At 75.4% G+C, this 56,098-nt stretch carries 48 protein-coding genes (2 of these 48 only partly in view); 26 read left to right on the forward strand and 22 right to left on the reverse strand.

Features of this window, described 5'->3' with window-relative positions; translation table 11 throughout:
* A protein-coding gene (locus ACFVVU_RS04185; RefSeq protein WP_387788327.1) for a fatty acid desaturase family protein crosses the window boundary here: on the forward strand, positions 1-620 show its 3' portion. The gene continues 439 nt to the left of window position 1, outside the view; only the last 620 of its 1,059 coding nucleotides appear in the window; its start codon lies beyond the left edge, outside the window; its stop codon occupies positions 618-620.
* 61 nt (positions 621-681) lie between these two features.
* Here the strand turns inward: ACFVVU_RS04185 and ACFVVU_RS04190 are convergent, their stop codons facing one another.
* Entirely contained in the window at positions 682-1,194 is a 513-nt protein-coding gene (locus tag ACFVVU_RS04190; protein WP_380684175.1) for a GNAT family N-acetyltransferase, read from the reverse strand.
* A gap of 88 nt (positions 1,195-1,282) precedes the next feature.
* Here ACFVVU_RS04190 and ACFVVU_RS04195 point away from each other — a divergent pair, with 88 nt between their 5' ends.
* Positions 1,283-2,410, forward strand: coding sequence for a hypothetical protein (locus ACFVVU_RS04195; RefSeq protein ID WP_380684176.1), 1,128 nt, complete (start codon positions 1,283-1,285; stop codon positions 2,408-2,410).
* A gap of 75 nt (positions 2,411-2,485) precedes the next feature.
* On the opposite strand, the gene ACFVVU_RS04200 is transcribed toward ACFVVU_RS04195, so the two are convergent.
* Complete coding sequence (locus tag ACFVVU_RS04200; RefSeq protein ID WP_387788328.1) at positions 2,486-2,851, reverse strand: nuclear transport factor 2 family protein; 366 nt, start codon at positions 2,849-2,851, stop codon at positions 2,486-2,488.
* 16 nt (positions 2,852-2,867) lie between these two features.
* Complete coding sequence (locus ACFVVU_RS04205) at positions 2,868-3,329, reverse strand: hypothetical protein (RefSeq protein WP_380684178.1); 462 nt, start codon at positions 3,327-3,329, stop codon at positions 2,868-2,870.
* A gap of 157 nt (positions 3,330-3,486) precedes the next feature.
* Here ACFVVU_RS04205 and ACFVVU_RS04210 point away from each other — a divergent pair, with 157 nt between their 5' ends.
* Together ACFVVU_RS04210 and ACFVVU_RS04215 are read left to right on the forward strand one after the other, a co-directional pair.
* Positions 3,487-3,861, forward strand: a complete 375-nt coding sequence (locus ACFVVU_RS04210) for a YciI family protein (protein WP_387788329.1) — start codon at positions 3,487-3,489, stop codon at positions 3,859-3,861.
* 104 nt (positions 3,862-3,965) lie between these two features.
* Positions 3,966-5,222 (forward strand): RNA polymerase sigma factor, encoded by a 1,257-nt coding sequence (locus tag ACFVVU_RS04215; RefSeq protein ID WP_387788502.1) that lies wholly within the window; start codon positions 3,966-3,968, stop codon positions 5,220-5,222.
* 24 nt (positions 5,223-5,246) lie between these two features.
* On the opposite strand, the gene ACFVVU_RS04220 is transcribed toward ACFVVU_RS04215, so the two are convergent.
* On the reverse strand, positions 5,247-5,762 hold the full coding sequence (locus ACFVVU_RS04220) for a MarR family transcriptional regulator (RefSeq protein ID WP_355368711.1): 516 nt from the start codon (positions 5,760-5,762) through the stop codon (positions 5,247-5,249).
* 132 nt (positions 5,763-5,894) lie between these two features.
* On the opposite strand from ACFVVU_RS04220, the gene ACFVVU_RS04225 reads away from it, so the two are divergent.
* Positions 5,895-6,677, forward strand: coding sequence for a dioxygenase (locus ACFVVU_RS04225; protein WP_380684180.1), 783 nt, complete (start codon positions 5,895-5,897; stop codon positions 6,675-6,677).
* A 77-nt stretch (positions 6,678-6,754) separates the two neighbouring features.
* Here ACFVVU_RS04225 and ACFVVU_RS04230 read toward each other — a convergent pair whose 3' ends face one another.
* Positions 6,755-7,414, reverse strand: a complete 660-nt coding sequence (locus ACFVVU_RS04230; protein WP_380684181.1) for an NAD(P)-dependent oxidoreductase — start codon at positions 7,412-7,414, stop codon at positions 6,755-6,757.
* A 124-nt stretch (positions 7,415-7,538) separates the two neighbouring features.
* Between ACFVVU_RS04230 and ACFVVU_RS04235 the strand changes: the two genes are divergently transcribed.
* The gene (locus tag ACFVVU_RS04235) at positions 7,539-8,129 is read left to right on the forward strand and encodes a maleylpyruvate isomerase N-terminal domain-containing protein (RefSeq protein WP_387788330.1); all 591 of its coding nucleotides are present in this window, start codon (positions 7,539-7,541) and stop codon (positions 8,127-8,129) included.
* A gap of 9 nt (positions 8,130-8,138) precedes the next feature.
* Here the strand turns inward: ACFVVU_RS04235 and ACFVVU_RS04240 are convergent, their stop codons facing one another.
* From ACFVVU_RS04240 to ACFVVU_RS04250, 3 genes are read right to left on the reverse strand one after another with little or no spacing between them, the layout of a single operon-like run.
* Complete coding sequence (locus tag ACFVVU_RS04240) at positions 8,139-8,531, reverse strand: VOC family protein (RefSeq protein WP_380685046.1); 393 nt, start codon at positions 8,529-8,531, stop codon at positions 8,139-8,141.
* 40 nt (positions 8,532-8,571) lie between these two features.
* A complete protein-coding gene (locus ACFVVU_RS04245) occupies positions 8,572-9,117 on the reverse strand; it encodes a GNAT family N-acetyltransferase (protein WP_387788331.1) in 546 nt (181 codons plus the stop codon).
* Positions 9,114-9,572, reverse strand: coding sequence for a group II truncated hemoglobin (locus ACFVVU_RS04250; protein ID WP_387788332.1), 459 nt, complete (start codon positions 9,570-9,572; stop codon positions 9,114-9,116). The genes ACFVVU_RS04245 and ACFVVU_RS04250 overlap by 4 nt, the downstream gene beginning before the upstream one ends.
* Positions 9,573-9,748: 176 nt before the next feature.
* On the opposite strand from ACFVVU_RS04250, the gene ACFVVU_RS04255 reads away from it, so the two are divergent.
* Positions 9,749-11,281: an AMP-binding protein gene (locus ACFVVU_RS04255; protein WP_387788333.1), complete on the forward strand. Its 1,533-nt coding sequence runs from the start codon at positions 9,749-9,751 to the stop codon at positions 11,279-11,281.
* An 18-nt stretch (positions 11,282-11,299) separates the two neighbouring features.
* On the opposite strand, the gene ACFVVU_RS04260 is transcribed toward ACFVVU_RS04255, so the two are convergent.
* A complete protein-coding gene (locus tag ACFVVU_RS04260) occupies positions 11,300-12,085 on the reverse strand; it encodes a LuxR C-terminal-related transcriptional regulator (RefSeq protein WP_387788334.1) in 786 nt (261 codons plus the stop codon).
* A gap of 216 nt (positions 12,086-12,301) precedes the next feature.
* Here ACFVVU_RS04260 and ACFVVU_RS04265 point away from each other — a divergent pair, with 216 nt between their 5' ends.
* Entirely contained in the window at positions 12,302-13,132 is an 831-nt protein-coding gene (locus ACFVVU_RS04265; protein WP_387788335.1) for a TIGR03084 family metal-binding protein, read from the forward strand.
* 185 nt (positions 13,133-13,317) lie between these two features.
* Here the strand turns inward: ACFVVU_RS04265 and ACFVVU_RS04270 are convergent, their stop codons facing one another.
* The 4 genes from ACFVVU_RS04270 to ACFVVU_RS04285 all read right to left on the reverse strand — a co-directional run bounded on the left by ACFVVU_RS04270 (position 13,318) and on the right by ACFVVU_RS04285 (position 20,235).
* Positions 13,318-13,743, reverse strand: a complete 426-nt coding sequence (locus ACFVVU_RS04270) for a hypothetical protein (RefSeq protein WP_380685055.1) — start codon at positions 13,741-13,743, stop codon at positions 13,318-13,320.
* A 484-nt stretch (positions 13,744-14,227) separates the two neighbouring features.
* On the reverse strand, positions 14,228-17,515 hold the full coding sequence (locus tag ACFVVU_RS04275; protein ID WP_387788336.1) for an error-prone DNA polymerase: 3,288 nt from the start codon (positions 17,513-17,515) through the stop codon (positions 14,228-14,230).
* A 58-nt stretch (positions 17,516-17,573) separates the two neighbouring features.
* A complete protein-coding gene (locus ACFVVU_RS04280) occupies positions 17,574-19,544 on the reverse strand; it encodes a hypothetical protein (RefSeq protein ID WP_387788337.1) in 1,971 nt (656 codons plus the stop codon).
* A gap of 1 nt (position 19,545) precedes the next feature.
* Positions 19,546-20,235 carry a hypothetical protein gene (locus ACFVVU_RS04285; protein WP_387788338.1) on the reverse strand — a complete coding sequence of 230 codons (690 nt, stop codon included), beginning with the start codon at positions 20,233-20,235 and terminating at the stop codon, positions 19,546-19,548.
* Positions 20,236-20,648: 413 nt separating this feature from the next.
* On the opposite strand from ACFVVU_RS04285, the gene ACFVVU_RS04290 reads away from it, so the two are divergent.
* The gene (locus tag ACFVVU_RS04290) at positions 20,649-22,838 is read left to right on the forward strand and encodes a protein kinase (RefSeq protein ID WP_387788339.1); all 2,190 of its coding nucleotides are present in this window, start codon (positions 20,649-20,651) and stop codon (positions 22,836-22,838) included.
* Between the two features lie 258 nt (positions 22,839-23,096).
* Here the strand turns inward: ACFVVU_RS04290 and ACFVVU_RS04295 are convergent, their stop codons facing one another.
* Complete coding sequence (locus ACFVVU_RS04295; protein ID WP_387788340.1) at positions 23,097-26,066, reverse strand: BTAD domain-containing putative transcriptional regulator; 2,970 nt, start codon at positions 26,064-26,066, stop codon at positions 23,097-23,099.
* 186 nt (positions 26,067-26,252) lie between these two features.
* Between ACFVVU_RS04295 and ACFVVU_RS04300 the strand changes: the two genes are divergently transcribed.
* Complete coding sequence (locus tag ACFVVU_RS04300; RefSeq protein ID WP_387788341.1) at positions 26,253-26,684, forward strand: carboxymuconolactone decarboxylase family protein; 432 nt, start codon at positions 26,253-26,255, stop codon at positions 26,682-26,684.
* 97 nt (positions 26,685-26,781) lie between these two features.
* Positions 26,782-27,402, forward strand: coding sequence for a DinB family protein (locus ACFVVU_RS04305; protein ID WP_387788342.1), 621 nt, complete (start codon positions 26,782-26,784; stop codon positions 27,400-27,402).
* Here ACFVVU_RS04305 and ACFVVU_RS04310 read toward each other — a convergent pair.
* Positions 27,393-28,418, reverse strand: coding sequence for a helix-turn-helix transcriptional regulator (locus ACFVVU_RS04310; RefSeq protein ID WP_387788343.1), 1,026 nt, complete (start codon positions 28,416-28,418; stop codon positions 27,393-27,395). The two genes, ACFVVU_RS04305 and ACFVVU_RS04310, sit on opposite strands and share 10 nt — an antisense overlap.
* A 115-nt stretch (positions 28,419-28,533) precedes the next feature.
* On the opposite strand from ACFVVU_RS04310, the gene ACFVVU_RS04315 reads away from it, so the two are divergent.
* The gene (locus ACFVVU_RS04315; protein ID WP_380684712.1) at positions 28,534-28,947 is read left to right on the forward strand and encodes a DUF3224 domain-containing protein; all 414 of its coding nucleotides are present in this window, start codon (positions 28,534-28,536) and stop codon (positions 28,945-28,947) included.
* 28 nt (positions 28,948-28,975) lie between these two features.
* Here the strand turns inward: ACFVVU_RS04315 and ACFVVU_RS04320 are convergent, their stop codons facing one another.
* A complete protein-coding gene (locus ACFVVU_RS04320; protein ID WP_380684711.1) occupies positions 28,976-29,815 on the reverse strand; it encodes a class I SAM-dependent methyltransferase in 840 nt (279 codons plus the stop codon).
* Between the two features lie 954 nt (positions 29,816-30,769).
* Here ACFVVU_RS04320 and ACFVVU_RS04325 point away from each other — a divergent pair.
* The 7 genes from ACFVVU_RS04325 (at position 30,770) to ACFVVU_RS04355 (ending at position 41,468) form a co-directional block, all read left to right on the forward strand.
* Entirely contained in the window at positions 30,770-30,952 is a 183-nt protein-coding gene (locus ACFVVU_RS04325; protein WP_380684710.1) for a thiazolylpeptide-type bacteriocin, read from the forward strand.
* Between the two features lie 119 nt (positions 30,953-31,071).
* Positions 31,072-33,747 carry a lantibiotic dehydratase gene (locus tag ACFVVU_RS04330; RefSeq protein WP_387788344.1) on the forward strand — a complete coding sequence of 892 codons (2,676 nt, stop codon included), beginning with the start codon at positions 31,072-31,074 and terminating at the stop codon, positions 33,745-33,747.
* Complete coding sequence (locus ACFVVU_RS04335) at positions 33,728-34,987, forward strand: lantibiotic dehydratase C-terminal domain-containing protein (RefSeq protein ID WP_387788345.1); 1,260 nt, start codon at positions 33,728-33,730, stop codon at positions 34,985-34,987. The genes ACFVVU_RS04330 and ACFVVU_RS04335 overlap by 20 nt, the downstream gene beginning before the upstream one ends.
* Positions 34,984-36,750, forward strand: coding sequence for a hypothetical protein (locus ACFVVU_RS04340; protein WP_387788346.1), 1,767 nt, complete (start codon positions 34,984-34,986; stop codon positions 36,748-36,750). Before ACFVVU_RS04335 ends, ACFVVU_RS04340 begins: the two co-directional genes overlap by 4 nt.
* Positions 36,747-38,711, forward strand: a complete 1,965-nt coding sequence (locus ACFVVU_RS04345) for a TOMM precursor leader peptide-binding protein (protein WP_387788347.1) — start codon at positions 36,747-36,749, stop codon at positions 38,709-38,711. The genes ACFVVU_RS04340 and ACFVVU_RS04345 overlap by 4 nt, the downstream gene beginning before the upstream one ends.
* A gap of 56 nt (positions 38,712-38,767) precedes the next feature.
* Positions 38,768-40,423 carry a thiopeptide-type bacteriocin biosynthesis protein gene (locus tag ACFVVU_RS04350; protein WP_387788348.1) on the forward strand — a complete coding sequence of 552 codons (1,656 nt, stop codon included), beginning with the start codon at positions 38,768-38,770 and terminating at the stop codon, positions 40,421-40,423.
* A 61-nt stretch (positions 40,424-40,484) separates the two neighbouring features.
* Entirely contained in the window at positions 40,485-41,468 is a 984-nt protein-coding gene (locus ACFVVU_RS04355; RefSeq protein ID WP_387788349.1) for an oxygenase MpaB family protein, read from the forward strand.
* A 38-nt stretch (positions 41,469-41,506) separates the two neighbouring features.
* Here the strand turns inward: ACFVVU_RS04355 and ACFVVU_RS04360 are convergent, their stop codons facing one another.
* Positions 41,507-41,956, reverse strand: a complete 450-nt coding sequence (locus tag ACFVVU_RS04360) for a MarR family winged helix-turn-helix transcriptional regulator (RefSeq protein ID WP_387788350.1) — start codon at positions 41,954-41,956, stop codon at positions 41,507-41,509.
* Between the two features lie 108 nt (positions 41,957-42,064).
* Between ACFVVU_RS04360 and ACFVVU_RS04365 the strand changes: the two genes are divergently transcribed.
* The 3 genes from ACFVVU_RS04365 (at position 42,065) to ACFVVU_RS04375 (ending at position 45,805) form a co-directional block, all read left to right on the forward strand.
* Positions 42,065-43,180, forward strand: a complete 1,116-nt coding sequence (locus ACFVVU_RS04365; RefSeq protein ID WP_380681432.1) for an ABC transporter substrate-binding protein — start codon at positions 42,065-42,067, stop codon at positions 43,178-43,180.
* Between the two features lie 151 nt (positions 43,181-43,331).
* Positions 43,332-44,789: an APC family permease gene (locus tag ACFVVU_RS04370; RefSeq protein ID WP_380681430.1), complete on the forward strand. Its 1,458-nt coding sequence runs from the start codon at positions 43,332-43,334 to the stop codon at positions 44,787-44,789.
* A complete protein-coding gene (locus ACFVVU_RS04375; protein ID WP_380681428.1) occupies positions 44,786-45,805 on the forward strand; it encodes an acetamidase/formamidase family protein in 1,020 nt (339 codons plus the stop codon). Before ACFVVU_RS04370 ends, ACFVVU_RS04375 begins: the two co-directional genes overlap by 4 nt.
* A gap of 7 nt (positions 45,806-45,812) precedes the next feature.
* Here the strand turns inward: ACFVVU_RS04375 and ACFVVU_RS04380 are convergent, their stop codons facing one another.
* On the reverse strand, positions 45,813-46,283 hold the full coding sequence (locus ACFVVU_RS04380) for an SgcJ/EcaC family oxidoreductase (protein WP_380681426.1): 471 nt from the start codon (positions 46,281-46,283) through the stop codon (positions 45,813-45,815).
* 141 nt (positions 46,284-46,424) lie between these two features.
* On the opposite strand from ACFVVU_RS04380, the gene ACFVVU_RS04385 reads away from it, so the two are divergent.
* The 3 genes from ACFVVU_RS04385 (at position 46,425) to ACFVVU_RS04395 (ending at position 49,483) form a co-directional block, all read left to right on the forward strand.
* Positions 46,425-47,189, forward strand: a complete 765-nt coding sequence (locus ACFVVU_RS04385; RefSeq protein WP_387788503.1) for a MerR family transcriptional regulator — start codon at positions 46,425-46,427, stop codon at positions 47,187-47,189.
* 355 nt (positions 47,190-47,544) lie between these two features.
* Positions 47,545-48,576 carry an isopenicillin N synthase family dioxygenase gene (locus ACFVVU_RS04390; protein ID WP_387788351.1) on the forward strand — a complete coding sequence of 344 codons (1,032 nt, stop codon included), beginning with the start codon at positions 47,545-47,547 and terminating at the stop codon, positions 48,574-48,576.
* 136 nt (positions 48,577-48,712) lie between these two features.
* The gene (locus tag ACFVVU_RS04395) at positions 48,713-49,483 is read left to right on the forward strand and encodes a MerR family transcriptional regulator (protein ID WP_380681422.1); all 771 of its coding nucleotides are present in this window, start codon (positions 48,713-48,715) and stop codon (positions 49,481-49,483) included.
* A 13-nt stretch (positions 49,484-49,496) separates the two neighbouring features.
* Here ACFVVU_RS04395 and ACFVVU_RS04400 read toward each other — a convergent pair whose 3' ends face one another.
* The 4 genes from ACFVVU_RS04400 to ACFVVU_RS04415 all read right to left on the reverse strand — a co-directional run bounded on the left by ACFVVU_RS04400 (position 49,497) and on the right by ACFVVU_RS04415 (position 55,369).
* Positions 49,497-51,674 (reverse strand): 3-hydroxyacyl-CoA dehydrogenase NAD-binding domain-containing protein, encoded by a 2,178-nt coding sequence (locus ACFVVU_RS04400; protein ID WP_387788352.1) that lies wholly within the window; start codon positions 51,672-51,674, stop codon positions 49,497-49,499.
* A gap of 47 nt (positions 51,675-51,721) precedes the next feature.
* Positions 51,722-52,936 carry an acetyl-CoA C-acetyltransferase gene (locus tag ACFVVU_RS04405; RefSeq protein WP_355368776.1) on the reverse strand — a complete coding sequence of 405 codons (1,215 nt, stop codon included), beginning with the start codon at positions 52,934-52,936 and terminating at the stop codon, positions 51,722-51,724.
* Between the two features lie 75 nt (positions 52,937-53,011).
* Positions 53,012-54,154 carry an acyl-CoA dehydrogenase family protein gene (locus ACFVVU_RS04410; RefSeq protein WP_387788353.1) on the reverse strand — a complete coding sequence of 381 codons (1,143 nt, stop codon included), beginning with the start codon at positions 54,152-54,154 and terminating at the stop codon, positions 53,012-53,014.
* A 27-nt stretch (positions 54,155-54,181) separates the two neighbouring features.
* Positions 54,182-55,369 (reverse strand): CaiB/BaiF CoA transferase family protein, encoded by a 1,188-nt coding sequence (locus tag ACFVVU_RS04415; protein ID WP_387788354.1) that lies wholly within the window; start codon positions 55,367-55,369, stop codon positions 54,182-54,184.
* Positions 55,370-55,603: 234 nt separating this feature from the next.
* On the opposite strand from ACFVVU_RS04415, the gene ACFVVU_RS04420 reads away from it, so the two are divergent.
* Positions 55,604-56,098 carry the 5' portion of a hypothetical protein gene (locus tag ACFVVU_RS04420; RefSeq protein WP_387788355.1) on the forward strand. The gene runs 450 nt beyond the window's last position, so 495 of the gene's 945 nt are visible here — the first part of the coding sequence; its start codon is at positions 55,604-55,606; its stop codon lies beyond the right edge, outside the window.

Below are 56,098 nucleotides of genomic sequence, written 5' to 3' on the forward strand. Positions count from 1 at the left end.
CCGACATCGTGGTGTGGTCGCAGGACCAGGCCCGGCAGTCACGCGGGGTCGCCCGGTTCATCGGCAGGCGACTGGCCTTCCTGTTCGTCCCGCTGCTCCTGCTGGAGGGCCTCAACCTCAGCTACAACAGCTTCCGGGCGCTGCGCGCCCCGTACCTGAAGCGCCCCGGGCTGGAGGGCGGCCTGCTCGTCCTGCACTTCGCGGCCTACTTCGGGGCCGTCTTCACCGCCCTGCCGGCCGGGAAGGCGGTCGCCTTCCTCGCCGTCCACCAGGCCCTGCTCGGCGTCTACCTGGGCTGCGTCTTCGCGCCGAACCACAAGGGCATGCTGATGGTGACGCCGGAGATGCGGCTGGACTTCCTCCGCCGCCAGGTGCTGACCTCGCGCAACGTCCGCGGCAACCCCGTCCTCGACACGCTGATGGGCGGCCTCAACTACCAGGTGGAGCACCACCTCTTCCCCAGCATGCCGACCCCGGCGCTCCCGCGTGCCGCCCGGATCACCCGCCGGTTCTGCGCGGAGAAGGGCATCCCGTACCACGAGACCGGGCTGCTCCGCTCCTACCGCGAGATCTTCGCCCACCTCCACCGCACCGGCGAGCCGCTGCGCGCGGACCACTGAGCGGCCCCGGCCGGGCGCGCCCGGCCGAACGGCCCCGACCGAGCGTCTCGGCCGCCGCCGCTCAGAGGAGTTCCTCGGCGAGCAGGTCCATCAGGAGGTTGTCGTGCCAGCCGCCGTCGGCGTCGCGCTCGTACCGGCGCATCACGCCCACCGGGCGGAAGCCGACCTTCTCGTAGCAGCGGATCGCCGGCAGGTTGTCGACCGCCGGGTCGATGACCAGCCGGTGGAAGCGATGGTGGCCGACCAGGTGGCGGGCCAGGGTGCGCACGGCGTCGGTGCCGTAGCCGCGGCCGTGGCAGGCCGGGTCGAGGTAGATGTCCAGACCGGCGTGGCGGTACTCGTCGTCGTCGTTGGCGTACCACTGGACGGCGCCGACGAGCCGGCCCTCGGCCTCGATGGCGAAGGTCTCGGTGTCGGACTCGGCGAGATCGGTGGTGACGGCGTCGGTGAGGTCCTCGCCACCGCGCCAGCGGACGTAGACCTCGGGGGTGCGGCGGATCGCGACCAGGGCCGGGATGTCCCCGGCGACCGCCGGGCGGAGCGTGACGTGCGTGCCGTGCAGAATCGTCCCCATACGCGCGGATGCTTCCATGAGACGCCGCATTCGGCGAACCGTTTTCGGCTTTGCACGCACCACCTCCCACCGGGGATGATTCGCCGTCGTGATACGTCTGCTGATCCTCGTCATCTTCCTGGTGGGCTACGTCGTCTACCGGATCGTCCGCCGCAAGCGCCATCTGAAGTGGGCCCGGGACGGCTTCGACCCGGCGGCGTACGGCATGCCGCCGCGCGAGCGGCTGGACCCGACCCGGTCCGGACCGCCCGCCCCGCTGGAGCGGCGGAAGCGCTCGCAGGCGATCGCCGACGCGGCCTGGGCCGGGGACTGGCGCCCGGCGGCCGCCCACGTCGCCGAGGCGGGCGACAACTGGGACGAGCGGTGGGAGCGGCTGGGCCTGCTGGCCGCGATCGCCGGCGACGGGGACGGCTGGCTGGGCGCCTGGCGCTCCGCCGAGCCCGGCAACTGCGACGCCGCCACCCTGGAGGCGAAGCTGATGGTGCACCGCGCCTGGGAGGTGCGCGGCTCCGGCTACCGCGGCGAGGTCGGCGACGACGCGATCAACGCCTTCCGCGAGCTGCTGCCGGCCGCGATCGAGGCGGCCCGCCGGGCAGCCCTGCTGGACCCGGCGAACCCGGGTCCGTGGGTGGTGATCGTGACGGCGGCACGCGGGGCGCAGTTCACCCCGGAGCGGTTCCAGGAGGCCTGGGACGAGCTGATGAAGCGCGCCTGGTACCACTACGACGGCCACTGGCAGGCCATGCAGTACTGGTGCGAGAAGTGGTTCGGCTCCGACAAGCAGATGCTGGCCTTCGCGGAGCGTGCCATGGACGCGGCCCCGCCCGGGAGCCCGCTGGGCGGGATCTACCTGCACGCCCTCGCGGAGCTGGAGGAGCGACGCAGCATCGCTGGCACGATCACGGCGGACAAGACCAAGTGGCGCATCGAGAACCTCGCCGCCCAGCTCCGGCAGGTCCGGCCGGACGACGAGCGGCTGCCGCAGCTGCGGCACCTGCTGGCGCACTTCGCCGGCGAGGCGGACGCCTACGGGGTCGCGCTGGAGCAGTTCCGGGCGATCGGGCCGTGGTGCGGCGCGCGGCCGTGGAGCGAGCAGGAGGATCCGGTGGCGGCCTTCGACCTGGCCCGCGCGCTGGCGGTGAAGCGGGCCAAGGCGGAGCCGCTGGCGGCCGAGCTGCGGCCGGCGAAGAACTCCGGGGCGGGGCAGGGGCGGTAGGCCCCGCCGGTTCCGTGGCAGTACGGGGAGGGGTGCGTTCCGCGCACCCCTCCCGTGCTGTGCGACGACCCCGCGTCAGCTCTCCGGCCCGTACGCCCCGAAGCCGCGGCAGACCAGGCCGTCCCGGAAGGTCAGCGCCTCCGCGACGGCCACGCCGCGCTCGTTGCGGTAGTCGAGCACGATCGTGTCGACCGAGACCCGCACCGAGTCCAGAGTGAAGTGCAGGTCGGGCAGCAGCGCCAGGGCCTTGCCCCAGTACGCCCGCAGCGCGTCCTTGCCACGCACCTCCCCCGACGGGTCCCCGAGGAAGCTGACGACCCGGGGCGAGACGAAGACGACGTCGTCGGTGTAGTGCGCGAGGACGCCCTCCAGGTCGCGGGCGTTCCACACCGCCACCCACTCCTCGGCGAACCGCTGCGCGAAAGCGTGATCGATGGTCATGCCCCCATCCTCCCCGCTACGGAGTGGACTCGGGGAGGGAACCGGTGGAGCGGAGCGGCGAGAGGACGAACGGCAGGTGCTCGGGCTCGCAGGCGATCAGGACGGTGGCGTCGCCGTCGCGGCACTCGACGAGGTGCCAGGAGCGCAGGACCTCACGCGGGTCGCCCGAGCGGCGGGGGCGGACGGCCACCGTCTCCAGGACGTCCACCGGGAGCGGCCCGCCGGGCAGGTCCGGCGCGTCCTGCGCGTGGGTCCGGGTCAGTCGCAGGCCGGTGGGGGTGGCGTGCAGGAAGGCGCCGGCCGGGTCGCAGTAGGGCAGCTTGCCGATCACCCGGGCCTCGAACCGCACCGGGTGGCCGAAGTGGAACGACGTGTGCATCCGGTCGAGCTCGGCGCGCTCGCGACGATCGCGCCGCCGGGAGAACAGCGAGTCGGTCACGACATCCGGCAGGAGTTCGAGCAGGAGTTCACCGATCATGCCAGTATTCGATCATGAAACCACGGAGCCGGTGACCGGCCGGGAGGAGGCCCGGAAGAATTTCCGGGCCGGCTGTCGAAACGGCCGCCGCCCGTTCGACGCAGGGGTGAGAGGCGGGGAGAGGCCCCGCCCGCACACCGACGAGGAGTGAGCCGCCATGCCGCGTTTCCTGTCACTGATCCGCATCGACGAGCAGCAGGCCTCCGAATTCCGCTCCGACCCCGGCTTCGAGCAGCGGATGGGCGCCCTGTTCGAGGAGATCACCAAGGCCGGGGTGATGCTGGACACCGCCGGGCTGCTGCCCACCAAGGAGGGCACCCGGCTGCTCTGGGACGGCGGGAAGGTGAGCTGCACCGACGGCCCGTTCACCGAGACCAAGGAGGTCGTGGGCGGCTACGCGCTCATGCAGTGCAAGGACAAGGCCGAGGCGATCGAGTGGACCCGGCGCTTCCTGGAGACGCACCCGGCGCACTGGCACGTCGGCGCCGAGCTGCGCCAGCTCGACGAGGGCGCCGCGTCCCCGGAGGCGTGACCGACGGGGCGGTGGTTTGCCGCGGTGGGCGGCGGCTGCTCTGATGGGTGATCGTGACGGAGCGCAACGCGGGAACGGCCGAGCCGGCGCGGACGGCGGGGGCGGTGGAGGCGGCCAGGACGGTCGAGACCGTCTTCAGGATCGAGTCCGCGCGGATCATCGCGGGGGTCACCCGGATCGTGCGCGACGTCGGCATCGCCGAGGAGCTGGCGCAGGACGCGCTGGTCGCCGCCCTGGAGCAGTGGCCCGAGTCGGGCGTCCCGGACCGTCCGGGCGCCTGGCTCATGGCCACCGCCAAGCACCGCGCGATCGACCTGGTCCGCCGCCGGGAGACCTACGCGCGCAAGCTCGCCGAGGTCGGGCGGGCGCTGGAGGACGTCCCGCCGTCCGGGCCGGACGACATCGACGACGACCTGCTGCGGCTGATCTTCACCGTCTGCCACCCGGTGCTGTCGGCGCCGGCCCGGATCGCGCTCACCCTGCGGCTGCTCGGCGGGCTGACCACGGCCGAGATCGCCCGGGCCTTCCTCAGCACCGAGCCGACCGTGGCCCAGCGGATCGTGCGCGCCAAGCGGACGCTGGCGCAGGCCGGGATACCGTTCGAGGTCCCGTACGGGGACGAGCGGGCGGCCCGGCTCTCCTCCGTGCTGGAGGTCGTCTACCTGATCTTCAACGAGGGCTACTCGGCGACCGCCGGGGACGACCTGCTGCGGCCCGCGCTCTGCGAGGACGCGCTGCGGCTGGCCCGGCTGCTGGCCGCGCTGATGCCCGCGGAGCCGGAGGCGCACGGGCTGGCGGCGCTGCTGGAGTTCCAGGCCTCCCGGACGGCCACCCGCACCGGGCCGGGCGGTGAGCCGGTACTGCTCGCCGACCAGAACCGCGCCCGCTGGGACCGGCTGCTGATCCGGCGCGGGCTCACCGCCCTGGGGCGGGCGGGCGGCGGGCCGTACTCCGTGCAGGCCGCGATCGCCGCCTGCCACGCCCGGGCCGCGCGCTACGAGGACACCGACTGGGCGACCATCGCCGTGCTCTACGGCCGGCTGATGGCGCTGACGCCGTCCCCGGTGGTGGAGCTGAACCGGGCGGTGGCACTGTCGATGGCCGAGGGACCGGCTGCGGCGCTGGAGGTGGTGGACGCGCTGGCGGCCGAGCCGGCACTGCACGCGTACCACCTGCTGCCCAGCGTCCGGGGCGACCTGTTGGCGCGGCTGGGGCGGGGCGCCGAGGCGCGGGCGGAGTTCGAGCGGGCGGCGGGGCTCACCCGCAACGTCCGGGAGCGGGAGCTGCTGCTCGCCAAGGCGGCGGAGGCGGCCGAGGCGGCAGCAGCCCGAGCGGACGAGGGTGGAGGGTTCGAGGGCTGAGGATTACCGAGGGTTGCCGGGGGTTCAGAGGGCGTCGTCGAGCCGCAGCCGGGCGCTGACCTGGCCGAGGCCGTCGGCGAGCACGGCCAGCTGCTCCCGGGTGAGCACGTCGATGAGCAGTTCGCGGACCAGGGCGACATGGCCGGGGGCGGCCTCGCGCAGCATCTCGCTCCCCTGCTCGGTGAGCTCGGCGAAGACGCCGCGCACATCGCTGGGACAGGAGCGGCGGCCGACCAGACCCATCTTCTCCAGCTGGGTGACCTGGTAGGTCAGCCCGCTCTTGGAGGTGACCAGGATGTCCGCCAGCTCGGTCATGCGCAGCGAGCCGGCCGGGGCGGCGGAGAGGTGGACGAGGATCTCGTACTGGGTGTGGGAGAGGCCCGATTCCTCCTTGAGCTGGCGTTCCAGGCGACGGTTGAGCAGGTTGCTCGCGGTGACGAAGCTCCGCCAGGCGGCCATCTCCTCCTCGTCGAGCCACCGGGGCTCGTACGGGGAGGCGGCGGAGGGGGGCGCCGAAGGTGCGGACGAGGTGGAGGGCATGGGGTGATCGTACTCCTATTGTTCAAATTCGAACGAAGGTGTACGGTCTAAAACGTCGGGTTCAAATTTGAACTACCGGCCCGTATCCAGCCGCTGAGCACCACCCCCGAGGGTCAGAGGAGAACAGTCGCCATGAGCACCGCCGCCCCCGAGCGCATGCCCGCCCTCTACCTGTCGCACGGCGCGCCGCCGCTCGCCGACGACCCGATCTGGCCCGGTGAGCTGGCCGCCTGGTCTGCCGGCCTGCCGCGTCCCAAGGCGATCCTGATGGTCTCCGCGCACTGGGAGGAGGCCCCGCTCGCGCTCGGCGCCGTCACCACCGTGCCGCTGGTCTACGACTTCTGGGGCTTCCCCGAGCACTACTACCGCGTCCAGTACGCCGCCCCCGGCGCACCGGAGCTCGCCGAGCGCGTGCGCAAGCTGCTGCGCGCCCCCGGGACGCCCGTCCAGGACATCCCCGACCGGGGCCTCGACCACGGCGCGTACGTCCCGCTGGTGGAGATGTTCCCGGAGGCGGACATCCCGGTCCTCCAGGTCTCCATGCCGACCCTGGACCCGCAGCGGCTGCTGGAGATCGGCCGCCGGCTCGCCCCGCTGCGCGACGAGGGCGTGCTGATCGTCGGCAGCGGCTTCTTCACCCACAACCTGCGGGCGCTCAGCCGCGACGGCCGGGTCACCTCGGTGATGGCCGAGTTCGACGACTGGGGCCGGCGCGCGCTGGAGGCCCAGGACCTCGACGCGCTGCTCGACTTCGAGCAGAAGGCCCCGGCCGGGCGGCTCGCCCACCCGCGCACCGAGCACTTCGCCCCGCTGTTCGTCACGCTCGGCGCGGCGGAGGACGAACTGGCGGGCCAGCGCACGGTGATCGACGGGTTCTGGATGGGCCTGGCGAAGCGCTCGATCCAGCTCGGCTGACGGCCCGGCCCGCCGCCGGCCCGGCCGGCGCGGTCGGCCGGCGCGGTCGGCCGGCGCGGTCGGCCTGGTCGCGCCGGTCAGAGGGCGCAGCAGGTGAAGCGCTCGCCGATGTGCTCGGGCTGCTCGATCTCGTCGACCAGCGCCACCGCGTAGTCCGGCACCGAGATCCGGCTCTCCCCCGCCGCGTCGGTGAGCAGCTGCTCCAGCGCGGTGCGGTAGCCGCCGGTACGCTCCCCGGGGCCGATCTGCGCGGCCGGGCTGAGCACCGTCCAGCGCACGTCCGCGACCGTCCGGTAGTACTCCAGCGCGTCGCCGTGCGCGTGCATGATCTCCAGCACCGCCTCCGGCAGGCCAGGGGTGTCCCAGACCCGGGTGCCGGGCGCGGTCTCCAGGCTGCCCGCGCCGCCGACCGAGATCAGCCTGGGCGCCTCGCCGCCGAGCCGGCGAAGCCCCTCGACCAGCGTCCGGGCGGCCGGCTCGATCAGCGCCCGGTGGCCCGGGCCGTCGCCGCCGCCGACCGCGCTGACCAGGGCGTCCTGCCCGGCCGCGACCCGGGCCACGTCCGCCGGGTCCAGCACGTCGCCGCGCTCGACGGACACCTCCGCCGGGTAGCGCGCGGCGTCGAAGCGGGACGGGGTGCGGACGACCGCCGTCACCCGGTGGCCGCGCGCGGCGGCCTCCGCGACGACGGCGCTGCCGATGGTGCCGTTGGCGCCGAACACGGCGATGCTGGCCATGGGGGTACCTACCTGTTCTCCGGGGCGGCGGGAGGGCGGCCGGGTGGGGATCCGGAGCCAGCAGTAGCACCCGGGGCGGGCGGCACCCTGGCGGACACGCGGGAACGGGTGAGACGGTGGGCCGATGACTGATCGTCCGTTGAACGGTGATGACGTCCGGGCGGCGCTCGGCGAGCTGACGGCCATCCTGGGGCCCGCCGCCGAGGCCGGCGGCGCCCGCTGGGAGGCACCCGCCGGACTGCTGGAGTGGAGTTGCTGGGAGACCGCCGCCCACATCGCGCACGACCTGCTCGCCTACGCCGGCCAGCTCGCCGCCCGGCCCGCCGACCGCTACCTGCCGCTGGACCTGACGGTGCACCCGGAGGCCGGTCCGGCCGAGGTGCTGACCGTGGTCACGGCCTGCGCGCAGCTGCTGGCCACCGCCCTGGACGCGGCCCCGCCCACCCTGCGGGCGTACCACCACGGGCCGTGCGACCCGGCCGGCTTCGCCGCGATGGGCGTCACCGAGACCCTGGTGCACACCCATGACATCGCCCTCGGACTCGGCCTGGACTGGCGGCCCCCGGAGCGGCTCGCCACGGCCGTGCTGGCCCGGCTCTTCCCCGACGCGCCCGCCGGGGATCCGGTGGAGGTGCTGCTCTGGTGCACCGGCCGCGGTGATCTCGAAGGCCGCCCGCGCCGGACCTCCTGGAGCTGGCGGGCGGCCGTCGAGTAGATCCTGGGGTCAGCCGGTCGTGGCCTCGGTGGCGATCCGCTCGGCGGCGCTGCGCTCGACGCAGAACTCGTTGCCCTCGATGTCGGTGAGGGTCGCCCAGCCCTTGCCGTCCGGGGTGCGGTGGTCCTCGAACAGCGTCGCACCCAGGGCGAGGAGGCGCTCCACCTCCTCGTCCCGGGTGCGGTCCTGCGGCTGGACGTCCAGGTGGACGCGGTTCTTGACGGACTTGCCGTCGGGCACCCGGATGAAGAGCAGCGAGGCACCGGCCGACTCGACCACGGCCTCCGGGTCACCGGGGTTGTCGTCCTCGGCCAGGGTGCCGTCCAGCACCTGCGCCCAGAACAGGGCCAGGGTGTAGGGGTCGGCGCAGTCGATCGTCACATGTCGCACAAGAGAAGCCATGGCGGCCACTCTGACGGCGATCGGCGCCCCGGTCCACCGGTTATCCGGCGGCCCCGGCGGGCCGGCTGTGCCAGTGGCCGTCGAGCGGGTACTGCGGCGGGGCGGCCGGTACGAGCGCCTCGAACGGGTAGCCGGCCTTCTCGGCGACCCGGCAGGACGCGGCGTTGTCCCCCTCGTGGAAGAGGTCCAGCCGGACCAGCCCGTCGGCGGCGAAGGTCTCCCACGCCCAGCCGGTGAGCGCCGCCAGCGCGCGCGGGGCCACGCCCCGGCCGCGCGCGGCGGCGGCCGTCCAGTAGCCCACCTCGGCGCCGGCGCCGCCCGGGGCGCCGCGCTTGAGCACGACGTTGCCGACCAGCACGCCCCGTTCCAGGACGGCGAAGGAGTAGCGACTGCCCTCGGCGCGGCCGCGGTCCTGGGTCTCCAGCCAGCCGGCGGCCTCGTCGAGGTCGGTCACCTGGTTGCGGATGTAGCGGCGCAGCGTCGGGTCGCGGTGGATGTCGAGCAGGGCGGGCGCGTCCTGCGGCAGGAAGGGGCGCAGCGACAGTCCCTCGGCGCGCGGTGCGGCGACGGCGGGCACAGTCGTCACTTCAGGCCCTCCCAGCCCCAGCGCGGGGTGGGTCCCGGTTCGCCGAGGTCGGTGCCGGCCGGGGAGGCGGAGACGTCCTCGGCGATCCTGGTGCCCCAGTCGAAGTACTCCAGGACGCGGCGGCGCAGCAGCTCGTCCTCGGGCAGCTCCGCGTTCACCGCCTCGGCCATCAGCTCCATCCAGCGCAGCCGCTGCTCCTCGGTGATGGCGAGGCCGAGGTGGGCGCGGAGCAGTTCCCGGTGGCCGCCGAGGTCGGTGGTGAAGCGGTCCGGGCCGCCGAACACCTCGGCCAGCCAGACGGCGACGTGCTCGATGTGGGTGGGCGTGAACCGGGCGAAGACCGGCGCGAGCAGCGGATCGGCGAGCACGCCCCGGTAGAAGGTGTTGCTCAGCCTCCGCAGGGCGTCCAGCCCCCCGATCGCGTCGTACAGGCTGTCGGGACGTTGGTCGGTCATCGGTGCGCCTCTCCCCCGTGGACGGATCTCCTCCCGTCCTTCCTAGCAGCGGAACGCCGACGGACCAACCGGAGGACGTTCCTCCGTTCCACTTCCCGGGCGGGCGCGGGCCCCGGACGGGTGACACCCCCGATCGGGGGTGTGCAGGGGGCGGTGGGCGGAGGACAGTGGGCCCCATGCAGATTCCACTCTCCGTGATGGACTTCCTCGACCGGGCCGAGCTGGTCTACGGCGACCGGGTCGGCATCGTCGACGAGCCGGTGCAACCCGCCGAACCCTGGACGGATCTGACGTACCGTCGGATCGCCGGGCTGGCGCGGGCGCAGGCGGCCGGTCTCGACCGGCTCGGCGTCGGCCCCGGCGAGCGGGTGGCGATCGTGTCGCACAACTCGGCGCGCCTGCTGACCTCGCTGTTCGGCGTGAGCGGGCACGGCCGGGTGCTGGTTCCGGTGAACTTCCGCCTCAAGGCGGAGGAGGTGTCGTACATCGTCGAGCAGAGCGGCGCCTCGGTGCTGCTGGTCGACCCGGAGCTGGCCGAGCCGCTGGCCGGGGTGGTCGCCAAGCACAAGTTCGTGATCGGGGCGGACAGCGACGCGCTGCTGTACGACTTCGGGAACGCGCCGCGCCGCTACGCGATCGACGAGAACGACACCGCGACCATCAACTACACCAGCGGAACCACCGCCCGCCCCAAGGGCGTTCAGCTCACCCACCGCAACGTCTGGCTGAACGCGACGCTGATGGCCCTGCACTTCGGGGCGAGCGACCGGGACGTCTACCTGCACACCCTGCCGATGTTCCACGCCAACGGCTGGGGCCTGCCGTTCTCGCTCACCGGGCTGGGCGCGCAGCACGTGGTGCTGCGGAAGGTGGACGGCGCCGAGATCCTGCGCCGGGTCGAGCGGCACGGGGTGACCTTCCTGTGCGGCGCGCCGGCGGTGGTGCAGATGGTGCTGGACGCGGCGGCCGAGTGGGACGGCCCGGTGCCCGGCCGGGACCGGGTGCGGATGGTGGTGGCCGGCGCGCCGCCGCCGACCTCGGTGGTGCAGCGGATGGAGTCCGAGCTCGGCTGGGAGTTCATGCAGATCTACGGCCTGACCGAGACCTCCCCGGTGGTGACGGTCAACCGCACCCGTGCCGAGTGGGACGAACTGCCCGCCGAGCGACGGGCGGAGAAGCTGGTGCAGGCGGGCGCCCCGGCGATCGGCAACCAGGTGCGGGTGGACGAGCAGGGCGAGGTGCTGGTGCGCTCCAACGTCGTGCTGGACGGCTACTGGCAGCAGCCGGAGGCCACCGCGGAGGCGCTGCGGGACGGCTGGTTCCACACCGGCGACGGCGGCGTGCTGGAGGACGGCTACCTGACCATCTCGGACCGCAAGAAGGACGTCATCATCAGCGGCGGGGAGAACGTCTCCTCGATCGAGGTGGAGGACTGCCTGTACGACCACCCGGCGGTGGCCGAGGTCGCGGTGATCGGCGTGCCGGACGCCAAGTGGGGCGAGACGGTCAAGGCGCTGGTGGTGCTGAAGCCGGGTGCGGAGCTCACCGAGGCCGATCTCATCGCGCACTGCAAGCAGCGGCTGGCCGGCTACAAGTCGCCCACCTCGGTGGAGTTCCGGGACGCGCTGCCGCGCACCACCACCGGGAAGCTGCAGAAGTTCCGGCTCCGCGAGCCCTACTGGTCGGGGCGGGAGCGGAAGGTCAACTGACCGTCACAGGCCGGGGGTTCAGTCGAGCAGGCCGGACTCCCGGGCGGTGACGGCGAGTTCGGTGCGGTTGCGGACGCCGAGCTTGTGCATGGCGCTCTTCAGGTAGCCGGTCACCGTGTTGCAGGTGAGGCCGAGCTGGGCGGCGATCTCCGGGTTGGTCCGGCCGGTCGCCGCCCAGCGGAGCACTTCGTGCTCGCGCCGGGTGAGCGGGGCGAGCGGGGCGCACCGGGGTCTTCGCGCACCGGCGGGGCCCACCGCGGACACCCCCGTCCCACGCCAGGCGTCGGCCCCGGCCAGGGCCCGGGTGGCGGCCTCGGCGAGCCTGGCCACGGCGGCGATCCGGACGTCCCCGAACGGGACCACCGCGCGCAGCGAGGCGTACACCACGCCGTGCACCGTGCCGCCGTGCAGCAGCGGCACGGTGAGCATCGCGTAGAGGTCCTCGGCGATGACCGCGGCGTCGTAGTGGTGCGAGATGGTGGTGTCGGCGCGGTAGTCGGGCGCCCAGCTGGGTGCCCGTTCGGCCAGCGCCCGGCCGCCGAGACCGGTGCCGGCCGGCACCGGGAGGTCGTGCAGCAGCTCGGCCCGGGTGCCGGCCCAGTGCCGCAGCACCATGCCCTCGCCCCCGGCCGCCGCCACACCCGGCTCGGGCACGCCGACCAGGCCGACGTCGGCGCCGCAGTCGGCGACCACCCGGCGGGCGAGGTCGCCGAGCACGGCGTCCCTGACCAGCTCGGCGGCCCGGTCGGCGAGGTCGTCCGGGGCCTCGGCGCTGCTCTTCGACGCGGTCGGGGCGGTCGTCATCGCGCGATTGTCACACGCGGTCGCGGCGCTGGGGAGGGGGCGCGAACGGGTTCGGTGTGCGTGTCCCGGGGAGTTGTGCGGAGTTCCGGGTGGAGGCGCACGCGGCGGCGTAGGGTGCGGGCGCGAGGTTACCGGCGGGTCACCATCGCGGACCATTGCGGACCGCCGGGGTTTCCGATGTTTCCCAGGTTTCCGAGCATGACGAAGGGGAGTTCCATGGTGGATCCCAAGGTTCCCGAGGGCTCGTCCGTGCTGGCCGGCCTGCTGGCCGACCTGCGGACCGAGAGCGGGGTGCTGGACGGGCTCGTCGCCGGGCTGGAGCCGGACGGCTGGGCCCTGGACACGCCCGCGCCGGGGTGGACGGTGGCGCACCAGATCGCCCACCTGGCCTGGACGGACGACTGGTCGGAGCTGGCCGCCCGCGATCCGGAGGCCTTCGTCACGGAGTCCCGCCGGGTGTTCGGCGGGCTGGTGGCGGCCGGCGCCGACCCGGTGGAGGACGGCGCGGCGCGCGGGGCGGCCGAGGAGCCGGGCAAGCTGCTGGCCCGCTGGCGGGCCGGCCGGGAGCGGCTCGCGGACGCGCTGGCGGCGGCGCCGGCCGACGCCCGGCTGCCCTGGCTCGGCCCGCCGATGAAGGCCGCGTCGATGGCCACCGCGCGGCTGATGGAGACCTGGGCGCACGGGCAGGACGTGGCGGACGCGCTCGGCGCCGTCCGGGAGCCGACCGCGCGGCTGCGGCACGTCGCGCACCTGGGGGTGCGGACCCTGGGGTTCGCGTTCACGGTGCACGGGCTGCCCGCTCCGCAGGCCCCGGTGCGGGTGGAGCTGACCGCCCCGGACGGCGGGTCGTGGACCTGGGGGCCGGCCGACGCGGCGGACCGGGTGACCGGCCCGGCCCTGGACTTCTGCCTGCTGGTCACCCGGCGCCGGCACCGGGACGACCTCGGGCTGACCGCCGTCGGCGAGGTGGCGACGGCCTGGCTGCCGATCGCCCAGGCCTTCGCGGGCCCGCCCGGGACGGGCCGGGAGGCTGGGTCGTCGCGGTAGGCGAGGCCCTCGCACCAGGTGTGCCGACCACGGAGACCGGTTCCCCGTCGGCAACCTCCGTGGCCGGTACGCCGGTCACCGGGCCGGCCGCGCACCCGGACCGCGGACGGGGCCGGGGCACGGCTTCGTCCCTGCGGTGGCGGCATGAACGCCGGCCCGGACGGGTGGACCGACCGGGCGGCGGCTCAGCAGACGGCCGGCACCGTGACCGTCGCGCTCGCCACCGGCTGGCCCGTCCTGGTGGTGATGAAGCTCGCGATGATGCCCACGCCGCACGGGACGGTGCTCACGATCGGACCGACCGTGATGCCCCGGGACCCCACGACGGCGCCGAGGCTCTCGCGGTCCAGGCTGTGGCCGGCCGTGGTGCCGAGATCCAGTACGAACGAGGCCATCTGCGGGGGGCCGCCGGCCGATCCCACCCAGCCGGTGGCGGACGCGACGCGGCCGTCGAGCGTCAGGCACACCTGGGTCCCGATGCCGTAGCCGCAGGTGGTCGTCGACGAGATCGTGGCGGTGCCCGAGGGACGGGCGGTGGCCTGGGTGGCGCCCGCGACGCCGAGCCCGGACAGCGCGGCACCGACCGCGAGGAACGCAACGAAACGCTTCATCGGAGTTCTCTCCTTCGAGGACAGGAGGTGCTGGGAGTTTGTGCCATGTCACGCTTCACATGGCAGATGCTTCCACGCACTCCGGCCGGCATTCCCGACCGGGCCGAAATCCCTTCAGGCATACCGGAATTGGCCCATCAATGGCGTGAATCCGCACTGCGAGCGGCAGGATTCCAGGACGATCCGGCGGCTCGACCTATTCGGCCTACTATTCGTCAAATAGTCCAGGTTGTACGGCAAACCACACGTTTCAGCGATATACAGGGTTCGTCGGCACATGATGGACTTCGGACTCCGGCGCGGCGCAGGCACCCCCCACGACTGCGCCGCGCCGGCCACTTCCCGCCGTCGCGCAGGAGCAGCAGCCCGCGGCCCCGCTCCAGGGCGCCCGCCGTCGGGCATCGCGCCATTACGGCGGCTTCGCCATATCTCGTGGCCCGCAAGGGGTTTGGGAGGCCAAAAAGGCGGCGGCCGGGCCACCCCGTCACAGCCCGATCCGCAGCGGGGTCAGCCGGGTGGCGACCAGGTTGGTGGCACCCCGGTCCCGTTCGACGTGCCCGTGGACCAGCAGCCCGGCCCGGTCCAGGGCGGTGCGGCGCTGGGACTCCCAGACCGGCCGGCCGCAGATCACGTTGATCAGGCCGGTCTCGTCCTCCAGGCTGAGGAAGAGCACCCCGCCCGCCGTCGGCGGCCGCTGCCGGTGGGTGACCAGGCCGCCGACCACCACCGCCGTCCCCGGCGGCACGTCCGGGAGTTCGGCGGCCGAGAGCGCGCCGCCGCGCTCCAGGTGGGCGCGCAGGTGCTGGAGCGGGTGGCTGGTCGCGGACGTCCCGGTGGCCCAGAGGTCGGCGATGGTCTCCTCGACCGGGGTCATCGCGGGCAGCTCCGGCGCCTCGGTGCCGGGCGTGGTGCCCGGGATGAGGTCCGCCGAGACGCCCGCGAACGCGCCCGCCGCCCAGAGCGCCTGCCGCCGGCCGAGCCCGAAGCAGCCGAACGCGCCCGCCGCGGCCAGCGCCTCCAGGCCCGCCGCGGGCAGTCCGGTGCGGCGGGCGAAGTCCTCCAGGTCCGCGTACGGCTGCCCGGCCGCGATGGCCTCGGCCTGCGCGGTGCCGATGCCGCGCACGGTGTCCAGGCCGAGCCGGATCGCGGGCTGCGGCTTGCCCGCGGTCAGCGGCGGCCTGGGCGTCGGCCCCCGGTACGGCTCCAGGGTGGGCCCGGCGCCGCTGGCGTTGACGTCCACCCCGCGCACCCGCACGCCGTGCCGCCGGGCGTCCGAGATCAGGCTGAGCGGCGAGTAGAAGCCCATCGGCTGGTTGGCCAGCAGGGCGCAGGTGAAGGCCGCCGGGTAGTGGTACTTGAGCCAGGCGCTGGCGTACACCAGGTAGGCGAAGCTGATCGCGTGGCTCTCCGGGAAGCCGTAGTTGGAGAAGGCCTCGATCTTGGTGTAGACGTCCTGCGCCACCTCCTCCGGGATGCCGCGCTCGGCCATGCCGCCGAGCAGCCGATCGCGCAGCCGGGCGACCCGCTCGTGCGAGCGCTTGGCACCCATCGCCTGGCGCAGCCGGTCCGCCTCGGCGGGGGTGAACCCGGCGCAGTCGATGGCGAGCTGCATCATCTGCTCCTGGAACAGCGGCACCCCGAGGGTCTTGCCGAGGGCGTTCTCCATCAGCGGGTGCGGGCAGCCGGCCGGCTCCACCCCGGCGCGGCGGCGCAGGTACGGGTGGACGGAGCCGCCCTGGATCGGGCCGGGCCGGATCAGCGCGACCTCGACGACCAGGTCGTAGAAGTGGTCCGGCTTGAGCCGGGGCAGGGTGGCCATCTGGGCCCGCGACTCGACCTGGAAGACGCCGACGGTGTCGGCCCGCCGCAGCATCGTGTACACACCCGCGTCGTCGTCCGGGATGGTCGCCAGGTCGTAGCGCTCACCGTGGTGCCGGGCGACCAGGTCGCAGGTGTCGTGCAGCGCGGCGAGCATGCCGAGGCCGAGCAGGTCGATCTTGACCAGTCCGGCGCCGGCCACCGACTCCTTGTCCCACTGCAGCACGGAGCGCCCCGGCATCCGGGCCCACTCGGTCGGGCAGATCCCGGCGATCGGCTCCCGGGTGAGCACCATGCCGCCCGAGTGGATGCCCAGGTGGCGCGGCAGGCCGTGGAGCTGTCCGGCGAGCGCGAGCACGTCGGCCGGGACGACGGCGTCCGCGCCGGGCGGCGAGCGGAAGTCCGCCTGCCGGCTGAACGCGTCCACCTGTCCCTGCGGGTAACCGAGCACCCGGGCGGCGTCGCGCAGGGCCAGCCGGGGCCGGTAGGTGATCACATTGGCGACCTGGGCGGCGTGCTCGCGCCCGTACCGGCGGTAGACGTACTGGATGACCTCCTCGCGGCGGCGGTTCTCGATGTCCAGGTCGATGTCCGGCGGCCCGTCGCGGGCGGTGGAGAGGAAGCGTTCGAAGAGCAGCTTGTAGTGCACCGGGTCGACGGCGGTGATCCCGAGCGCGAAGCAGACCGCGGAGTTGGCCGCCGAACCGCGGCCCTGGCACCAGATGGACTCCCGGCGGCAGAAGTCGACGATGTCGTGGACGATCAGGAAGTAGCCGGCCAGGTCGAGTTCCTCGATGACGTCCAGCTCGCGGGCGAGCTGGCGGCGGGCCGGGCCGTTGCCGGGCCCGAACCGGGCCGGGCCGCCCTGGGCGACCAGTTCGCGCAGATGGCTGATCTCGGTGTGGCCGGGCGGGACGGGGTAGCCGGGCAGCTCCGGATCCAGGGTGGCGAAGTCGAAGGCGCAGGCGCGGGCGAGGTCCACGGTGGCCTCGCGGACGCCCGGGAAGCGGGCCAGCCGGGCCGCCATCTCGCGGCCGGAGCGCAGGTGGGCGGTGCCGGAGGCGCTGATCCAGCCCGCCGCCTCGGCGAGGGTGCGGCGGTCGTGCAGGGCGGCCAGGCTCTGGGCGAGGCGGCCCTCGGCGGGGCTCGCGTGGTGGGTGTTGGTGGAGGCGACGGTGGTCAGGCGCAGCCGGGCGGCGAGCGCGGCGAGGGCGTCGTTGCGCAGGTCGTCGCCGGGAAGCCACTGGTCGATCAGCTCCACATGGACGTTCTCGCGGCCGAACGCCTCGGTGAGGGTGTGGAGTTGGTGCTCGGGGTCGGCGGCGGGGGCGCCCGGGCCGGAGCCTCCGTCGGCGGCGGCCAGGGCGGCGGACACCCGGCCGAGGCGGCAGCCGGTGAGCACCGCCCAGTGGCCGCCGTGCGCGCCGGCGAGGGCCTCGAAGTCGTAGACCGGGTTCCCCTTGGCGCCACCCGCGAGTTGGGCCGCGCCGATGACGGCGGAGAGGCGGCGGTAGCCCTCCGGGTCGCGGGCCAGCACCAGCAGGTGCTCGACGCCTCGCCGCTCATGACGGAGTGTCAGTTCGGCTCCGAAGACGGTGGCCACGCCCGTGCCGCGGGCCGCCTCGGCGAACCGGACCGCGCCGTAGAGGCCGTCGTGGTCGGTGAGCGCCAGGGCCTCGACGCCCAGCCTGGCGGCCTCGGCGACCAGCGCCTCGGGGTCGCTGGCACCGTCGAGGAAGCTGAAGGCGGAGTGGACGTGCAGTTCCGCCCAGGGCGGTCCGGCGGGCCGCTGCCCGGTGGGGCGTCCGGTGGGCCCGTCCGGCCCGTCCGGCCCGTCGCCGGCTCCCGGGCGCAGCGGGACGACGACGTCGCCGCCGTCGCCGCCACTGCCGCTGCCGGACAGGCGCCGGTGCAGTTCGCTCCAGGGGAGGGAGGGATGACTGGTGAATCCCATCGGGGTGGTGCCTTCGGTCTCTCGCTGGTCTCCTACCCCCCTCGGGTCGTACCGGCCGTCAGTCGTACCCGGCCTCCACGAACCAGGCGCCCCCCTCCACCGTGAGCAGCAGCGCCCGCCCGTCCGCCACCGTCACCTGGAACCGGGCCCGGCGACGGGCGCGCGCCTGGTCCCACCAGTACTCGACCGCCGGCCAGGGACCGGTCCAGCCGTCCACCGCCAGCTCCCGCCCGCGCACCGCCACGGTGGACGGCCGGGCCGACACCCCCGCCCGGCCGTCCACCGTCACCGGCCGCCCGTCCGCGTCCAGCACCGCCGCCGGCACCGGGACGCGGTGCACCACGGCCGGCCAGACGTCCCGCAGCCCGCCGACCCGCCCCGGCCAGGGCGCGTCGGCGGGCGCCGCCGGGTCGTACGGCTCGCCCCACGGCACCCTGACCACCTGGTCCTCCGGCCCCCGGCCGCCGGCCGGCTCGATCCGGCGCAGCCCGGCGTGCCCGAGCACCGCCTGCACCCGGGCCACGGCGCGCTCCACCCGGTCGTCCGCCACCGCCTGTCCCCAGAGGGCGAGCTGACGGCCCTGGTCGGGGGTGAGGTCGTCGGGGACGAGGCGCAGTGCGGTGAACCCGCCCGGCTCGGGGGCGTGCGGTCCCCCGGCTTCGCCGCCCCGGCCGAAGGTGCCGGTGCCCTGCCAGGCCTGGAGCTGCCAGCGGACGCGTTCGGCGAGCGCCGTCGCCGAGAGCCGGCCCTCGTGCCGCCAGAGCCGCGCGACCGTCCGGCCGTCGGCGCACTCCACCTCGACGGCGACCCGCTGGCAGGTCAGCCCCGCCCCGGCGAGCCGCTGGTGCAGCCGCTCGGCCAGGGTGCGGGCGACGAACACCAGCGGTTCGGCGAGCGGCTCGGGCGGGTCGAAGCGCTGCTCGACGGAGAGGTCCGGCCCCTCGGTGCGCGGCACCAGCGGGCGCGGCTGGAGACCCCGGGCCAGCCGGTGCGCCACCGCGCCGGCCGGGCCGAAGCGGTCGGCCACCGACTCGGCGGGCAGCGCGGCGAACGCCCCGACCGTGGGCAGGCCCAGCCGGTCCAGCAGTTCGGCCAGCTCGGCATCGCCGAGCGCGGCCACCGGGTAGGGCGCGAGGAACTCCGCCGTCCGCCCGGCGGGGACCAGCACCCCGGCGCGGGCGGCGAGCACGGCGGCGAACAGGCCGTCGGCCACGCCGACCCGGCCCGGCGGCGGCGGCGCGGCGGCCGGGGAGGCGGCCCCGGGGCCGGGGGCCGGCGGGTAGGCGGGCGGGCGGGCGAAGCCGCCCCGGGCGCCGTCCCGGGCGGCGGGCGCGGCGGCGAACAGCTCGTCCACCCCGGCGGTGCGGCGCCGGGCGGCGGGCCGTTCGGCGTCGGCGGGGTGCAGCGGGACGACCGCGGCCAGGCCGGCGCCACTCCCGGTCCCGTTCCCGGTGCTCTCCGCGTCGCTCTCGGCGTTCCCGTCGCCGTCATGGCTCCGGGCCCGCTCCGCGTCCGTCGGGTGCGCCGCGTGCGCCGGGTGCGCCTGAGCGGCGTCGGCCGCGGCCTCGGCCGACGCCGCCAGGGCGGCCGTGACCGCCCCCTGGACCTTCGCCGCCAGGGCCTCCTCCCCGCCGAAGTAGCGGGCCGGCCCCTTCACCGGGATCGCGCACAGCCCCGGACGCAGCACCTCCACCCGGGGGGTGAACGCCTCCACCGCCGCGACCACCGGCTCGAACCGCCGGACCTCCGCCTCCGGGTCGCGGTCGCGCAGCTCCAGCGCCGGGCAGAGCCGCTGGGCCAGCTTGAGCCGCTGCCCCTGCCGCACCCCGGCCGCCCGGGCCGCCGTCGAGCAGGCCAGCACCCGGCCGCCCTCGACCACCGCCACCGGGACGTCCCGCTCCTCACCCTCCCGCCCCTCCACCGGGCGTTCGACGGCCACCACCGGCCAGTCCGGACACCACACCACCAGCACCCGGGGGGTGACCGCGCCACCCGTCCCGGTGAACCCGGCAACCTCGCCGCCGGTCATCTCACACCACCGCCATACGGTCGAGGCCCGCCCCGGCCCCCGGCACCGCGTCCTCCCCCACCACGGCCACGTCCACCGTCCCGGCACCGACCGCCTCCTCCACGGTCCGCACCGCGCCGTGCGCGTCCGGCAGCCAGAGCCGGGCCGTCCGCCCGCGCCCCGCCGATCCGCGTCCCTCGGCCACCACCTCCACCTGCCGTCCGGTGAGCCGCCCGTGCCCGTCCCCCAGCCCGAACCAGCGCCCGGAGCGCACGCCCAGCCGCAGTCCGGCCCCCGGCCACGGCCCGGCCACCAGCAGCACGCAGCCGCTGCGGCGCAGCACGGCGGCCAGCCGGGCGGCCAGGTTCGGCGGGACCGGGCCGTCCGGGCGCAGCATGATCAGTTCGACGGCGCCGGCCAGGACGGAGACCACCTCGGCCCAGTGCGGTCCGGGGTCGTCGGCCACCAGCAGCCGCCGCAGGTCGAGCCCGTACCCGGCGGCCGCGGCCAGCCCGAGGTCCGGCAGCCCGACCGCCGCGGCCCAGCCGCCCTCGGTCTCCCGCACCCCGGCGGCCAGCGCCAGCAGCAGCCCGGCGTCCCCGCCCGCCACCGACACCGCCGCGCCCCGCCGCAGCCCGCCCTCCGGCAGCAGCCCGCTCAGCGCGGGCACCACCGGCAGCAGCCCCCGCGCGGGGGCAGCGGTCGACGCCACCGGTCGGAGCGCGGGCTTCCGCTCGACGGTGGATTCGAAAACAGATTCGAAAACGGGCACACCCCCAGGATCGAACATCCGTTCGCAAAGATTCAAGTCCGAATCGTCCGCTTCCGCCCGGTCACTCTCCGTGCTCAACCGGAAGGGGGCGTCCGCATGCGCGCCGGACCGCGGCGACACCGGCGGCCCACTCTCGTCCAGATGGAGACCGCCAGGACCTGATGTCGCGTCACCGTCCCGCCGCACGTAGGGTGTCGATAGTCCGTTGAACGGAATGTTGGCGCCCGGGCGGGGGGTTTCAGTGCGCACGCCAAGCCGTCGTTTATCCACGGCTGGCAGGGTCTGCCGGTGCGACCGAGGGCCCGCCCGGCCCCGGCGGCGGTCGCGACGATGAAACGAGGTCGAGGAGAATCATGCGTGGCACCACGCTCGGTGACCGCTACCGTCTGGACGAGTGGCTCGGCGGCGGCTCGATGGGCGACGTCTGGCTCGCCCGGGACCAGGTGCTCGACCGCCGCGTCGCCGTCAAGGTCCTGAAACCCGCACTGCTGGACGAGCCCGGCTTCGCCGAGCGGTTCCACGACGAGGCCCGGGTGATGGCCAGGGTGCAGCACCCCGGCATCGTCGGTGTGTACGACTTCGGGCCCGGCCGCACCGCCGACGACGTCCCCTCCTGGGGCGCGCCGCAGGCCCCCGCCGCCCACCCGGTCGCCTACCTGGTCATGGAGCTGATCGAGGGCGAGCCGCTGAGCGCCGTGTTGGAACGGCGGGGCCCGCTGACCGTCCCGGAGTCCCTCGGCCTGGCACTGGAGGTGCTGGCCGCGCTCCAGGCCGCCCACGAGGCCGGGATCGTCCACCGGGACGTCAAGCCGGCCAACCTGATGATCCGCGGCGACGGCCAGGTGGTCGTCACCGACTTCGGCATCGCCCGCCCCGGCTGCGACCCCCGGCTCACCGTGCCCGGGATGGTGCTCGGCACCGCCGCCTACCAGGCGCCCGAACAGGCCTCCACCGGCACGGTCACCGCCTCGGCGGACCTGTACGCGCTCGGGGTCGTGCTCTACGAATGCCTGTCCGGACGGCTGCCGTTCGAGGGCGAGACCGCCCTCGAACTGATCCTCAAGCACCTGACCGACCCCGTGCCGCCGCTGCCGGACGACGTCCCCGCCCCGGTCCGGGCCCTGGTCGAACGGGCCCTGGCGAAGGACCCGGCCCTGCGCTGGCCGGACGCCGCCGCCATGGGCGCGGCCGTCGTCGCGGCCCTCGCCGGCGAGTCGGTCGAAGGCCCGGCGGGCGGGCCGTCCTGGGCGGCGGTGGTCCGCTCGACCGGCGCGCTGGCGGCGCTCCGGTCCACCGGATCGGCGGCGCGGCCGGTGGTCGCGGCGGGGGGCGGGGACGGGGACGGGGGCGGGGCTGCCGCGCCGTCGCCGCGGCGCACGGGCGGGTGGCGGGCGGCGCTGTTCGGCAGCCGGCGCCGGACCCTGCTCGTGGCGGGCGCGACCGCGCTCTGCTGCGCCGCCACCGCCACCGCGGCCCTCGTGCTGCACCGGCCCGGGGAGCCGGTCCGCTCCCGGACGGCCGACGTGGCGGTGTCGGGCGTACCGCTGACGGCCCCCGTCGGCCTGCTCCCCGAGGCGGGCGCACCGTCCCCCTCCCCCGACACGCCGGCCGCATCCGGGGCCCCGTCGCCGACCGGGCCGGTGGTCCCGGGCGCACCGCTCCCGGAGGGTGGGACCGTCGGCGGCGGAGCGGTCGGTGGTGGGGAGATACCGGGCGGCGGGACCGTGGGCGGCGGAGGTGCCCCGGGCGGTCCGACCGGCCGGGACGGCGCGGCGCCGGGCTTCCCCGCGAACCCTCCGGCCGCCGCGCCCGCCCCCGGGGGCCCGGACGCCCCCGCCGGTTCCCCGGCCCCGGGCGGCCCGGCCGTTCCGTCCGGCCCCTCACCGGCGCCCGGACAGCCGTCGACACCGGGCGGCCCCGTCTACACGGCCGCCCCACCGCCGCCGAGTGTCCCCGCCTACACCGCCGCTCCCTCGCGGACCGTGCCCCCGGCCCCGGACTACACCTACGCGCCCAAACCGACCTACACCGCCTCCCCTCCGCCGTACACCGCCTCGCCGCCCCCGCCGCCGCCCGGCACCATCCCGACGGATCCGCCCATCAAGCCCCCGACCCAGCCGGGCCAACCGATGCCGCCGCTGGCCCGGCTGTCCAACGGCGGGGCCGTGCTGTACGACCAGGCCTCGCTCGACCGGCCGGGCAACCCGGTGGTCCTGTCCTCGGACGACGGCGGCCCCGGCGGCGTCTGGCAGCTGATCCCGTACACGGAGGGCGGGTACGCCCTCTCCAACGGCGCCACCGAGTACTCCAAGGTCCTGAACCTGGAGGAGGCCCGCGCCCAGACGCAGCTGGCGTCCCGGCCGGCGCCCCCCGCCACCGCCGCGACCCAGGTCTGGTCGTTCTTCCCGGTACCGGGGGGCTACGTGGTGACCGTCGCCCGGGACTCACGGCGCTGCCTGTCCGCCGTCGGCCCCGGCGTGCCCGCCACGGTCCGCACCTGCGCGGGCACCGCCGACCAGGTGTGGACGGTCTCCGCCGCCTGACCGGCCCCTGTGCGGACGGTCGGCCCCGGCCGTCCGCACGAGCCGGGGGCGGGGACGGCCGCGCCGAGCAGAGGCACCGGACGCTCCGCCTCCGCCGGGCAAATCGGGTCCCCACCGCCCGACCGCTCCCCCGCAGACCCAGGCCGGTAGCCAGGAAGGTCCCGCCGGGTGGCCGCCGAGGCCGAGCAGAGACACCAGCCCCCGGCCTCCGGCGAACCGCCCCCGCCCCCCAACGCCCGGCCGCACCTACCCGCAGGCTCAGGCCGGGAGCCAGGACGGCCAGCGCCGGCGGGCCGGCCCCGCAAGGTGGCCGGCGCCGAGCAGCGGGGCCAGGCGTTCGGCCTCCGGCGAGCCGATCGGGGCCAGGATGCCGTGTGCCTCGGCCCAGCAGGCGCGGGCGCGGTCCGGGTCGCCCGGGGGGTGGTCCGCCAGGGCGTCGCCGAGCGCGGCCAGGGCCAGGCCGCGGCCCCGGTGGTCGCCGTCCAGGGTCAACGCGTCGACCGCGCGTTCCGCCGCCTCGGCCGCCTCCGGGCCCCGCCCGGCCGCGCGCAGCGACTCGGCGAGCCGCAGCAGGATCCGGCCGGTGCGCCGGTGGTCGTCCGGGTCGGTCAGCGCGAGGGCGGCCCGCCGGTGGGCGACCGCCTGGTCGTGGCGGCCGAGGTCGTGGGCGATCGAGCCCAGCGAGTCACGGGCGCGGGCCTCCAGCTCGTGGTCGGCCAGGTCGTGGCCGATGAGCAGGGACTGGTCGACCACCCGGCCCGCCGCGCCGAAGCGGCCCTGCCGGGCGAACGCGCCCGCCAGTTCCAGCAGTTCGGCGGCCAGGGCGCGCCGGTCGCCGATCCGCTGCCAGACCGCGACGGCGGCCGAGAACCCGGCCACCGCCTCGTCCGGGCGGCCGAGTTGGACGAAGCAGGCGGCGAGCGAACCGTGCGTGAGCGCGAGCAGCGGTTGCGGCAGTCCGTGCGCGGTGCACAGGTCACGGGCCCGGAGCAGCTCGGCGAGGGCCGACGACGCGGAGCCGACCTCGGCCAGCAGCCGGCCGAGCACCAGGCGCGCCCGCGCCTCGGCGGTTCGGTCGCCCTCCTCCAGGGCGGCCCGCAGCAGGGCGCCGGCGGCGTGCCCGAGCGGCCGGGTGGCGCGCCCGGAGTCCGCCGACAGGCAGACGTCCAGCAGGAGTTCGGCGAGCCGGTCGAGGCCGGGTGCCGCCCCCGGGGAGCGGTCCGGGAGTTCCGCGCACTGGCGCACCAGCGCCCCGACGGCCACGTAGTCCCCGGCGGTCCGGGCCGCGGCCCGCGCCGCCGGGGAGCCGGGCGCCGCCGCGACCCCCGCGTGGTGGTGGCCCACCAGCCGGGCCAGCGCGGCCGCCCGCTCGCCGTCGACCTCCGTCTGATCGCGCGGGCCGCCCGGGCAGAAACGGTCGACCCGCTGGGCGAAGGCCCGCAGCAGATCGTGGTAGCGGTAGCGGTCGGGACTCGCCGCGACCTCCAGCATCGAGCAGTCCACCAGGGATTCGGCCAGTGCCTCGGCGGCCGGCTCCGGCCGGTCCAGGACCGCCGCCACCTCCGCCGCCGACAGGTCCGGCACCTCGGGGACAGCCAACAGCCGGAAGGCGCGGGCCTGTTCGGCGTCCAGCAGGTCGAAGCCGAAGCGGAACGAGGAATCGACGGCGAGGTCCCCGCTGCGCAACGCGTCCAAGCGGTAGCGCTCGCCGCCCAGTTGCTCCACCAGTCGGGCGACGCTCCAGCCGGGCCGACAGGCCAGCCGCGCCGCGAGGATCCGCACCGCGAGCGGCAACTGCCCGCAGAGCCGGATGAGTTCACGGGCAGCCGGAGCCTCGGCCGCCACCCGCTCGGCACCGACCACCCGGGTCAGCAGGGTGACCGCCTCCTCGGCGGGCAGCACCGGCAGTTCGGTGAAGCGGGCGTTGGGCAGCGCTCCGATCCGGGTCCGGCTGGTGACCAGGACAGCGCAGCCCGCGCCGCCCGGGATCAGCGGCCGGACCTGCTCGGCGTCGCGCGCGTTGTCGAGCAGGACGAGGACCCGCCGCCCGGCGAGCAACGACCGGTAGCGGGCCGCCCGTTCGGCCGGGTCCGCCGGGATCGCCTCGCCGGGGACGCCGAAGGAGCGCAGGAAGACCGCCAGCGCCTCCTCGGGGCGGGTCGGACGGCCGTCCGCGCCGTGCAGGTCGAGGTAGAGCCGGCCGTCCGGGAACTCGTCGGCGAGGCCGTGCGCGACGTGCAGGGCGAGCGCGGTCTTGCCGACCCCGCCCATGCCCGCGACCGCCGCCACGGGCACCCGGCCCGGCTCCCGCAGGGCGGCCCGCACCGCCTCGACCTCCGCCGTCCGGCCGGTGAAGTCGGCCACGGCTGCCGGGAGTTGGTCGGGCCTGGGGAAGGCGGCCGGTGGCCCCGCCGCCACCGGGGACGCCGAGGGCGCGGGAGCGGCCGGAGCCACCGGGGCGGGCGCCGCCAGGGTCTCGTCCGCCGCGAGGATCCGCCCGTGCAGCTCCCGCAGCCCCGGGCCGGGGGCGACGCCCAGCTCGGTGCGCAGCCGACGGTCCGCCGCCCGGTACACCTCCAGCGCGTCCGCCTGCCGCCCGGAGCGGTACAGCGCGAGCATCAGCAGCTCGACGAGGCGCTCGCGCAGCGGGTGCTCCTCGGACAGGGCCGTCAGCTCGGCGACCGACTCCGCCGACCGGCCGCCCTCGCCCTCGGCCTCCAGACACGCCTCCAGGACCGCGAGCCGGCGTTCCTCCCACTCCCGGCGCTGGCGCCGCACGTAGGGGCCGGGCACCCCGGACATCGGCTCGCCCCGCCACAGCTCCAGCGCCGCCCGCAGGACGGCCGCCGCCTCGGCGTGCCGCCCCTCGGCGCGCAGCGTCCGCGCCCGGGCCAGCCGCGCCTCGCACCGCCCGGTGTCCAGGCCCTCGGGGTCGGCGACCAGCAGGTACCCGCCGCCGAGCGAGGTCAGCACGTCGGGCCCGAGGACCCGGCGCAGCCGGTGCACATAGGTGCGGATGACACCGTGGGCGCTGGCCGGCGGATCCTCGCCCCAGAGGTCGTCGATCAGCTGGGCGCCGGACACCTGCCGGCCCGCCCGGAACAGCAGGGCCAGTAGCAGCCCCTGCTGCTGCGGCGAACCGAGCGCCAGCTCCACCCCGTCCCGCAGGCCCCGCACGGGCCCCAGTACCTCGAACCGCAGCCCTCCCGGCCGCGCCTCCCGGTCCATCGATCGACTCCCCCATGTCCGTACAACTCCCCCGTCCGCATGATAACCACCGGCATTCCCGCTGCTCAGCTCCGGTGGAGCGGCACCGCCGCGGCCGGGGTGGGAGGGTTTGACTTCGAGTGAACTCCAACTCATAGCCTCGACGGGACGACGCACCACGCACGACCAGCGATCGGAGAACCTCCCATGAGCACCAGCAGGAACGACGACGCCGCCACCACGCGACAGGAGCGGTTCGATCGGGGGCTGGCCGTCCTCACCTCCGTCGACGGCGAGGCCGGGCAGCGGGTGATCGACTCGCTCGCCGACATCCACCCCGAACTCGCCCACCAGGTCGTGGCCTGGGGCTTCGGCGAGATCTACGACCGGCCCGGACTGTCGCCGCGCGACCGGCAGCTGGTGACCCTGGGCATGCTCACCGCGCTCGGTGGCTGCGAGCCGCAGCTGGAGGTCCACCTCAACGCCGCCCTCAACGTCGGCCTCACGCCCACCGAGATCACCGAGGCCCTGCTGCACTCCGCGGGGTACTGCGGTTTCCCCAAGGCCCTGAACGCCACCTTCGTCGCCAAGAAGGTCTTCGGCGAGCGCGGTCTGCTGCCGACGAACTCCGCGGCCTGAGAGGCGATCCGAGCCCTGGTCCGAGTCCCGGCCCGGTCGGAAGAGCCGGTCGGAAAAGGTGGTGAAGGACGCAAGCGGCGGCGGCAGACTGACCGTCATGACCGAAGAGACGGCGAAGACGCTCGAAGCGTTCAAGAAGGACCTGCTCATCTATCTGCAGGACGCCCGGGACGCCCTGCTGTGGAAGCTCGAAGGGCTCTCCGAGTACGACATCCGGCGGCCGCTGACGCCGACCGGCACCAATCTGCTGGGGCTGGTCAAGCACGCGACGGCAGCGGAGGCGATGTACTTCGGCGAGGCCTTCGGGCGGCCGTTCGACGCGCCCCGGCCGTGGATCACGGGGGACGCCGAGCCGAACTCCGACTTCTGGGCGACCCCGGAGGAGAGCCGGGAGCAGATCGTCGACGGGTACCGCGCGGCCTGCGCGCACGCCGACGCGACGATCGCCGCGCTGGCGCTGGACGCGGTCGGCCGAGTGCCGTGGGGCGCTCGCTCCGAGGTGACGCTGCACCACGGCCTCGTCCACATGACCGCCGAGACCCAGCGGCACGCCGGGCACGCCGACATCGTCCGCGAACTCGTCGACGGCGCGACCGGCCAGCGGCGGGACGGGGCGAACACGGCCCCCGGCGACGAGGCCTGGTGGGCCGGGCACCGGGACCGGGTCGAAGGCGCCGCCCGGGAGGCTGCCCTGGTGGGGCGGAAGGCTCAGGCGTAGCGACGGGCCAGGGCGGTGGCGGCGGCCGCGACGGCCTCGCGCAGGTCGGGCGGGCCGAGCACCACGGCCTCGGGGCCCAGCCGCAGGAGGTCTCCGACGGCCACCGTCGTGCTCTCGACGGCGAGGTCGACCTCCGCCCAGCCGTCGGCGTCGGGCGGCCCGGCGGTGGCCAGGGCCCGGGCGCCGGCGGCTCCGAACTGCATCGGGAGCAGCCTGCGGGCCTCCGGGGAGAGCCGCAGCCGGGCGGTCTGCCGGTGGAGGGCGGCGGTCAGCCGGCGGGCGGTCTCCGCCCAGTGGGCGGCCAGGTCGAAGCCGGCGGGGCGCTCGAAGGTCTCGTCGGCGACCTCGACCGCGAGCAGCCGGGAGACCCGGTAGGTGCGGGCGGCCGACTCGGCGGAACCGGCACCGGCCGAACCGGAGTCGGCACCGGAGTCGGTCGCAGCCGCGGCACCGGCCGCAGCCGCGACCAGGTACCAGATGCCGCCCTTGAGGACGAGGCCCAGCGGGTGCAGCTCCCGGTGCACCTCGCCGCGCCAGCGCTGGTAGTGGACGCGCAGCACCCGCTGCTCCCAGACCGCCCGCGCGACCGGGGCCAGGTGGTCGACCGGGTCGACGTCGCGGAACCAGGCCGGCGCGTCGAGGTGGAAGCGGTCCTGGACGCGGCGGGTGCGGTCGGCGAGTTCGGCGGGCAGCGCCGCCTGGAGCTTGAGCTGGGCGGTGGTCAGAACGGCGCCGAGGCCGAGGTCGCGGGCCGGTCCGGGGGCGCCGGTGAGGAACAGCGCGTCGGCCTCGGCGTCGGTGAGGCCGGTGAGCCGGGTGCGGTAGCCGTCCATCAGGCGGTAGCCGCCGTCGGGCCCCCGGTCGGCGGTCACCGGCACACCGGACGCGGCCAGCGCCTCGACGTCCCGGTAGACGGTGCGGACCGACACCTCCAGCTCGGCGGCGAGTTCGCCGGCGGTCATCCGGCCGCGGTTCTGGAGCAGGAGGAGCAGGGCGAGGAGCCGGTCGGCGCGCATGGACCCATTCTGGCGCCCGTACCTGACAGAAGATGTCAGGTACGGGCGCCAGGGTGGTCACCGAGCGCTCGGCACACCGCCGTGCGCCGCCCCGAGCACCATCCGGAGAACCACCATGAGCGCTCCCACCACCGTCACCGGCGGCTTCGGCTACGCCGACTGGACGGAGACCCCGATCGGCCCGGCGGAGACCCTGCCCCGGCTGGCCCGGGCCTCCGTCGTCAACGCCTTCACCGGCGGCATCGAGGCGGCGGCGACCGTCTGCGAGTACGTCTTCCTCTACGCCACCGAGAAGACCGGCACCTTCACCGGCCTCCAGCAGCTCACCGGCCGGCTGGACGGCCGCACCGGCGGCTTCACCGTGGAGGAGCGCGGCACCTTCGAGGAGGACGGCACCGTCCGCTGCACCTTCGAGGTGGTCCCCGGCAGCGCCACCGGCGAGCTCACCGGTCTGCGCGGCACCGGCGGCTACCTCTACCACCCCGGCGAGTCCCCCGTCCCGTACACCTTCACGTACGAGCTCGGCTGAGCCGGCTCCCGCCCGGGCCGGGGGCGCCCTACCCCGGGATCCGGCCGGTGAGCAGGGCGACCCGGACGTGCTCCGGATAGCCGGCCGGGGTCGGCGGGGCGGGGAGGGCGGCGCGCAGACGGGCGGCGAAGGCCGGGCGCTCGGCGGGGGACGGGAGGGACGGGGCGGGGATCGCGGAGTAGAGGGTGCCCAGGAGCTGGTCGGGGGTCAGGGCGTCCTCGTACGCGATCACCTCCTCCCGCACCTCCGTGAAGCCGGCCGCCGCCAACGCGGCCGCGTAGCCCCCGCGTTCGACGTCGTCGGTGCCGCAGGAGGCGGTCACCGGGAAGCCGAAGTGCGCCTCCAGCGCGACGCGCAGGGCCTGCGACCAGTCGGTGTCCTGGGCCCAGACCGGCGCGCCGTTGGCGACCACGGCGACGCCGCCGCCCGGGCGGGTGAGGGGGCGCAGGGCGCCGAACAGCTTCCCGGGGTCCATCCAGTGCAGGGCGTTGCCGATGACGGTGACGCCGAGCGGGCGCCCGCCGGGCAGCAGGCCGGCGAGCGCGGGGACGTCCGCGTCGGTGCCGAGCAGCCACAGGGCGTTGCGCACGCCCGCCCGCCCGGCGGCGGCCCGGGCCTGGCCGAGCATGTCGGGCTCCGGGTCCATGCCGATGACGGTCCGCACCCGGGCGGCGAGCGGCAGGGCGAGTTGGCCGGTGCCGCAACCGAGGTCGAGCGCGAGGTCCCCGATCCCGGGGTGGGCGTCCAGGCCGAAGGTGTCGGCGAGGGCGTCGAGGGCGGCCGGCGGATAGCCCCGGCGGTACTCGGCGTAGTAGGCGGCCACGTCGCCGGAGAAGTCCGGGAGGGCGGGGGGAGAGGAGGTCGTCATGGCGGCAACCTGCCCAGCCGCGCCGGGCCCAGTCGATTGATCGCTCTGAGCGGACGGTTGATCGCTCCGGGCGGAAGGCGATCGGCCACTCGCCGCGACGGTCGGCCGATCGGGCGCGGCGCCCACACCGTTCCCGGAAATCCACCCGGTTTCGCCCCATCGGGCCTTTCCATCAAGGGATTTGACGGTCGTTCAGACACTGACCCGGCCCGCGGCGGCCGGGGTGGCCGATCAAATCCGGACAGGTCCGGTTCGACCCCTCCTTCGCGAGGACCCGGTCACGTCGACCCTCCGCAGGGCGACAGGGGTGAAGGCCGGGCGAGGGATCTGTCGGCAGCCGCAGAGGGGGCGAGCTGCCCTCTTCATGAGCGCGGCAGTCGACCGCCCTCCCGCCGGCCCGCGCCGCGGGCCGGCGCGCCAGCCGCCGGCGCCACCCGCACCGAGGCCTACGCATGCGGACGAACCGGGCATCACGGCGACCCGGCCCCGCGCGGTCGGCGCCGCGGACCGGGGCGACTTACCGGCCAATGTGGTCGAGGTGTCCTCTCGGCGGCCCGCGTGGCGATCTAGACTCGGCGAAGGGACGGCACCCGGGCGTGATCGATCCGATCCGAGCCGGGCGCCCACGGGGGACCACCAGGCACACCGGCACCATCCGCTCGGGCACACGTGCGCCCGGGCGCAGGCCGCACCTCTGCCCGGTACGTCCTGCACGCCCGGGGAGCACATCATGTCCGACATGTCCACCGACCTCGGTCTCCAGGACCTCGACCTCGGCGAGCCGACCGTCACCAATCTGCGCGACACCGTCGCGCAGGCGGAGAACGGCGCGCCTCGCACGGCTCGTGCTCCTGCCAGACCTCGTCGCTGTGCGTCCAGCCCACCATGTGCACCACCGACCCGATCTGACGCTCCATCGGGCCGGTACCCATCGATCCTCCTCGGGAGACCTCCATGTCCGACCACCTGCAGGACGACCTCGACCTCGACGACCTCGACCTGGGCGAACTGACCATCACCGCGCTGCACGACAGCATCGCTCTGCCGGAGGGCGGGGCTTCCGCCGGCCCGATCTCCACCTCCTGCAACTCGTCCTCCCACACCAGCGTCATCCTCACGCCCGGCACGCGCTACTGAGCGTCGCGGTCGTGAGTGGTGCCATGAGGCACTGAGCGGTGACGAACCATCACAGGACCCGGCGCGTTCCGCCGCGGAACGCGCCGGGTTCCCCTACCTGCTTCCGGAGGTCGCCCGCCGTGCCCAGCCGTGCCCCCTTCCGGGCCGTCCCGGCGCCCGCGCCGCCGGCCGCCGCCCCCGACGGGGCGTCCACCGCGGCGTACGCGCTGGTGCGCGCCACCGTGCTCGCCCGGGCCCCGCAGTCCGCGCCGTCCGCGCTCGTCAGGGACCTGCTGGCGCGGCTCACCGGCGCGGAGGCCGCCGACACCGCCCTGCGGTCCGCACTCGGCGACGATCTCTACGCCAGCCGGGGCGGCCACGACGAGGAGTTCCACCGGCGGGTCGTCCTGCCGCTGCGCAGGGACCTGCACAACGGTCGTACGCCGCGCGCCGCCCAGCTCGGCCGGCTCGGCGACCTGCCAGCCCGGATCCCCCGGCTCACCGAGTGGCTGCAGCTGCGGGAGCATCGCGCCCGGCTGCTGGCCGACCTCGCGGAGGCCCTGCCGGCGGCACTCACGGCGGAGCGGGCCGCCCTGGCCGGGCTCTGCCGGGAGCCCGCGTTCCGGCGCGCCGTCGCCCTGGGCAGCGCCGACCTGCTGCGTGCGGTGGTGCGCGCCGCGGACCCGGACGCCGGACCATCGGGCCGGGCCCGCAAGGAGGAGGCCGCCGTCCTGCGCCACACGCTGCGGGCGACCTGCAAGACCAGTCCGCTGTCCTGGTTCACGGCGGTCGGCTGGGCCTCGGAGGAACCGCGCCGCGACACGGCGGAACCGGCCCCACGGACGGTCGTCCGGGTCAACCGGGCCCTGGTCGGCGCGCTCGTCCAGGGCCTGCTCGACGAACCCCGGCGTGCCCGCAGCCTGCCGCACCGGATGACCAGCGCCGCCCGCGTCGACGCCGGACGCGCCCACTACCAGCGCACGCGGCCGGTGTTCGTCGGCGGCCGCCTCCTGGTCACGCGCGAGGACGAGGTGGAACTCGACGCCCGGCCGCACCTGGCGGTGCTCGCCGCCCTCACCGAGACCCCCGACCCGCCGGAGCGGCTCGCCGCCCGGCTCGCCGAGGCCCTGGGGCGCCCCGCCGGGGACCCGGCGGTACCGCGCTTCGTCGAAAGGCTCCTGGACGCCGGACTGCTGGTGCCCACCGACCCGGTCGACCCGCAGGACCCCGACCCGCTGGAACGGCTCGCCGCCTGGCTCGGGGCCTGGCCCGAGGACGCCGCGACGGCCCGCGCGCTGCGCCGGCTCGCCGAGGACACCGCCGCCTACGCGACCACGCCCCCGGAACGCCGTCCGGCGGTGCTCGCCGCCCTGGCCGCCGCCTGGCGCGACCTGCTCGCCGACGCCGGCCGGCCCCTCCCCGGGGAGACCGTGCCGGTCACCGTGCTCAGCGAGGACGTCCACACCCCCGACCCGCCGCACCCCCGGTTGAACGCCGCCGACCGGGCCGTGCTCGCCGAACTCACCGCGCTGGCCGAGCTGTTCGACCACGGCCAGCTGGCCCGGCCGGCCTTCCGGGACCGCTTCGTCGCCCGGTACGGCACCGGCGGCGTCTGCACCACGCCGTGGGAGTTCGGCGCCGAGATCAACGCTGCCTGGGCCGACGCCCCGGTCCCCGATGACATCGCCGCCCTGCGGCGGGAGTTCATCGGCCTGCCCGAACTGGACGGCGAGGTCGTCCTGCCCGCCGACCGGGTGCGCGCCCTGGCCGGACGACTGCCCGCCTGGACGGCGGCCCGGCCGCTCAGCTACTCCTGGTTCGTCCAACGCGAGCCGTCCGAGGGCCTGTTGTGCGTCAACCACATCTACGGCGGCTGGGGCCGCTTCACCAGCCGGTTCCTCGACGCGACCGCGCCGCAGGCCTCGGCCGAGGTCGCCCGGCAGGTCCGCGACGGCCTCGGCGCGGACGCGCGGGCCGCCCAGATCCGGCCGGTGGGCGGCTTCAACGCCAATCTGCACCCGCTGCTGCTCCCCGAGGAGATCGGGCCCGACCGCCGGTGGTCCGCCCTCGCGGAGGCGGACCTCGATCTCGTCCACGACGTCGACGGCGACCAGCTGCGGCTCCGGCTCCGCTCCACCGGCGAGTACCTCGACGTCCTCTACCTGGGCTTCCTCTCCCCCGCCCTGCTGCCCCAACGGCTGGCGCCGCTGCTCGCGGACCACCCGAACGGCGCCGTCGTCCTCCAGCCGCTGCTGCCCCGCACGACGCTGCCCGCGCCCGGCGGCACCGTCACCCGCACGCCCCGGCTGCGGCACCGGCACGTCGTCCTCGCCCGCAGCCGCTGGCTCCTCCCGGCCGGGGTCGTCGACGCCCTGCGGGCCGACCTCGCCGCCGACCCCGCCGGTCCCCCCGGCCCGGACCGCGTCCCGGTCGCCGCCGTCGCCCGCTGGCGCGCCCGCCTCGGCCTGCCCGATCAGCTCTTCGTCCACCCCCTGACGCGGCCCGCCGAGGACGGCGCGGCCGTCGACGCCCTCCTCGACCGGCTGCGGGCGTCCAAGCCCCAGCCCGTCGACCTCGGCAATCCGCTCCACCTCCGGCACCTGGACCGGTGGCTCGCCCGCCACCCGCACGGCGTCGTGCTGGAGGAGGCGCTGCCCCTGATCGGCGGACAGACCGAGCCGACGCGGGCGGTCGAACTCGTCGCGGAGACCTACCGCCGGGCCCGGACCGCCACCGCGCCCGTCCCCCTGCCCACCCCGTCTCCGCACCGCCGGTGCGCCGCCGAGGAGTCGCCCGATGACCGAGCCCATGAGTGAACCCGCGCGTGAACCCCTGACCGACCCCCTGCCCGAAGCCGTGCCCGAAGCCCTGCCCGAACCCCCGCCCGGACCCGTCACCGGGCCCGCGAGCGGGCGGACGCCCGGATCCGCCGTCGACGTGATCCTGTACTACTACCGGCCCACCAAGGCGCCCGCCCTGCGCGAGGCCGTCCTTCCGCTGGCCCGGCGGGCGACCGAGCGCGGGCTGCGCGCCCACGTGGAACGGCACTGGCGGTTCGGCCCGCACCTGCGGCTGCGGCTGGAGGGACCGGCCGAGCGGGTGGCCGCCGTGGCACAGGAGTCCTCCGAGGCACTGCGGGCGTGGGTGGCCGCGCACCCCTCCGTCGACAACCGCACGGAGGAGCGACTGCTCGCCGAGGCCGCCGTCGCCGGGCGGGCCGAACTGATCGCGCCGCCGTACGGCCCGCTGGTACCGGACAACACCGTCCGGGTCGCTCCCGTCGAGCCGGCCGCGCAGGCCGGTCTGCGGGCCCTGCTGGGGGACGAACCGGCCGCGCTGCGCGACGAGTTGATGCGCGCCGGGCTGCCGTCCGTCACCTCGGCCTGCCGGTTCCTCGGCGAGCACGGCGACACCGCGCAGGCCCGGGTGCGGCTGGTGGTCACGGCGCTGGCGGCGCACGCGAGCACCCATCCGGACGGGCTGGCCGGCGGGCACTACTCCTTCCTCTCCCACCTTGAGGACTTCCTCGTCCACGAGGACCCGGACGGCCGCCTGCGCGCCGCCTTCGACCGGCACGGGGAGCGCGGCGGCCCGGCGGTCACGGAGCTGGTCCGGCGCGTCACGGCCGGGGACATCCGGAGCTGGGAGCGGGACTGGGCGCACTGGTCGGCGACGGCCTGGCAGCGGGCCGAGCGGCTGCTCGCGGCCGGGGCCGACCTCTCCGGCCACCGGGAGGAGTACCGGGCCCGCGCGCTCGCCCTCGGCGACCCGGCCGTCGCCGAACGCTGGGACTTCGGCCTGCGCACCCGCTACAGCGAGTTCCACCGGATGGTGGCGCGCAGCGACCCCGACGGCACGCTGTTCAACCGCACCGACTACCTGATCTACCGGACCACCACCAACGCCCTGTACCGGCTCTTCGCGATCTGCGACGTCCGGCCGCTGGAACGCTACCTGGCCGCCCACCTCGTCGTGCGCACCGTGCCCGAGCTCACCGGGCACCGGTGGCAGGACCACATCGGCGCGGTGATCGCCCGGACCGAGGGGGCGGCATGACCGCCGAACCGGCCGCCGGCCGGCCGCGGTTGCGCCCCGGCGTGGCGGTCACCCCGCTGCGGGAGGGGCTGCACCTGCGCGGCCGCCGCACCAGCCTCACCCTGGAGGGCAGCCGCTCGCTGCCGGCGCTGTGGGAGGTCCTGTCCGCGCGGCTCGCCGGCGGTCCGCCCGCCGACGCGGATCCGGCGCGGCCTGAGCCGGACGCGGGACGGCCCGGAGCCGCGACGGGACAGCCGCATCCGATGGCCGGACACCCGAAGCTGGAGGCGGCACTGGCCACCGTCACCGCCCGCCTGCGCGAGCACGGTCTGCTGGTCGACCGGTTCGACGACGCCGAACCGCCGCCCTGGCCGGGCTCGGTGGCCGAGCACCCCGGCGCGGCGGCGACGGCCCTCGCCGCCGCGCGCCCGGTGGTCGCCGCGGCGGACCCGGACGACGGGACGGCCCACGCGGTGGCACGCGCGCTCGCCCGGGGCGGGGCGCGGCCGACGGTCGTCGCCGACGCCTCGCTGCCCGCCGGACAGGTCCTGGTCGTCGCGGGCGAACCGCCGGTGGCCGTCGGACTGCGGTGCGGAGCGGACGGCGGGTTCGTCACCGCGCCCGCCGATCCCACCCGCACCCGTGCCGATCTCGCCGCCCTCGCGGAGCGGCTGCACCCCGACTCCGCCCGGGGCCACGACGGTCCGGCCCCGAGGACGCTTCCGCCGCTGCTCGCCGCCGCGACGGCCCAGCGGCTGCTGTGCGCCGTCGCCGGTCTGCCCGACCCGGGCGACCCGGCGGACAACCCCCGGCTGCTCCCCGGCCGCCCCGCCGTCCTCGTCGCCGGGACCCGCCCGCCGCACGCCGAGCACCGCCCCTGGGCGGCGGGGCCCGGCCCGGCGGGTGAGCCGCCCGAGGACCTCGACGCGGCCCTGCGCCGGGTCGCCGCGCTCGGCGACCCGCTGCTCGGCGTGCTCGACGCGCCCGCTCCCGGCGACCTTCCGCAGCTGCCCACCGCCCTGGCGACCTGCCGGACGCCGGACGGGCTGCTGGTGGCCGGGGCCGCCCGGACCGACCTCGCCCGGCTGGCGGCTGCCGTCCGGGCCGCCGAACTCCAGCTGGCGGCCGTCGATCCCGGTGCCGCCGGTACGGCCGGTGCCGCGCCCCCCGTCACGGTCGGCGCCGGGCCCGCGCACGCCCTCGGCCGGGCCCTGCGGCGCGCCGCCCTCGCCGAACTCGCCGAACTCGCCGACCTCGCCGACCCCGCGGCCTCCACCGCTGACGAGGCGCAGCCCGGCGCCCGGTGGCGCGAGCACCCGCAGGCCCGGCACTGGACGGCGGCCCTGGCCCGGCGCCTCGGCCGCAACGCCGACCTCACGGTCCGCCGGCTCGCCGGCTCCGCCTTCCTGGCCACCGCGGAGGGGAGCCCGGCCGTCGAGGCCACCGCCGCCGACGCGGTCGCCGTCGCCGCCCTGGGCGCCCTCACCCGGCTGGCGGCCCGCGACCTCGGCCCGGCCCGCGTCCACCACACCGTGTTCGACGGCGCCGCCGCCCCGCTGGCCGCCGCCGGACGGCCGCTCGCCGACTGGATGGACGGCGGCTGGACCGCCCGCTGGCTCGCCGAACTCGCCGACCGCGAGGCGGACCTGCAGACCGCGCTGCAGGCTCTGACCGGACTGCGCACCGCTCCCTGGCAGCCCCGCACCGCCGCCGCCCACCCACCGGCCGACGCCCTTGCGGGCTGCGGCTTCACCGTCCTCGTGCCCGTGGGAGACCGCCGGTGACCGCCACCGATCCACCCGTCCTCGACCCCGAGCAGGCCCTCGCGACCACGAGCGGCACCGCCCTCGTCCACCTCACCGCCTGGACCCTCGGCCTCGCCGAACGGCTCAGCCGGCACGCCCTGGCGCACCCCGTCCGGCTGGTCCCGGTGCGCGAGGACGGTGCGCTGACCGTCATCGGGCCCGTCCTCCACCCCGGCTCGCCCGCCTGCCTGAGCTGTACCGAGTTCCAGCGGCTCGCCAGCGCCGGCGGCCGGGTGCCCTGGCAGAGCCCGGCCCTGGCCCTCGCCGGCACCGGCACCCCGGCGTTCTCCGAGGCGGTGCTCGCCCTGGCCGCCGACCTCGCCGAAGCCGACGACCGGGCGGACCCCGTTCACCGGCCCGGCACCGACGCCCCGGCCGGCACCGACGCCCCCTCCGGGACCGGCCCGGGCGGCACCGTCGGCGGCCCGACCCACGCCACCGTCCACCTGGTCCACGGCGACCGCGCCACCTGGTCCACCCACCGGGTCCGCCCCGTCGGCGGCTGCGCCGTCTGCCACCCGCTCCCCGAGGACTCCCCCGACGCCGCCCGCCTGCCCGGCACGCCCCGCCCGCTGCCCGACCCCGCCGTGCTGCGCGGCGCCAACGAGCGGACCACCGCCGAGCGGCTGCGCGCCGAACTGCACGACGAGCGCTTCGGCCCGGTCCGCCGCCTCTACCGCACCGAGGACTCGGCCTTCGCCCTCACCAGCGCCCTGGTCACCGACGGCCGGGCGGAGGAGGACGGCGGCTACGGACGCTCGACGGACTTCCGCTCCAGCGAACGCGTGGCCCTGTTCGAGGGCGTGGAGCGACTCGCGGGCATGCGCCCGCTCGGCCGCCGCACCGCCCTGCGCGCCTCCTACGCCGAGCTGGTCGCCGCACGCGGGCCCGAGGCCGTCCTCGACCCCGTCCGGCTCGGCCTGCCCGACCCCGGCGACCACCCCGACCGCACCACCGTCCCCTTCACCCCGGAGCTGGAACTCGACTGGGTGCACGGCTGGTCCCTCACCCACCGACGCCCGGTCGCCGTCCCCGAGCACCTCGTCTACTGGGACCCGCCGGACCGCGACCGCCCCCGGGTGGCGCACGAGTCCTCCAACGGCTGCGGCCTGGGCAACAGTCCCGAGGAGGCCGCGCTGTACGGCCTGTTCGAGATCGCCGAACGCGACGCCTTCCTGATGGCCTGGTACGCCCGCACCCCGCTGCCCGCCGTCACCGTCCCCCTCGACGACCCGGAGACGGCCGACCTCGCCGACCGCGCCGAGCTGCTCGGCTACCGGCTCACCCTGCTCGACGCCACCAACGACCTCGGCGTCCCGGCCGTGCTCGCCCTCTGCCGCTACCGGGGCACGCACCCCGACGCGCCTCGCGTCTTCCTGGCCGCCGGCGCCCACCACGACCCGCGCACGGCGATCCGCTCCGCCGTCGCCGAGGTGGTCACCAACGTCCAGGACGAACCGCGCCGCCCGACCACCGACGGCAGTGCCCGCGACCGGCGGCGCCTGCGCGCGATGCTGGAGCGGCCCGAACTGGTCGTCGTGCTGGACGACCACGTCGGCCTCAACACCCTGCCCGAAGCGCAGCCCCGGCTGGACTTCCTGTTCACCGGCCCGCCCCCGGTGCCGTGGCAGGAGCGCTGGCCCGGCGCCCCCGAGCCGGTGGGCGATCTGACGGCCCTGCTTGACCGGACGGTCGGCCGCCTCGCCGGGGAGGGCCTGGAGGTCGTGGTGGTCCGCCAGGACGAGCCCGGCGTGCGCGACCGGCTCGGGCTGTACTGCGCCAAGGTGATCGTCCCCGGGACGCTCCCGATGACCTTCGGCGAGGCCAACCGGCGCACCCACGGCCTGCCCCGCCTGCTGGAGGTCCCGCACCGACTCGGCCGCACCCCGCGCCCGCTGCGCCACGAGGACCTGCCGCTGCACCCGCACCCGTTCCCCTGACCCGCCGAACCGCCCGGTTCCCCCGCCCGACTCCCCTGCCGTCCGGGAAGGACGCGATGACGACCCGACAGCCGCCGGCCGCCCCCTGGCAGAGCCTGCACCTGGCCCTGCCGCTGCCCGCCCACGAGACCGACGCCTTCGTCACCGAGGACCTCGCGCCGCTGATGGACCGCGACGCGGACCCCGACTGGTTCTTCATCCGCTACGGCGAGGGCGGCCCGCACCTGCGGATCCGCTTCCGGGGGACGGCCGGGCGCGCGGACACCCTCGCGAAGGAGTTCACCCGGCTCGCCTCCCTCCGCACCCCGCCGGACGGTCCGTGGGCGGCCCGGCACGGGGAGGTCACGGCCGTCCCGTACGAACCGGAGACCGAGCGCTACGGAGGGCCCGCGCTGCTGCCGGTCGCCGAGGAGCTGTTCACCCACTCCACCCGCACCGCGGTCCGGGCCCTGCGCGCCCTCGGCCCGGCCCCCGGCGCCCGGCTGTCGCCCGCCCTGGACCTGGCGCACACCACGGCCCACGCCCTGGGGATGGACGAGCTCGCCGCCGCCCGCTGGCTGCGGCGCCACTCCGCCTCCTGGCGCTGGGTGACGGAGTTCCGGCCGCTGCCCGGGGCCGCCGTGCACAGCAGGGTGAACGCGGTGTTCGCCCAGCAGCGGCAGACCCTGGCCCGCCGCGCCGCGGCCCTGCGCGAGGCGCTCGACACCGGTACCGCCGCGCCCTGGCTCGGCGACTGGTCGGCCCACGTCGTGGAGGCCGCCGCCCGGATGCGGTCCGGCGCGCCGGAGGCGTCCGGGCAAGAGCTCTTCCAGGTGTGGGCCTCGCAGCTGCACATGCTGTTCAACCGGCTGGGGGTCGGGCCGGACGAGGAGCGCGCGGTCTGCCGGCTCGCCGGCCGGACGCTCCTGGAGACGGACCGGCCGTTCGGCTTCTTCCCCCAGGGTCCGGACGCCCCGGACTTCCAGTACCTGGAACGCAGCAAGTTCCAGATCGGGCGCCCCGAGGACACCGCGCTGCCGGAGGTGCCGCCCGTCGAGGCGCCGCGGCCGTCCCCGCACGACGTGCCGCTGCCCGCCGACCCGCTGCCGGCCGTCTCCCTCGCCGACGCGCTGCTCGGCCGCCGCTCCACCCGGGGCCGGCTGACCGGTCCGCTCACGGCCGGCGAGCTGGGCGGCCTGCTCTGGTCCGCCTGCGCGCCGAACCGCCCCACCGGCGACCGCCCCTACCCCAGCGCGGGCGGCATGCACGCCGTCCGGGTACGGCTGCTCGCCCTCGCCGTCGACGGCCTGCCGGCCGGCACCTACCACTGCGTCCCGACGCTGCGCTGCCTGCGCCCGATCGGCCCGGCGCCCGAACCAGACCAGCTCAAGGCCCTCTCCTACTACCTCTCCCGCCCGGCCTCGGACCCGCAGGCGCTGATGGTGGACGAGGCGCCCGCGGTCCTGGCGATCCACCTCGACCTCGGCCACCTGCGGCGCCGCTACGGCCTGCGCGCGCTGCGTCTCGGCCTCGTCGAGGCCGGGCACCTGGCGCAGAACCTCCTCCTCACCGCCACCGCCTTCGGCCTCGGCACCACGCCCCTGGGCGGGCTCTTCGACGACCTCGCCCACGAGTTGCTCTCGCTCGACGACCTCGACGAGCCGATCCAGTACCTCCTCCCGCTGGGCCGCGCGGTCCCGACGTCCCCGGCGGAAACTCCGGGGGGAAGGTGAGCGGCTCCCCGGGAAGCGCCGCCGTTGACCGGGCCCCGGACGGCCCCTAGGGTCGGGATCCGTGCAGCGATACGACTGGCTGAAGAAGATTCAGCGCATGGACCCGGAGACCGAGTTCACCGAGATCTACCGGATCAGCAGCTGGTACGAGTTTCCCTGGGACTACACCCAGTCGCTCAGCTTCGCGCTCTACCGCACCTACGCCGTCCCCAGCATCGGCCGGCTGCTCGCCCGGACCGGCGAGTTCACCGGCCGCGCCCAGAAGCGCTACGACGACACCACGCTGATCCTGGAGGCGGTGATCGAGCACGGCTTCGACTCCTCCCAGGGGCGCGAGGCGATCCGCCGGATGAACCAGATGCACCGCCGGTACGACATCACGAACGACGACTTCCGGTACGTGCTCGCCACCTTCGTGGTGACGCCCAAGCGCTGGATGGACGACTACGGCTGGCGCCAGCTGTCCCCGCACGAGATCCGGGCCTCGGTCAACTACTACCGCGAACTGGGCCGGCACATGGGCCTGAGCGGCGTACCGGAGACGTACGAGGAGTTCGAGCGGCTGCTCGACGACTACGAGCGCGAGCACTTCGCCTTCGACCCGGGCAGCCGGGCGGTCTCCGACGCCACGCTCGGCCTGATGGTCTCCTGGTACCCGGCGCCGCTGCGGCCGTCGATGCGGATCTCCTCGCTCTGCCTGCTCGACGACCCGCTGCGCGAGGCGTTCGGCTACCCGGCCCCGCCGGCCGCGCTGCGGCGCGCCGTCCGGGAGGGGATGCGGCTGCGCGGGCGCTTCGTACGGCTGCTGCCGCCGCGCCGCAGGCCGCACCTGGGGCGGGACGGCTGGCAGGTGCGCAGCTACCCCGGGTATCCGTACGGCTATCGGATCAGCGACCTGGGGACCTTCGAGGAGAAGGCCGGCACCGGGTCCGCCTCCGGCGGCTGCCCGTTCCCGCACGCCGCGGCGGCGGGCGGCGAGCACGGCGGACACGGTGATCAGGGTGAGCACGGTGTGCCCGGCAAGCAGGGCACGCACAACGGCTGAACCGCGGCTCACCGGGGTGTAGCCGGTCGCCGTACCGGCTACACCCCGGTGAGGTGGCGCAGCAGCGGGCCGGGGTCGTGACTGCCGCAGGCCGTGCGGACGGCGGCGTCATGGGCGGCGGCGAGGGCGTCGAGCCGGGTGAGGCGGGCGTGGCCGACGCGGGACAGGTGGGCGGTGACGCGGCGGCGGTCCCGCTCGTCCTGGCGGCGGTAGACCCAGCCGGCCTCGGTGAGGGCGTCGACGATGCGGCTGAGGCTGGCCTGCGGGATGAGCAGGGCCTGGGCGAGCTCGCCCATCGAGCGGCCGGTGCCCTCGGCGAGGGCGCGCATGACGCGCCACTGGTCGAGGGTGCAGCCCTCGGCCTCCAGGCGGGCGGCGAGGTCGCGGGCGAGGCGGCGCTGGGCGACGGTGAGGAGCTCGATCAGCAGCGGCTGGTCGATGGAGGCGGCCTCGGGGGTGGTGGCGGGGGTGGTGGCTGGTGGTGTCATGGCCGTGTCTCTTTTCCCCGTCGCTGGTCCCGGTCGCCGGTTCCGGCCGTTCGGTCCTCGTTCGGTCCCGTTTGGCCGGATCGGCTGGCATGACGATACTCGCAAGCGATGACCGCCGACGTGAAGCTGCTGGAGCCACTCGACGCGCGGTACCTCCCCCGGGAGGCGCCGGCGCTGCGGGTGGGCCTGGTCGTGCCGCAGTCCGGCACGCTCGGCCTGACCGGGCCCTCGGCCCTGGACGGGGCGCTGCTCGCCGCGCACGAGGTGAACGCCGGCGGCGGGGTGCGCGGGCTGCCGCTGGAGCTGGTGCTGGTGGACGGCGGCGGCACGCCTGCGGCGGTGTCCCGGGAGGTGGAGCTGCTGCTGGACGCCGGGGCGGTGGACGCGGTGGCCGGCTGCCACTCCAGCGATGTGCACCGGGCGCTGGAGGCGGTCACCACCGGGCGGACCGCGTACGTGTACACGCCGCCGCACGAGGGCGGGGCCCGGCTGCCGGGCGTGTTCTGCACCGGGGCGGACCCGGCGCGCCAGCTGGACGGGGTGGTGGAGCGGCTCACCGAGCGGCACCGGCTGCGCCGCTGGGCGCTGGTCGGCAACGACTACATCTGGCCGTACGCCATGCACCGGGCGGCCGGGGAGGCGGTGGCCCGGGCCGGGGCGCGGGTGGTGCTGGAGCGGCACCTGCCGTTCGGGACGGCGGACCGGACGCTGGAGCCGCTGCTGGACGCGCTGCGCGCGGAGCGGGCGGACGCGCTGCTGCTGAGCCTGATCGGCGCCGACCTGGTCCGGTTCAACCGGGCGCTGCGCCGCACCGGGCTGGACCGCCGGCTGGTGCGGCTGTCCGTCGCGCTGGAGGAGAACAGCCTGCTCGCGTACGGCGGGGACGGCACCGGAACGCTGTACGCCGTGATGCCGTCGTTCGTCTCGCTCACGGAGGAGCGGCGGATGCGGCTGGCGGAGCAGCACCGGGCGGTGTTCGGGCCGTACGCGCCGGTGCTGGACGCCTACGCGGTCGGGTTGTACGACGGGCTGCACCTGCTGGCGGCGCTGGCCGCGCGCGGGGAGCTGGTCGCGGACGGCGGGCTGGGACGGTCGGCGGCGCGGCTGCTGCGGGGGGACGGCGCGGCGGTGCGGCGGGCGTGGGCACGGGCGCCGCTGGGCCCGGCCCGCGACGGGGTGCACCTGGCGCGGGCCGACGGACTCGGGTTCACGGTCCTGCCGTAGCGCCTCCCACCAGGTGCGATGCCCACCGGGTGCGGTGCCCGCCATGTGGACTGGATTCGCAAATCCCTTCCATTTGGAAATAACTGGCTCTAGTGTCTCCCCACCACCTCGGGTCGCCCCGCCACGGGTCGTCACGGAAGAGAGCCCCCACATGTCCGAAGCACCCGCCTCACCCACCGGCACCGGCACCGGGACCGGCAGCAGCACCGGCATCGAGAGCTACGGCTACAAACAGGAGCTGCGCCGTTCCCTGCGCTTCACCGACCTGCTGGTCTACGGCCTGGTCTTCATGGTCCCGATCGCCCCCTTCGGCATCTTCGGCAGCGTCTTCCAGGGCTCCGGCGGCATGGTCGCCCTCGCCTACGTGCTCGGCATGGTGGCGATGATGTTCACCGCCCTGTCCTACGCCCAGATGTCCCGGGCGTTCCCGATGGCCGGCTCGGTGTACACCTACGCGGGGCGCGGCATCGCGGCTCCGGTCGGCTTCCTGTCCGGCTGGATGATCCTGCTGGACTACGTGCTCGTCCCCGGCCTGCTCTACCTGATCGCCGGCGTGGCGATGAACTCGCTGGTGCCGGCGGTGCCGGTCTGGCTGTGGCTGGTCGGCTTCGTGCTGCTGAACACCGCCGTCAACTACCTGGGCGTCGAGATGACGTCGAAGGTCAACAAGGCGATGCTGATCGGCGAGCTGGTCGTGCTGGTGGTGTTCATCGGCTTCGGCCTGGCCGCGCTGGCCTCCGGCAAGGGCCGCGGCTTCGACTTCACCCCGGTCTACAACTCCCAGACGTTCTCCTGGAGCCTGGTCTTCGGCGCGGTGTCGGTGGCGGTGCTGAGCTTCCTCGGCTTCGACGGCATCTCCACCCTCTCCGAGGAGAACAAGGACTCCGCCAAGGCCGTCGGCAAGTCGATGATCGCCGCGCTGCTGCTGGCCGGCTCGCTGTTCATCGTGCAGACCTGGATCGCCTCGCTGCTCGTCCCGGACCCGGCCGCGCTGATCGCCGACGGCGACCCGGACGGCACCGCCTTCTACGACGCGGCACGCGTCGCCGCCGGCGGCTGGCTCGCCACCGTCACCGCCGCCGCGACCGCCGTCGCCTGGGGCTTCGCCAACTCCCTGGTCGCCCAGGCGGCCACCTCGCGACTCCTGTTCGCGATGGCCCGCGACCGCCAGCTGCCCGCCTTCCTCGCCAAGGTCCACCCGCGCCACCGCGTCCCGGTGAACGCGACCCTGCTGACCGCGGGCGTCTCGCTCGTCCTCGGCCTCTACACCGCCTCGCGCGAGGACGGCATCACGCTGCTCTCCACGCTGGTCAACTTCGGCGCGCTGACCACCTTCCTCGTCCTGCACGTGTCCGTGGTGGTGCACTACGTGTTCCGCCGCCGCAGCCGCGACTGGTGGCGTCACCTCATCGCCCCCGTCATCGGCTTCGCGATCCTGGCGTACGTGGTCGTGAACGCGGACATCGCCGCCCAGCGCCTCGGCTTCGTCTGGCTGGCGATCGGCGGACTCGTCCTGACCGGGCTGCTGCTGTCCGGCCGCCGCCCGAACCTCGCCGCGGTGGCCTCCGACGCCACCCCCGATTCCTCCCCCGGCAAGGAGACCCCGTGAACCTGCCCGACGTCGTCACCCTCTCGCCCAAGCCCGAGGACTACGCCTACACCTTCGGCGGACGCACCCCGTTGGTGACCGTCCAGCCCGGCACGGTGGTCGAGCTGACCACCGAGGACTGCTTCGGCGGCCGGGTCCGCGGCTTCGCCGACCTGCCGAGCGCGGTCTGCGAGTTCCCCTACCTCAACCCGGTCACCGGACCGATCGCGGTGGCCGGCGCCGAGCCCGGCGACACCCTGGCCGTGCACTTCGTGGAGATCACCCCGGCCCGCGACTGGGGCGTCTCCAGCACCTTCCCGCACTTCGGCGCGCTCACCACCACCCACTCCACCGCGATGCTGCACGCGCCGCTGGAGGAGCGGGTCTGGGTGTACGAGCTGGACACCGCGGCCGGCGTCTGCCGGTTCCGGGCCCGCAACAGCGACTTCACCGCCGAACTCCCGCTGGACCCGATGCACGGCACCGTCGGCGTCGCGCCCGCCGGCGGGGAGACCCTGATGTCGATCACCCCGGGCGCGCACGGCGGCAACCTCGACACGCCCGAGATGCGGGCCGGCACCACCGCCTACTTCGGCGTCAACGTGCCCGGCGGACTGCTCGCCATCGGCGACGGCCACGCCCGCCAGGGCGAGGGCGAGGTCTGCGGAACGGCCGTCGAGACGGCGATGCGCACCACGGTGGTGGTCGACCTGATCAAGGGCGGCGGCCCGGCCTGGCCCCGCCTGGAGAGCGACCACCACCTGATCTCCACCGGCTCGGCCCGGCCCCTGGAGGACGCCTTCCGGATCAGCCAGCACGACCTCGTCACCTGGAGCGCCGACCTGCTCGGCCTGGACCTGCTGGACGCCTACCAGCTGGTCAGCCAGGCCGGCCTGGCCCCGGCCGCCAACGTGTGCGACACCAACTACACGATGGCCGCCAAGCTCCCCAAGTCCCTCCTGGGCCGCACCCGCGCCTACGACGGCCTGCACGACCACCTCCGCGCGACCGCCGCCGCCTACCTGAAGGGGCGTTGAAGAGGGATCAGGATCCCCGGACAACGGTGTTCTGACAGGCCGTGAGGAGCCATCGGCCGTCCTCCTTGGCCATGACGTAGAGCGGGCTGCCCTCCTCCCCGACCTGCCCGCCGCCGCCGTCGAGGTAGCGCTGGCGCACCTTGACGGCGGCGACGTCGGGGCGGAGGAAGAACACGTGCACCACCTCGTACACGGCCGTGCTGCCGCTGCCCACGACGGCCCCGGGCAGCACCGTGCGGGTGAACTCGGCGATCTCCTCCCGGCCGCGCAGCAGCCTGCCGTGGCCGGTGGTCCAGATCGCGTCGGCGCGGAAGAGGCCGACGAACTCCTCGACCAGCTCATTGGCCTGCGCGTGCTGGACGGTGGCGACCACCTGCTGGATGGCGGCGATCTCGGCTTCGGCGGAGCCGGCGTCCAGGAGGGCGTTCCCGGTGCGGGCCGGGCCCGCGGTGATCGTGGTGTTCGCGTCGGTGTTCATGCCGACCATCGTCGGATCTCAAGTCCGCTTCAGGTCAAGGCCGACGGCGGTCCGGACTTGAAGCTGCCGCAGCGGCAGCCTCTAACGTCCTGGGCAGGGCCGGAGGAACCGGCCCCGGTGAGAGACGTGAGGGAGAACGGGATGGCCGGCTGGCCGATCGCCGATGTGGCGCGGATGTCGGGAGTGACGGCGCGGACGTTGCGGCACTACGACGAGATCGCGCTGCTGCCGCCCGCCGGGGTCGGCGCCAACGGCCACCGCTACTACGGGGAGTCGGAGCTGCTGCGGCTCCAGCAGATCCTCGTGCTGCGGGCACTGGGCCTGGGGCTGTCCGAGATCGGCCGGATCCTGGCCACCCGGGTGGACGAGCTGGAGGCGCTGCGCGGCCACCACCGCCGGCTGCTCGCCGAGCGCGACCGTCTGGACGCGCTGGCCGCCACGGTCGCCCGCACGATCTCCGATCTGGAGCGATCCAGGAAGGACGGTACGCCGATGACCGCGATCAACCGGCCCGAGAACCTCTTCGAGGGAGTCCGGGCCGCCGACTACGAGGAGGGCGTGCGCGCGTTCCCCGAGCTGGCCGAGGCCACCGAGCGGGTCACCGCGGAGCTGAGCGCGGAGGAGATCGAGGCGGGGCAGCGCGAGCGCACCGCGCTGATGGTCCGGCTCGCCGAGCTGATGGCCGCCGGGGAGCCGGTCGACGCCGCGGCGGTGCGGGCCGAGGTCGCCGGGCAGTACCGGGCGCTCGCCGCGATCCAGCCGGTCTCCGCGGAGGAGTTCCGGGCGATGGGCCGGGCCTGCGTGGAGAACGAGCCGTGGCGGGCCGCGTACGAGTCGATCGCCCTGGGGCTCGCCGAGTACCAGCGGGACGCCATCGAGGCGTACGCGGCGACGCTGCCCGCCTGAGCCTCCTGAACCGCCCGGGCGGCCTCGCCGGGGGCCGGGCGGGCACGGCGGGCGCGGGCGGGTGGACGGGACCCGCGCGCGCCCGCCTCCGCGGGCTCCGCAGCCCGCACCCGAACGGGTGATCTACGCTGGTGAGGTGCTCCTTCTCGTTCGCCGCCGCCACGTGGACCTGCTCCGCGTGACCAGCATGTCCTGTCGACGCTCCGGCTGAACCTCGTACCCCTCCCCTCAGCGCGGCCCGCAGCGGCCGCGCTCCCCCCTCCCGGCCCCGGGCACGGCCGCCGCACCAGGCGCGTCCCCGGCGTTCCCGGTCACCACCGGAGCCGGCCGGGACGAGACCCAGCGGATGTCACCCATGACGCAGCAGCACCAGCCCACCCTCGAAGCCCCCGTCGACGCTCTTCCGGTGATCGACCTCTCGCTCGCCGGCGGCAGCCCGGCGGACCGCACCCGCCTGCACGACGAACTGCGGACCGCGGCCACCGGCGTCGGCTTCTTCCAGCTCGTCGGCCACGGGATCACCCCGGCCGAGACGGCCGCCCTCACCGACGCCATGCGGGCCTTCTTCGCCCTCCCCGAGGCCGAGCGCCTCGCCGTCGCCAACCTCCACTCCCCGCACTACCGCGGCTACACCCGCACCGGCGACGAGCGCACCGGCGGCAGCCGGGACTGGCGCGACCAGCTCGACATCGGCGCCGAACTGCCCCCGCACGTGCCCGCGGCCGGCGAGCCCCCGTACTGGTGGCTGGAGGGCCCCAACCAGTGGCCCGCCGCGCTCCCCGGGCTGCGCACCGCGGCGCTGGCCTGGATCGACCGGCTCGGCGCGGTCGCCCGCACGCTGCTGCACGAACTCCTCGCCGCGATCGGCGCCCGCCCCGACTTCTACGACCCCGCCTTCGCCGGGCACCCGCACCTGCGGCTCAAGCTGGTCCGCTACCCGGGCACCGCACCCGACGGCGCCGCCCAGGGCGTCGGCGCGCACAAGGACTACGGCTTCATCACCCTGCTCCTCCAGGACACCGTCGGCGGCCTCCAGGTGCAGCGCCCGGACGGCTCCTTCCTGGACGTCCCGCCGCTGGAGGGCGCCTTCGTCGTCAACCTCGGTGAACTGCTGGAGGTCGCCACCGACGGCTACCTGAAGGCCACCAGCCACCGCGTGGTCAGCCCGCCCGGCGCCCGCGAGCGCTACTCCGTCCCGTTCTTCTACAACCCCCGCCTCGACGCCCACGTCGAACCGCTGGACTTCCCGCTCGCCCACCACGCCCCCGGCGCCACCCAGGACCCGGCCAACCCGCTCTACGCCGACTTCGGCTTCAACGAGTGGAAGGGCTACACCCGCGCCCACCCCGAGGTCACCCGCCGCCACCACCCCGACCTCGCCGCCTGACACCCACCCGCCGCCCACGGGCCCGCGATCCCCACCGGAGCGCGGGCCCGCCCGCGTTCGGGGCGTGGACCCGGTGCGACAGCGGTGTCACACTCCTGGTGTCACAGTGGTGCTGCTACGAGGCGGGAGGCCGGAGGTGGAGGTGCGGCTGACGGTGGACGAGTTGGCGGCGCGGGCGGGGGTGACGGTGCGGACGGTCCGGTTCTACGGGACGAAGGGGCTGCTGCCGCCGCCGGTGCTGGGGGCCCGGCGGGTCGGGTGGTACGGGGCGGAGCACCTGGACCGGCTGGGGCTGATCGAGGAGTTGCAGCGGCAGGGGCTGACGCTGGCCGCCATCGAGCGGTACCTGGCGCGGCTGCCGCGCGGGACCACGCCGCTGGACCTGGCGATCCACCGGGCGCTGGTGGCGTCGTGGACGCCGGAGGTGCCGGAGGAGGCGGGCCGCGCCGAGGTGGAGCGGCGGGCCGGGCGGCGGCTGTCGGAGGAGCAGGTGGACCGGCTGGCCGCGATGGGGGCGCTGGAGCGGACGGCGGACCCGGAGGTGTTCCGGGTGGACCCGGGGCTGCTGCCGCTGGGGGTGCGGATCCTGGACGTGCCGATCCCGCTGGACACGCTGGTGGCGGCGCGCGCGGTGGTGGTGGAGCACAGCCGGGCGACGGCGCGGGAGCTGCAGCGGCTGTTCCGGGAGACGGTGTGGAAGCCGTACCGGGAGAGCGAGCCGGCGCCGGACGACGTGCAGCGGATGAAGGCGCTGACCGATCACATCCAGCCGATGGTGGCGCAGGCGCTGGTCACGGCGTTCCAGCGGTCCTTGCGGGAGGAGCTGGGCAACGAGCTGGGCGAGGAGTCGGGCGAGGAGTCCGGCGGGGCGGCCGCCGAGGAGCAGCGGGCCGCCCCGCCCGGGTGAGGGGCCTGCGGGCTCAGTCGCCGAAGGTGCCGCCCTCGGCGGCGATCCGCTCCAGCAGGGCGGGCGGCGCGAACCGCTCGCCGTAAGCGGCGGCGAGTTCGCGGGCACGGGCCGCGAAGCCGGACGGGCCGCCCGGGTAGCCGTTGATGTACTGGAGGACACCGCCGGTCCAGGCCGGGAAGCCGATGCCGAGGATGGAGCCGACGTTGGCGTCCGCGACCGAGGTGAGCACCCCCTCCTCCAGGCAGCGCACCGAGTCCAGGGCCTCGCTGAACAGCATCCGCTCCTTGAGGTCCTCGAACGGCACGGCGGCGTCCGCCCGCGTGAAGTGCTCGCGCAGGCCCGGCCACAGACGGCCGCGCACCCCGTTCTCGTCGTACTCGTAGAAGCCGGCGCCGCCGCTGCGGCCGGGGCGGCCGAACTCGTCGACCATCCGGTCCACCACCGCGTCCGCCGGGTGGGCGGTCCACTCGCCGCCGGCGGCCTCGACGGCGCGCCGGTACTCGTCACGGATCCTGCGCGGCAGGGTGAGGGTCAGTTCGTCGAGCAGCGAGAGCACCTTGGCCGGGTAGCCGGCCTGCGCGGCGGCCTGCTCGACGCTGGAGGGATCGACGCCCTCGCCGATCATGGCGACGCCCTCGTTGATGAACTGGCCGATCACCCGCGAGGTGAAGAAGCCGCGCGAGTCGTTGACCACGATCGGGGTCCGGCCGATCCGGCGGACCAGGTCGAAGGCGCGGGCCAGCGCCTCGTCCCCGGTCTGCGGTCCTCGGACGATCTCCACCAGCCGCATCTTGTCGACCGGCGAGAAGAAGTGCAGGCCGATGAAGTCGGCGGTGCGCTCCACGCCCTCGGCGAGCAGGCCGATCGGCAGGGTGGAGGTGTTGGAGCAGAGCAGCGCGTCCGGCGCGACGACACCCTCGATCTCCTGGAACACCTTGTGCTTCAGCTCGGGGTTCTCGAAGACCGCCTCGATCACCACGTCGCAGCCGGCCAGGTCGGCGGCCTCGGCGGTGGGGGTGATCCGGGCGAGGATGTCGTCGCGCTGCGCCCCGGTCCTGCGCCCGCGTGCCACCGCCTTCGCCAACAGGCCCTCGGAGTAGGCCTTTCCGCGCTCGGCGGCCTCGGCGGTGACGTCCTTGAGCAGCACCTCGATGCCGGCCTCGGCGCAGACGTGGGCGATGCCGGCGCCCATCATGCCGGCGCCGAGCACCGCGACCTTGCGGACCGTCCGCCTCTCCACCGAAGCGGGCCGTCCGGCACCGGAGTTGACCGCCTGGAGGTCGAAGAAGAGCGCCTGGATCATGTTCTTGCTGGTCTGCCCGCAGGCCAGCTCGGTGAAGTAGCGGGCCTCGACCACCATCGCGGTGTCGACGTCCACCTGGGCGCTCTCGACGGCGGCCGCGAGCACGTTGCGCGGCGCCGGGTAGGGGGCGCCGGCCAGCTGCTTGCGCAGGTTGGCGGGGAAGGCGGGCAGGTTGGCGGCGAGGGCCGGGGTGCTGGGGGTGCCGCCGGGGATCTTGTAGCCCTTGACGTCCCAGGGCTGGACGGGGGCCGGGTTCGCCTCGATCCAGGCCCGCGCCCGGGCAGTCAACTCCTCGGGGGTGTCGACGAGTTCGTGCACCAGGCCGTGTTCGAGGGCCTGCGCCGGGCGGTACTGGCGGCCCTGCAGCAGGAACTTCAGCAGGGCGTCGGTGATGCCGAACAGCCGGACGGTGCGGACGATCCCGCCGCCGCCGGGGAGCAGGCCGAGGGTGACCTCGGGCAGGCCGATCCGGCTCGCGGGGATGTCCAGGGCGATCCGGTGGTGGCAGGCGAGGGCGAGTTCCAGGCCGCCGCCGAGCGCGCTGCCGTTGACGGCGGCGACGACCGGCCTGCCGAGCGTCTCCAGGGTGCGCAGGGCCCGCTTGATCCGCATCGACTTCTCGAAGACGGCGGCGGCGTCCTCGGGGCGGGCGGCGGAGAGCATCCGCAGGTCGCCGCCGGCGAAGAAGGTCTTCTTGGCCGAGGTGACGACCACGCCGCGCAGCCCGCCGTCGGCGGCGAGGCCGGCCAGCCGGGCGACGACGGCCTCGAAGTCGGCGGTGAACGCGTCGTTCATGGTGTTGACGGACTGGGTGGGGTCGTCGAGGACGAGGGTGACCACGCCGTCCTGGTCCTGCTCCCAGCGGATGGTGGTGGTGTCGCTCATGGGTTCGGATCTCCGGAGGAGGGTGAGGAGGAGGGCGGAGGACGGGGTCAGACGCGCTCGACGACGGTGGCGATGCCCATGCCGCCGCCCACGCAGAGGGTGGCCAGGCCGTAGCGCAGCTCGCGCCGCTCCAGCTCGTCGACGAGGGTGCCGATCAGCATCGCGCCGGTGGCGCCCAGCGGGTGGCCGAGGGCGATCGCGCCGCCGTTGACGTTCACCTGCTCCGGGGAGAAGCCCATCTCGCGGATGAAGCGCAGGGCGACGGCGGCGAAGGCCTCGTTGATCTCGACCAGGTCGATGTCGGCGGCGGTCAGCCCGGCCTTGGCGAGCGCCTTGCGGGTGGCGGGCGCGGGACCGGTGAGCATGATGGTCGGCTCGGAGCCGGAGACGGCGGCGGAGACGATCCGGGCGCGCGGCCGCAGCCCGTAGCGCTCGCCGGTCTCCCGGTTGCCGATGGCGACCAGGGCGGCGCCGTCGACGATGCCGGAGGAGTTCCCGGCGTGGTGGACGTGGTCGATGGCCTCCACCCAGTGGTACTTCTGCAGGGCGACGGCGTCGAAGCCGCCGGCCTCGCCGATCGCGGCGAAGGAGGGCTTGAGCCCGGCCAGCGTCTCGACGGTGGTGCCGGGGCGGATGAACTCGTCGCGGTCCAGCACGACCAGGCCGCTGCGGTCGCGGACCGGGACGACCGAGCGGTCGAACAGGCCGTCGGCCTGGGCCTTGGCGGCACGGGCCTGGGACTCGGCGGCGAAGGCGTCGACGTCGGTGCGCGAGAAGCCCTCGATGGTGGCGATGAGGTCGGCGCCGATGCCCTGGGGCACGAAGTTGGTCTCGTAGGCCGTCATCGGGTCGGCGAACCAGGCGCCGCCGTCGGAGGCCATCTTCACCCGGGACATCGACTCGACGCCGCCGGCCAGGACGAGGTCCTCCCAGCCGGAGCGGACCTTGGCGGCGGCCAGGTTGACGGCCTCCAGGCCGGAGGCGCAGAAGCGGTTCTCCTGGACGCCGGCGACCGTGTCGGGCAGGCCGGCGGCGATGGCGGCGATCCGGGCGATGTCGGAGCCCTGGTCGCCGACCGGGCTGACCACGCCGAGCACGATGTCGTCGATCGCCGCCGGGTCCAGGCCGGGGAAGCGGCGGCGGATCTCGTGGATCAGGCCGACGACCAGGTCGATCGGCTTGGTGCCGTGCAGGGAGCCGGTGGCCTTGCCCCGGCCGCGCGGGGTGCGGATCGCGTCGTAGACGTACGCTTCGGTGGTCACGGTGGGGAGCCTTTCGGGGCAGAGGGTTTGACGCCGGAGAGCCGTGGGAGACGGGCGGGAGATCGGAGGCGGGGATCAGTCGAGCAGGGAGCGGCCCACGATCTCCTTCATGATCTCGGTGGTGCCGCCGTAGATGGTCTGGATGCGGCCGTCGGTGAACGCCCGGGCCACCGGGTACTCGGCCATGTAACCGTAGCCACCGTGGAGTTGGAGGCAGCGGTCGGCGGTGCGCTTCTGCAGTTCGGTGGCCCACCACTTGGCCATCGAGGCGTCCGCCGGGGTGAGCGCGTAGCGGTTGTGCTCGGTGATGCAGCGGTCGACGAAGGCGCGGGTGACGGCGCACTCGGTGGCCAGTTCGGCGATCTCGAAGCGCACGTGCTGCAGCTTGGCCAGCGGCCGGCCGAACGCCTCGCGCTGCTTGACGTAGGCGGTGGTGATCTCGACCAGGTGCTCGGCGCCGGCGATCGCGGCGGCGGCGATGGCGAGCCGCTCCTGGGCGAGGTTGCGCATCAGGTAGAGGAAGCCCTGGTCCGGCTCGCCGAGCAGGTTCCGCTTGGGGACGCGGACGTCCTGGAAGAACAACTCGGCGGTGTCCTGGGCCTTCTGGCCGATCTTGTCGAGGTTGCGGCCGCGCTCGAAGCCGGGCATCCCGCGCTCGACGACCAGCAGGCCGAGACCGTGCGCGCCGCCCTCGGGGGTGGTGCGGGCGACCACGATCACCAGGTCGGCGAGGATGCCGTTGGAGATGAAGGTCTTGGCGCCGTTGAGCAGGAAGTGGTCGCCCCGGTCGACCGCCTGGGTGCGGATGCCCTGGAGGTCGGAGCCGGTGCCGGGCTCGGTCATCGCGATGGCGGTGATCAGCTCGCCGGTGCAGAAGCCGGGCAGCCAGCGGCGCTTCTGCTCCTCGGTGGCGAGCGAGGTGAGGTAGGGGCCGATGATGTCGTTGTGCAGGCCGAGCGCCAGACCGGAGGCCCCGGCCCGGGCGAACTCCTCGGCCAGCACGGCGGCGTAGCGGAAGTCGGCGGTTCCCCCGCCGCCGTACTCCTCGGGCACGGCGAGGCCGAGCAGGCCCTGCCGGCCGGCGGCCAGCCAGGCCTCGCGGTCGACGATGCCGGCCTTCTCCCAGCGGTCGTAGTGCGGCAGCACCTCCTTGGCGAGGTAGGCCCGGACGGTGGCCCGGAAGTCCTCGTGCTCGTCGGTGAAGAGGTCGCGTTGCACGGCAATCTCCTTGGCGGGGTAAGCGGTTCAGGCGGTCGGCGGCGCGACGAGGCCGGGTACGCCCCAGTCGGCGGCGACCTCGGCGGTGTCGGCGCCCGGCCGGCCGGGCGGGCGGCGCAGCGCGCCGGGGGTGGCGGAGAACCGCGGGGCGGGGGCGGGCTGGGTCACGCCGTCCACCTCGACGTACGTCCCCCGGGCCACCAGGTGCGGGTGGTCGTGCGCCTGACGCATCGTCAGCACCGCTTCCACGCAGGCGTCGGACCCGGCGAAGACGGTCTCCCACGCGGCGCGCGGCCGGGTGGCGAAGCGTGCGGCGATCCGGGCGCGCAGTTCGGGCCAGCGGGCGGTGTCCCACTGGCCGGGCGCGTCCGGGCCCAGCTCCAGCAACCGGGCGAACTCGGCGTAGAACTGCGGCTCCAGGGCGCCGACCGCGAGGTGGCCGCCGTCGGCGGCCGGGTAGACGGCGTAGAACGGCGCGCCGCCGTCGAGCAGGTTGACGCCGCGCCGCTCCTGCCAGCGCCCGCCGGCCAGCAGGCCCTGGAGGACGGCGGTGAGGTGGGCGGCGCCGTCGACGATGGCGGCGTCGACGACCTGGCCGGCGCCGGTGGCGCGGGCGTGGTGCAGGGCGGCGAGCAGGCCGACGACCAGGTAGAGCGAGCCGCCGGCGTAGTCGCCGAGCAGGTTGGCGGGGAGGGCGGGCGGCCCCTCGGGGGCGTCGGTCACGGGCGCGGGCACGGCGGGTGCGGTGGGCGCGACCAGGCCGAGCGCGCCCGACACCGCCGTGTACCCGATGTCGTGCCCGGCCCGGGCGGCCAGCGGTCCGCCCTGACCCCAGCCGGTCATCCGTCCGTACACCAGCGCGGGGTTGCGGGCGAGGCAGGCCTCGGGCCCGACGCCGAGGCGCTCCGCGACGCCGGGCCGGTAGCCCTCGATCAGCAGGTCCGCGCGGGCGGCCAGGTCGAGCACCAGGCCGGGACCGCCGGGGGCCTTGAGGTCGACCACCACCGAGCGCTTGTTGCGGCCCGCGACGTCGTACGCCGGTTCGATGCCGAGCGGCGAGGGTTCGGGCCGGTCGACCCGGACGACGTCGGCGCCGAGGTCGCCCAGCAGCATCGCGGCGAACGGCCCGGGACCGATCCCGGCGAGCTCGACCACCCGGACGCCGGCCAGCGGTCCGCCGCGCCCGGCCCCGACGCCGTCACGTTCGGACGCCACTGCCCCTCCGGGGGTCGACGAAGTCTGACAGTAAAGCTGTCACACTCGCGATGATAGGGAAGCGACCGTTCAGTAACAAGACCCTCGTCCTCGACGCACCCCTGGTGACGCGTCCGTGCGGGCTCGACCACGGAGGGTGCGTCGGTACACCGACAGACCCTCCGGGTACCGTCGTGCCCGGCGGGGGGGCTGCTGACCTCCCGTCGTATCCGGAGGACGGAAGAGCAGCCGCACATGGTCCACCCAGGGTTCACCACCGGGCCGGTCGCGCCCAGTACCTCGCCGTTCGCCGGTCCCGCGCCCCGGGCGACCGACGCCGTGCACGCCGCGCTGGGGCCGGGGCGGATCAGCGAGGAGAAGTCCCCTGACTACTCGCCCACCGCGGTGGGCCGGAATCAGTACTGCAGCGCCAAGGTGAGCTTCGGCCTGTTCGGGGACACCGAGCAGAGCGTCAGCTTCGGGATCTCCGTGGTCCGGAGCGCAGGTGCCGAATCCCGCCCCGGGGCACGGCTCTTCGCCGAGCACGGTGCGGTGGGTGCGGTGACTCCGGGCGGCGCGTGGGCGCTGCTTCCGGAGGGCTGCCCCGCCGGCTTGCAGGCCTCGGTCGGCACCGGCCACGACGGGAAGGACGGCGACCACGCGCAAGGTACCGCCCGGCTCGCCGTCGAGCTCGCCGGCCTCGCCGCGAAGGACCGCAACTGCGGCAGCACCCCGCCCGCGCCGAGGACG

It is taken from the genome of Kitasatospora sp. NPDC057965 (assembly GCF_042887135.1).
Classification (GTDB): Bacteria; Actinomycetota; Actinomycetes; order Streptomycetales; family Streptomycetaceae; genus Kitasatospora.

Excerpts from the sequence above, each read along its gene's own strand:
- ACFVVU_RS04190 (WP_380684175.1), bottom strand. The coding sequence starts at position 1,194 with ATGGGGACGATTCTGCACGGCACGCACGTCACGCTCCGCCCGGCGGTC.
- ACFVVU_RS04200 (WP_387788328.1), bottom strand. The coding sequence starts at position 2,851 with ATGACCATCGATCACGCTTTCGCGCAGCGGTTCGCCGAGGAGTGGGTG.
- ACFVVU_RS04205 (WP_380684178.1), bottom strand. The coding sequence starts at position 3,329 with ATGATCGGTGAACTCCTGCTCGAACTCCTGCCGGATGTCGTGACCGAC.
- ACFVVU_RS04210 (WP_387788329.1), top strand. The coding sequence starts at position 3,487 with ATGCCGCGTTTCCTGTCACTGATCCGCATCGACGAGCAGCAGGCCTCC.
- ACFVVU_RS04220 (WP_355368711.1), bottom strand. The coding sequence starts at position 5,762 with ATGCCCTCCACCTCGTCCGCACCTTCGGCGCCCCCCTCCGCCGCCTCC.
- ACFVVU_RS04225 (WP_380684180.1), top strand. The coding sequence starts at position 5,895 with ATGAGCACCGCCGCCCCCGAGCGCATGCCCGCCCTCTACCTGTCGCAC.
- ACFVVU_RS04230 (WP_380684181.1), bottom strand. The coding sequence starts at position 7,414 with ATGGCCAGCATCGCCGTGTTCGGCGCCAACGGCACCATCGGCAGCGCC.
- ACFVVU_RS04235 (WP_387788330.1), top strand. The coding sequence starts at position 7,539 with ATGACTGATCGTCCGTTGAACGGTGATGACGTCCGGGCGGCGCTCGGC.
- ACFVVU_RS04240 (WP_380685046.1), bottom strand. The coding sequence starts at position 8,531 with ATGGCTTCTCTTGTGCGACATGTGACGATCGACTGCGCCGACCCCTAC.
- ACFVVU_RS04250 (WP_387788332.1), bottom strand. The coding sequence starts at position 9,572 with ATGACCGACCAACGTCCCGACAGCCTGTACGACGCGATCGGGGGGCTG.
- ACFVVU_RS04255 (WP_387788333.1), top strand. The coding sequence starts at position 9,749 with ATGCAGATTCCACTCTCCGTGATGGACTTCCTCGACCGGGCCGAGCTG.
- ACFVVU_RS04260 (WP_387788334.1), bottom strand. The coding sequence starts at position 12,085 with ATGACGACCGCCCCGACCGCGTCGAAGAGCAGCGCCGAGGCCCCGGAC.
- ACFVVU_RS04265 (WP_387788335.1), top strand. The coding sequence starts at position 12,302 with ATGGTGGATCCCAAGGTTCCCGAGGGCTCGTCCGTGCTGGCCGGCCTG.
- ACFVVU_RS04270 (WP_380685055.1), bottom strand. The coding sequence starts at position 13,743 with ATGAAGCGTTTCGTTGCGTTCCTCGCGGTCGGTGCCGCGCTGTCCGGG.
- ACFVVU_RS04275 (WP_387788336.1), bottom strand. The coding sequence starts at position 17,515 with ATGGGATTCACCAGTCATCCCTCCCTCCCCTGGAGCGAACTGCACCGG.
- ACFVVU_RS04280 (WP_387788337.1), bottom strand. The coding sequence starts at position 19,544 with ATGACCGGCGGCGAGGTTGCCGGGTTCACCGGGACGGGTGGCGCGGTC.
- ACFVVU_RS04290 (WP_387788339.1), top strand. The coding sequence starts at position 20,649 with ATGCGTGGCACCACGCTCGGTGACCGCTACCGTCTGGACGAGTGGCTC.
- ACFVVU_RS04295 (WP_387788340.1), bottom strand. The coding sequence starts at position 26,066 with ATGGACCGGGAGGCGCGGCCGGGAGGGCTGCGGTTCGAGGTACTGGGG.
- ACFVVU_RS04300 (WP_387788341.1), top strand. The coding sequence starts at position 26,253 with ATGAGCACCAGCAGGAACGACGACGCCGCCACCACGCGACAGGAGCGG.
- ACFVVU_RS04305 (WP_387788342.1), top strand. The coding sequence starts at position 26,782 with ATGACCGAAGAGACGGCGAAGACGCTCGAAGCGTTCAAGAAGGACCTG.
- ACFVVU_RS04310 (WP_387788343.1), bottom strand. The coding sequence starts at position 28,418 with ATGCGCGCCGACCGGCTCCTCGCCCTGCTCCTCCTGCTCCAGAACCGC.
- ACFVVU_RS04315 (WP_380684712.1), top strand. The coding sequence starts at position 28,534 with ATGAGCGCTCCCACCACCGTCACCGGCGGCTTCGGCTACGCCGACTGG.
- ACFVVU_RS04320 (WP_380684711.1), bottom strand. The coding sequence starts at position 29,815 with ATGACGACCTCCTCTCCCCCCGCCCTCCCGGACTTCTCCGGCGACGTG.
- ACFVVU_RS04325 (WP_380684710.1), top strand. The coding sequence starts at position 30,770 with ATGTCCGACCACCTGCAGGACGACCTCGACCTCGACGACCTCGACCTG.
- ACFVVU_RS04335 (WP_387788345.1), top strand. The coding sequence starts at position 33,728 with ATGACCGAGCCCATGAGTGAACCCGCGCGTGAACCCCTGACCGACCCC.
- ACFVVU_RS04340 (WP_387788346.1), top strand. The coding sequence starts at position 34,984 with ATGACCGCCGAACCGGCCGCCGGCCGGCCGCGGTTGCGCCCCGGCGTG.
- ACFVVU_RS04350 (WP_387788348.1), top strand. The coding sequence starts at position 38,768 with ATGACGACCCGACAGCCGCCGGCCGCCCCCTGGCAGAGCCTGCACCTG.
- ACFVVU_RS04360 (WP_387788350.1), bottom strand. The coding sequence starts at position 41,956 with ATGACACCACCAGCCACCACCCCCGCCACCACCCCCGAGGCCGCCTCC.
- ACFVVU_RS04365 (WP_380681432.1), top strand. The coding sequence starts at position 42,065 with ATGACCGCCGACGTGAAGCTGCTGGAGCCACTCGACGCGCGGTACCTC.
- ACFVVU_RS04370 (WP_380681430.1), top strand. The coding sequence starts at position 43,332 with ATGTCCGAAGCACCCGCCTCACCCACCGGCACCGGCACCGGGACCGGC.
- ACFVVU_RS04380 (WP_380681426.1), bottom strand. The coding sequence starts at position 46,283 with ATGAACACCGACGCGAACACCACGATCACCGCGGGCCCGGCCCGCACC.
- ACFVVU_RS04385 (WP_387788503.1), top strand. The coding sequence starts at position 46,425 with ATGGCCGGCTGGCCGATCGCCGATGTGGCGCGGATGTCGGGAGTGACG.
- ACFVVU_RS04390 (WP_387788351.1), top strand. The coding sequence starts at position 47,545 with ATGACGCAGCAGCACCAGCCCACCCTCGAAGCCCCCGTCGACGCTCTT.
- ACFVVU_RS04400 (WP_387788352.1), bottom strand. The coding sequence starts at position 51,674 with ATGAGCGACACCACCACCATCCGCTGGGAGCAGGACCAGGACGGCGTG.